Annotated in this window: 44 protein-coding genes and 1 pseudogene; 16 read left to right on the top strand and 29 right to left on the bottom strand. The window is 73.1% G+C overall.

Annotated elements, in window-relative coordinates; genetic code table 11:
- Nucleotides 1-161 precede the first annotated feature (161 nt).
- The 7 genes from ACFWRV_RS28985 to ACFWRV_RS28955 form a co-directional block, all read right to left on the bottom strand.
- Entirely contained in the window at nucleotides 162-1169 is a 1008-nt protein-coding gene (locus tag ACFWRV_RS28985; protein ID WP_384338682.1) for a beta-ketoacyl-ACP synthase 3, read from the bottom strand.
- Nucleotides 1166-2929, bottom strand: coding sequence for a fatty acyl-AMP ligase (locus ACFWRV_RS28980; RefSeq protein WP_384338681.1), 1764 nt, complete (start codon nucleotides 2927-2929; stop codon nucleotides 1166-1168). Before ACFWRV_RS28980 ends, ACFWRV_RS28985 begins: the two co-directional genes overlap by 4 nt.
- A 118-nt stretch (nucleotides 2930-3047) precedes the next feature.
- Nucleotides 3048-4934, bottom strand: coding sequence for an anthranilate synthase family protein (locus tag ACFWRV_RS28975; protein ID WP_384338680.1), 1887 nt, complete (start codon nucleotides 4932-4934; stop codon nucleotides 3048-3050).
- Complete coding sequence (locus tag ACFWRV_RS28970; protein WP_384338679.1) at nucleotides 4931-5599, bottom strand: isochorismatase family protein; 669 nt, start codon at nucleotides 5597-5599, stop codon at nucleotides 4931-4933. The genes ACFWRV_RS28975 and ACFWRV_RS28970 overlap by 4 nt, the downstream gene beginning before the upstream one ends.
- A 58-nt stretch (nucleotides 5600-5657) precedes the next feature.
- Nucleotides 5658-6479: a 2,3-dihydro-2,3-dihydroxybenzoate dehydrogenase gene (locus tag ACFWRV_RS28965; protein ID WP_384338678.1), complete on the bottom strand. Its 822-nt coding sequence runs from the start codon at nucleotides 6477-6479 to the stop codon at nucleotides 5658-5660.
- Nucleotides 6480-6490: 11 nt separating this feature from the next.
- Nucleotides 6491-7666, bottom strand: a complete 1176-nt coding sequence (locus tag ACFWRV_RS28960) for a 3-deoxy-7-phosphoheptulonate synthase (protein WP_384338677.1) — start codon at nucleotides 7664-7666, stop codon at nucleotides 6491-6493.
- 52 nt (nucleotides 7667-7718) lie between these two features.
- Nucleotides 7719-9338, bottom strand: a complete 1620-nt coding sequence (locus tag ACFWRV_RS28955; RefSeq protein WP_384338676.1) for a carboxylesterase family protein — start codon at nucleotides 9336-9338, stop codon at nucleotides 7719-7721.
- A 229-nt stretch (nucleotides 9339-9567) separates the two neighbouring features.
- Here ACFWRV_RS28955 and ACFWRV_RS28950 point away from each other — a divergent pair, with 229 nt between their 5' ends.
- The 5 genes from ACFWRV_RS28950 to ACFWRV_RS28930 are packed head-to-tail and all read left to right on the top strand — an operon-like array spanning nucleotide 9568 to nucleotide 15761.
- Nucleotides 9568-10500, top strand: coding sequence for an arylamine N-acetyltransferase (locus ACFWRV_RS28950; RefSeq protein ID WP_384338675.1), 933 nt, complete (start codon nucleotides 9568-9570; stop codon nucleotides 10498-10500).
- Complete coding sequence (locus tag ACFWRV_RS28945) at nucleotides 10500-12074, top strand: AMP-binding protein (protein WP_384338685.1); 1575 nt, start codon at nucleotides 10500-10502, stop codon at nucleotides 12072-12074. Before ACFWRV_RS28950 ends, ACFWRV_RS28945 begins: the two co-directional genes overlap by 1 nt.
- Nucleotides 12071-13702 (top strand): FAD-dependent monooxygenase, encoded by a 1632-nt coding sequence (locus ACFWRV_RS28940; protein WP_384338674.1) that lies wholly within the window; start codon nucleotides 12071-12073, stop codon nucleotides 13700-13702. The genes ACFWRV_RS28945 and ACFWRV_RS28940 overlap by 4 nt, the downstream gene beginning before the upstream one ends.
- A 55-nt stretch (nucleotides 13703-13757) precedes the next feature.
- Entirely contained in the window at nucleotides 13758-15014 is a 1257-nt protein-coding gene (locus ACFWRV_RS28935; RefSeq protein WP_384338673.1) for a sensor histidine kinase, read from the top strand.
- A gap of 45 nt (nucleotides 15015-15059) precedes the next feature.
- Complete coding sequence (locus ACFWRV_RS28930) at nucleotides 15060-15761, top strand: response regulator (protein ID WP_384338672.1); 702 nt, start codon at nucleotides 15060-15062, stop codon at nucleotides 15759-15761.
- A 54-nt stretch (nucleotides 15762-15815) separates the two neighbouring features.
- Here the strand turns inward: ACFWRV_RS28930 and ACFWRV_RS28925 are convergent, their stop codons facing one another.
- From ACFWRV_RS28925 to ACFWRV_RS28910, 4 genes are all read right to left on the bottom strand, one after another.
- Nucleotides 15816-16598, bottom strand: coding sequence for an ABC transporter permease subunit (locus ACFWRV_RS28925; RefSeq protein WP_384338671.1), 783 nt, complete (start codon nucleotides 16596-16598; stop codon nucleotides 15816-15818).
- Nucleotides 16595-17521 (bottom strand): ATP-binding cassette domain-containing protein, encoded by a 927-nt coding sequence (locus tag ACFWRV_RS28920; protein WP_384338670.1) that lies wholly within the window; start codon nucleotides 17519-17521, stop codon nucleotides 16595-16597. The genes ACFWRV_RS28925 and ACFWRV_RS28920 overlap by 4 nt, the downstream gene beginning before the upstream one ends.
- A gap of 76 nt (nucleotides 17522-17597) precedes the next feature.
- On the bottom strand, nucleotides 17598-18308 hold the full coding sequence (locus ACFWRV_RS28915; RefSeq protein WP_384338669.1) for a response regulator: 711 nt from the start codon (nucleotides 18306-18308) through the stop codon (nucleotides 17598-17600).
- Complete coding sequence (locus ACFWRV_RS28910; protein ID WP_384338668.1) at nucleotides 18305-19483, bottom strand: sensor histidine kinase; 1179 nt, start codon at nucleotides 19481-19483, stop codon at nucleotides 18305-18307. Before ACFWRV_RS28910 ends, ACFWRV_RS28915 begins: the two co-directional genes overlap by 4 nt.
- 349 nt (nucleotides 19484-19832) lie before the next feature.
- Here ACFWRV_RS28910 and ACFWRV_RS28905 point away from each other — a divergent pair, with 349 nt between their 5' ends.
- On the top strand, nucleotides 19833-20708 hold the full coding sequence (locus ACFWRV_RS28905; protein WP_384338667.1) for a peptidoglycan-binding protein: 876 nt from the start codon (nucleotides 19833-19835) through the stop codon (nucleotides 20706-20708).
- Nucleotides 20709-20775: 67 nt separating this feature from the next.
- Here ACFWRV_RS28905 and ACFWRV_RS28900 read toward each other — a convergent pair whose 3' ends face one another.
- The gene (locus ACFWRV_RS28900; RefSeq protein WP_384338666.1) at nucleotides 20776-22239 is read right to left on the bottom strand and encodes an FG-GAP and VCBS repeat-containing protein; all 1464 of its coding nucleotides are present in this window, start codon (nucleotides 22237-22239) and stop codon (nucleotides 20776-20778) included.
- 225 nt (nucleotides 22240-22464) lie between these two features.
- Between ACFWRV_RS28900 and ACFWRV_RS28895 the strand changes: the two genes are divergently transcribed.
- Nucleotides 22465-23037 carry a GNAT family N-acetyltransferase gene (locus tag ACFWRV_RS28895; protein ID WP_384338665.1) on the top strand — a complete coding sequence of 191 codons (573 nt, stop codon included), beginning with the start codon at nucleotides 22465-22467 and terminating at the stop codon, nucleotides 23035-23037.
- Nucleotides 23038-23081: 44 nt separating this feature from the next.
- Here ACFWRV_RS28895 and ACFWRV_RS28890 read toward each other — a convergent pair whose 3' ends face one another.
- The 4 genes from ACFWRV_RS28890 to ACFWRV_RS28875 form a co-directional block, all read right to left on the bottom strand.
- Nucleotides 23082-23537 (bottom strand): DUF1772 domain-containing protein, encoded by a 456-nt coding sequence (locus ACFWRV_RS28890; protein WP_384338664.1) that lies wholly within the window; start codon nucleotides 23535-23537, stop codon nucleotides 23082-23084.
- Nucleotides 23538-23847: 310 nt separating this feature from the next.
- Nucleotides 23848-25521, bottom strand: a complete 1674-nt coding sequence (locus ACFWRV_RS28885) for a von Willebrand factor type A domain-containing protein (protein WP_384338663.1) — start codon at nucleotides 25519-25521, stop codon at nucleotides 23848-23850.
- A gap of 138 nt (nucleotides 25522-25659) precedes the next feature.
- The gene (locus tag ACFWRV_RS28880) at nucleotides 25660-26580 is read right to left on the bottom strand and encodes an ABC transporter permease (RefSeq protein ID WP_384338662.1); all 921 of its coding nucleotides are present in this window, start codon (nucleotides 26578-26580) and stop codon (nucleotides 25660-25662) included.
- Nucleotides 26577-29231, bottom strand: coding sequence for an alpha/beta fold hydrolase (locus tag ACFWRV_RS28875; RefSeq protein WP_384338661.1), 2655 nt, complete (start codon nucleotides 29229-29231; stop codon nucleotides 26577-26579). The genes ACFWRV_RS28880 and ACFWRV_RS28875 overlap by 4 nt, the downstream gene beginning before the upstream one ends.
- A gap of 143 nt (nucleotides 29232-29374) precedes the next feature.
- Here ACFWRV_RS28875 and ACFWRV_RS28870 point away from each other — a divergent pair, with 143 nt between their 5' ends.
- Nucleotides 29375-29797, top strand: coding sequence for a GNAT family N-acetyltransferase (locus tag ACFWRV_RS28870; protein ID WP_384338660.1), 423 nt, complete (start codon nucleotides 29375-29377; stop codon nucleotides 29795-29797).
- 117 nt (nucleotides 29798-29914) lie between these two features.
- Here ACFWRV_RS28870 and ACFWRV_RS28865 read toward each other — a convergent pair whose 3' ends face one another.
- Nucleotides 29915-30370: a hypothetical protein gene (locus tag ACFWRV_RS28865; RefSeq protein ID WP_384338686.1), complete on the bottom strand. Its 456-nt coding sequence runs from the start codon at nucleotides 30368-30370 to the stop codon at nucleotides 29915-29917.
- Here ACFWRV_RS28865 and ACFWRV_RS28860 point away from each other — a divergent pair.
- Nucleotides 30261-30485: pseudogene (locus ACFWRV_RS28860) on the top strand (phosphatase PAP2 family protein); the annotation flags it as partial. The gene ACFWRV_RS28865 and the pseudogene ACFWRV_RS28860 overlap by 110 nt on opposite strands.
- A 90-nt stretch (nucleotides 30486-30575) precedes the next feature.
- Here ACFWRV_RS28860 and ACFWRV_RS28855 read toward each other — a convergent pair.
- Nucleotides 30576-31226, bottom strand: a complete 651-nt coding sequence (locus tag ACFWRV_RS28855) for a response regulator (RefSeq protein WP_384338684.1) — start codon at nucleotides 31224-31226, stop codon at nucleotides 30576-30578.
- Between the two features lie 139 nt (nucleotides 31227-31365).
- The gene (locus ACFWRV_RS28850; protein ID WP_384338683.1) at nucleotides 31366-32796 is read right to left on the bottom strand and encodes a sensor histidine kinase; all 1431 of its coding nucleotides are present in this window, start codon (nucleotides 32794-32796) and stop codon (nucleotides 31366-31368) included.
- 344 nt (nucleotides 32797-33140) lie between these two features.
- Here ACFWRV_RS28850 and ACFWRV_RS28845 point away from each other — a divergent pair, with 344 nt between their 5' ends.
- Complete coding sequence (locus ACFWRV_RS28845) at nucleotides 33141-34085, top strand: DUF4258 domain-containing protein (protein ID WP_384338659.1); 945 nt, start codon at nucleotides 33141-33143, stop codon at nucleotides 34083-34085.
- A 35-nt stretch (nucleotides 34086-34120) separates the two neighbouring features.
- The gene (locus ACFWRV_RS28840) at nucleotides 34121-34348 is read left to right on the top strand and encodes a DUF2283 domain-containing protein (protein WP_384338658.1); all 228 of its coding nucleotides are present in this window, start codon (nucleotides 34121-34123) and stop codon (nucleotides 34346-34348) included.
- A 15-nt stretch (nucleotides 34349-34363) separates the two neighbouring features.
- Here ACFWRV_RS28840 and ACFWRV_RS28835 read toward each other — a convergent pair whose 3' ends face one another.
- From ACFWRV_RS28835 to iolC, 7 genes are all read right to left on the bottom strand, one after another.
- The gene (locus tag ACFWRV_RS28835; protein WP_384338657.1) at nucleotides 34364-35491 is read right to left on the bottom strand and encodes a sensor histidine kinase; all 1128 of its coding nucleotides are present in this window, start codon (nucleotides 35489-35491) and stop codon (nucleotides 34364-34366) included.
- Entirely contained in the window at nucleotides 35488-36147 is a 660-nt protein-coding gene (locus ACFWRV_RS28830) for a response regulator (RefSeq protein ID WP_384338656.1), read from the bottom strand. Before ACFWRV_RS28830 ends, ACFWRV_RS28835 begins: the two co-directional genes overlap by 4 nt.
- 112 nt (nucleotides 36148-36259) lie before the next feature.
- Entirely contained in the window at nucleotides 36260-37762 is a 1503-nt protein-coding gene (gene mmsA / locus ACFWRV_RS28825; protein ID WP_384338655.1) for a CoA-acylating methylmalonate-semialdehyde dehydrogenase, read from the bottom strand.
- Nucleotides 37763-37816: 54 nt separating this feature from the next.
- Complete coding sequence (iolD, locus tag ACFWRV_RS28820; protein WP_384338654.1) at nucleotides 37817-39841, bottom strand: 3D-(3,5/4)-trihydroxycyclohexane-1,2-dione acylhydrolase (decyclizing); 2025 nt, start codon at nucleotides 39839-39841, stop codon at nucleotides 37817-37819.
- The gene (gene iolB, locus ACFWRV_RS28815; RefSeq protein ID WP_384338653.1) at nucleotides 39838-40761 is read right to left on the bottom strand and encodes a 5-deoxy-glucuronate isomerase; all 924 of its coding nucleotides are present in this window, start codon (nucleotides 40759-40761) and stop codon (nucleotides 39838-39840) included. The genes iolD and iolB overlap by 4 nt, the downstream gene beginning before the upstream one ends.
- Nucleotides 40758-41669 (bottom strand): deoxyribose-phosphate aldolase, encoded by a 912-nt coding sequence (locus ACFWRV_RS28810; protein ID WP_384338652.1) that lies wholly within the window; start codon nucleotides 41667-41669, stop codon nucleotides 40758-40760. Before ACFWRV_RS28810 ends, iolB begins: the two co-directional genes overlap by 4 nt.
- Entirely contained in the window at nucleotides 41666-42712 is a 1047-nt protein-coding gene (iolC, locus tag ACFWRV_RS28805; RefSeq protein ID WP_384338651.1) for a 5-dehydro-2-deoxygluconokinase, read from the bottom strand. Before iolC ends, ACFWRV_RS28810 begins: the two co-directional genes overlap by 4 nt.
- Nucleotides 42713-42858: 146 nt before the next feature.
- Here iolC and ACFWRV_RS28800 point away from each other — a divergent pair, with 146 nt between their 5' ends.
- On the top strand, nucleotides 42859-43788 hold the full coding sequence (locus ACFWRV_RS28800; protein ID WP_384338650.1) for a sugar phosphate isomerase/epimerase family protein: 930 nt from the start codon (nucleotides 42859-42861) through the stop codon (nucleotides 43786-43788).
- Between the two features lie 46 nt (nucleotides 43789-43834).
- Here ACFWRV_RS28800 and ACFWRV_RS28795 read toward each other — a convergent pair whose 3' ends face one another.
- Entirely contained in the window at nucleotides 43835-44359 is a 525-nt protein-coding gene (locus ACFWRV_RS28795; protein ID WP_384338649.1) for a DinB family protein, read from the bottom strand.
- A gap of 225 nt (nucleotides 44360-44584) precedes the next feature.
- Here ACFWRV_RS28795 and ACFWRV_RS28790 point away from each other — a divergent pair, with 225 nt between their 5' ends.
- Nucleotides 44585-44776 (top strand): AlpA family transcriptional regulator, encoded by a 192-nt coding sequence (locus ACFWRV_RS28790; RefSeq protein WP_093439340.1) that lies wholly within the window; start codon nucleotides 44585-44587, stop codon nucleotides 44774-44776.
- An 18-nt stretch (nucleotides 44777-44794) separates the two neighbouring features.
- Here ACFWRV_RS28790 and ACFWRV_RS28785 read toward each other — a convergent pair whose 3' ends face one another.
- Both ACFWRV_RS28785 and ACFWRV_RS28780 read right to left on the bottom strand, forming a co-directional pair.
- Nucleotides 44795-45550: a class I SAM-dependent methyltransferase gene (locus ACFWRV_RS28785; protein WP_384338648.1), complete on the bottom strand. Its 756-nt coding sequence runs from the start codon at nucleotides 45548-45550 to the stop codon at nucleotides 44795-44797.
- 230 nt (nucleotides 45551-45780) lie between these two features.
- Nucleotides 45781-48102, bottom strand: coding sequence for an MMPL family transporter (locus ACFWRV_RS28780; RefSeq protein WP_384338647.1), 2322 nt, complete (start codon nucleotides 48100-48102; stop codon nucleotides 45781-45783).
- 158 nt (nucleotides 48103-48260) lie between these two features.
- Between ACFWRV_RS28780 and ACFWRV_RS28775 the strand changes: the two genes are divergently transcribed.
- The 3 genes from ACFWRV_RS28775 to ACFWRV_RS28765 all read left to right on the top strand — a co-directional run.
- On the top strand, nucleotides 48261-48986 hold the full coding sequence (locus tag ACFWRV_RS28775) for a TetR family transcriptional regulator (RefSeq protein WP_384338646.1): 726 nt from the start codon (nucleotides 48261-48263) through the stop codon (nucleotides 48984-48986).
- Between the two features lie 96 nt (nucleotides 48987-49082).
- Nucleotides 49083-49400: a heavy-metal-associated domain-containing protein gene (locus ACFWRV_RS28770; RefSeq protein WP_384338645.1), complete on the top strand. Its 318-nt coding sequence runs from the start codon at nucleotides 49083-49085 to the stop codon at nucleotides 49398-49400.
- Between the two features lie 121 nt (nucleotides 49401-49521).
- Nucleotides 49522-50594, top strand: a 1073-nt coding sequence (locus ACFWRV_RS28765) for a heavy metal translocating P-type ATPase (protein ID WP_384338644.1), incomplete at its 3' end; no start/stop codon positions are given.

The following is a 50594-nucleotide window of genomic DNA, read 5'->3' as shown; positions in this document are numbered from 1 at the left end:
GGTCTTGGTGTTGTGGGATTGTTTTTTTTTTTCTGACCCGGCCGGGGGGGCGCCACGGCCCCACCCCCGGCCGCGGGGGCGCCGCCCCCGGGCGCGGGGGGGCCCGCCACAGCGTTCTTCGTTCCTCCCCCGCGGCGAACGGACTCAGGGAGGCGGACGGATCAGGGGAGTTCGACCACCTGGGCGGCGATCAGAAGCCCCGCCCCGAATCCCACGAGCAGGGCGAGGGCGCCGCTCGGCAGGGAGTTCCGGGCGATCAGGCTCTCCATCGCCAGCGGAATGGAGGCGGCGGAGGTGTTTCCGGCCTCGGCGACCTCCCGGGCCACCAGGACGTCGCCCGGCAGCCGCAGGTCCTTCACCAGGCTGTCGATGATGCGCACATTGGCCTGGTGCGGGATGAACGCGTCCAGGTCCGCGGCCGCCACGCCCGCCGCCTCCAGCGCCCGCCGGGCCACCCCGGGCACCCGGGCGACGGCCCAGCGGAACACCTCGGGGCCGGCCATCCGCAGCGCCGGGGGCGGTGCGGAGTAGGCCGCTTCGAGGACGCCGGGCCACGGGCGGTCGTGTCCCAGCACCCCGGCCTCGCCGCCCTCCGACTCCCAGACCACCGGCCCCATGCCGGGCCGCCCGGACGGGCCGACGACCACGGCCCCGGCACCGTCCCCGAACAGGAAGGAGGTGCCGCGGTCCGACGGGTCCACGATGTCGCTCATCCGCTCCGAACCGACGACCAGCACATGGCGGGCGGCGCCCGATCGCACCAGGGCGTCGGCCACTCCCAGGGTGTAGGAGAACCCGGCGCAGCCCGCGGACATGTCCAACGCGCCCGGGGCCGCCGCACCGATGAGGTGGGCGACCCGGGGCGCCAGAGCCGGCGACTGCTCCAGGTTCGACATGGAGGCCAGCAGCACCAGGTCCACCTCGGCGGGGGTGATCCCCGACCGGGCCAGGGCCTTGAGGGACGCCTCGCCCGCCATCGACACGATGGTCTCGTCCGGTCCGGCGTACCGCCGGGCGCGGATGCCGCTCCGGCGTCTGATCCACTCGTCGGAGGAGTCGATACGCTCCGCGATCTCGGCGTTGGCGACGATCCGGGTCGGCCGGTACGCGCCCACCCCGAGGATCCGGGCGCCGGGGACCACCGGGGGCACGCGCAGCGGGGCACTCACGCCGGACCCGCCACGGCCAGGTCCAGCGAACCTTCCAGGTAGCGCATACGGCAGGCTCTGCGCTGCACCTTTCCGCTGGACGTCTTGGGCAGCGAGCCCCGGCGCACGACGACCACGTCGTCCACGTGCAGGCGCTGGCCGTCGTGGACGGCCTCCCCGATCCGGCGGCTCAGGGTCGCCGCGTCCGTCCGGCGCAGCGCTCTGCCGTCGGCCTCGACGACGACGACCAGCCGTTCGGTGGTGCCGTCGTCCACGGAGAACGCGGCGGAGCAGTTCGGGTGCAGCAGCGAGTCGGTCCGCTCCACCGACAGCTCGATGTCCTGGGGGTAGAAGTTCCGCCCCTTGCGGATGATGACGTCCTTGAGGCGGCCGGTGACGAACAGTTCGTCGTCGTGGAGGAAGCCGAGGTCGCCCGTGCGCAGGAACGGACCGGTGGATTCCGCGCCCACGATCCGGGCGCCGAAGACCTCCTGGGTCTCTTTCCCCCTGCGGTAGTAGCCGCCAGCGACGCACGGGCCGCTGATCCAGATCTCGCCGACCTCGCCGCTCTCGCGGGCGACGCCGGTTACGGGATCGACCACGCGTATGCGGGTCTCCCCGACGCTGATTCCGGCGCCCACCAGGGGAAGCGCCTCCTCGGCGCCGGGTCCGACGACCGCGATCCGGTCCTCCCGAAGTGCCTCGGGATCGACCAAGAGCACGGTGGGCGGGCGGTCCTGTCGGCTTCCGGTGGCCTTGAGCGTGTTCTCGGCCAGTCCGTAGCCGGGGCACATGGCCCGCTCCGGGAATCCCGCCGGGGCGAAGGCACGGGTGAACGACTGGATCACCGGCCAGCGCACCGGCTCGGCGCCGTTGACCGCGACCCGCCACGAGGACAGGTCGAGGCCGTCCGCTCCGGGTCCGGTGCGGGCGTCGCGGACGCACATCTCGTACGCGAAGCTCGGCGCGGCCGCATGGGTGCCGCGGAACCGGGAGATCGCCTCCAGCCAGCGCAGCGGGCGGCGGACGAACGCCTCGGGCGCCATCAGGTACGCGGGGCGGCCGGACCACACGGGCATCACGGCGCCGAACAGCATCCCCATGTCGTGGAAGTGGGGGAGCCAGGAGACGAACACCCCGTCGGGGTCCGTAGGCCAGAGGGCCTCCGTCTCCGCCACGTTGGCCGCGAAGTTGGCGTGGCTGACGATCACCCCCTTGGGGTCGCCGGTGGAACCCGAGGTGTACTGGAGCAGTGCGGTGGCGCCCGGGTCGGCGGGCCACTCCCGCCGGTCGGCGCCGGTCCCGGCCGGCAGTTCGTCGGTGGCGACCAGTGTCAGGCCCGCCAGATGCGGCGAGTCGCCGAACCGGGCCCGCAGGTCGTCACGGACGTCCGCTGTGGTCAGGACCGTGGAGGCGCCGGCGTCGTCGGCCGTTCTGCGCATCCGCTCCAGCCCGCGCTCGCGGGAGGGGACCTGTACCGGCGCGGCGGTGACACCCGCGTACATGCAGCCGAGCAGCGAACGGACGAACTCCAGTCCGGCGGGGTAGACGAGGAGCGCGGAGGCCCCGGTGAGACCCGCGGCGTCCAGGGCGGCCGCTCTGCTGCGCGCGGCCTCGTCCAGTTGGCGGTAGGTGAGGGTGTCGCCCGGCTCCTCGCCGCTCGTCAGGAAGACGAACGCGGTGTCGTCGGGCTGTTCGCGGCTGCGCATCCGCAGTTGGTCCGGCAGCGTGCTCGTGGCGGTGTCCTGCCGGTCTGGGGGGACGATGTGGGCAGTGGTCATCGGTGGTCAGCTCCCCGAGGTGGTGGTCCTGGTCGGTGATGGCCTTCGGGCGGTTGTCGGGCCGGGGGGCCCGGTGCGGTGCGGCGCCGGACGCGGCGGGCGGGTGCCGGTGGGGCGTTCAGAGCAGTCCGCTGAGCATCGATCCGAAAATGCGCGGCCCGTGTTCGGTGAGGATGGATTCGGCGTGGAACTGGATCGAGGCGAAGTGCGGTCCGCGCAGGGCGTGCACCTCGTTGTCGTGCGGGTCGCGGCACACCTCCACCGCTCCGACCCCTTCGAGGTCGAACTTGTCCTCGCCGCAGCGGGCGGCGAACGTGTTGTAGAAGCCGACCCGCTCCTCCTCGCCGAAGAGGCTGATGCGCCGCTGTACCCCCTGGTTGGGGCTCGCGCGCCGTACGAGGTCGAGCCCGAGGTGCAGGCTGAGCACTTGGTGGCTGAGGCAGACGGCGATGAAGGGACGGCGTTCGGCGAGGAGCCTGGCCACGGCCGTGCGGATGTGGACGATGCGGGGATCGCCGGGGTCGCGCGGGTCGCCGGGTCCGGGTCCCATGAGGACCACGTCATAGGCGTCGAAGTCGTAGGGCTCGTCGAACCGGCGGACCGTGACGTCGAGTTCGAGGGAGCGCAGCTGGTGGGCCATCATCGCGGTGAAGGTGTCCTCGGCGTCCACCAGCAGCACCTTGCGGCCCGCGGTGAAGCGCTCGGCGCCGGGCCGCCGGGGGGCGGCGTCCAGCCAGAAGTCCGCGATGTGGTCGTTGCGCCGTTCCAGGACCGAGCGCACGTCGGGGTGGGCGTCGAAGTGTCCCCGGTGGCCGGCCCGCAGCGCCGAGAGCAGCCCTTCGGCCTTGGCGCTGGTCTCGGCGACCTCGGAGTCCGGGTCGGAGTGCCGTACCAGCGTGGCGCCGACGCCGATGCGGAGCCGGCCCGCGGTGTCGATGTCGGCGGTCCGGATGAGGATGGCCGAGTCGAGGGAGCGCGCGCCCCGCTCGTCGCGGCTGATGAGGCCGATGACCCCGCTGTAGTAGCCGCGGCCCTCCGTTTCGTACTGGTTGACGACCCGGCAGGCGCTCTCCAGCGGGCTGCCGGTGACCGTCGGGGCGAACAGCGTCTCGCGCAGGATGTCGCGCGGGTCGCGGTCGCTCTCCCCGGTGATGACGTACTCGGTGTGGGCGAGTTGCGCCATCTCCTTGATCCGGGGGCCGATGACCCGGCCGCCGTTCACGCAGACGCGGGCCATCATCTTGAGTTCCTCGTCGACGACCATGTACAGCTCGTCGGACTCCTTCCGGTCGGCGAGGAACCCGAGGATCCCCGGCAGGGTCGGGCCCTCCTTCGGATAGCGGTAGGTGCCGCTGATGGGGTTCATGACGGCGGTGCCGTCCGCGAGGCTGATGTGGCGTTCGGGGGTGGCTCCGACGAAGGTGCGGTCCCCGGTGTGCACCAGGAAGGTCCAGTAGGCGCCCGACTCCTTCTCCAGCAGCCGGCGGAAGAACACCAGGGCCGCGCGGGGGCTGTAGTCCCCGATGTCGGCCACGAAGGACCGCTTGATGACGAAGTTGGCGCCGGCCCCCTGCCCGATCTCCTCCGCGATGACCTTGCGGACGATGTCGGCGTACGCCTCGTCGGGCACGTCGAAGTGGTCGCCCGTCAGCCGGATCGTCTCCTCGGGGAACCGTCCGGTGGCCGCCGCCAGGTCGTAGGTGTCCTGCCGGTCGACGCGCATGGCGAGGAGCGGGGCTCCGTCGTCCGTGCAGAGGAAGCCGCGCTCCCGGAGCTGCCGGTAGGGCACCAGGGTCAGGACGTCGTGGTGCGGCCCGGTGCCCGCGCCGGGCGGTTCGCCCTCGGGGAGAGGCAGTTCGGCCAGGGTCTCCGGGGTGCTGAGCGGGCCGGCCAGGACCTCCAGCCGGCCGGGGGCCCACGCGGGCCGGTGCAGCAGGGCGAAGGCGGGCACCCGCAGGTTCAGTACGTCGTCGAGGAGGTCGCCGTCGGGAAGGTCGTCGTTCATACGACTGCCCACCTGCCTTCGGACGGGACGACGTGCTGGGCGTCCGCGGCGGGGTGGCCCGAGGCGTCCAGCTCGTCGATGAGCGTGTCGGTCACGGCGACGGCCGCGCACCGGCCGGCCGCGTAGCGGAGGGTGAAGAGGTGATGCTCGCGGCTGAAGTCCGCGACGGCGTCGGCGGCGAGGAAGGTCTCGATGTCGTGGGTGAACGCCTCCACCGCCGTCATCAGGACGCCGACGTGCGCGTACACCCCGCAGACGATCAGCTGGTCGCGGCCCTCCTCGCGCATGCGGCCGAGCAGACCGGAGTGGTGGAAGGCGCTGTAGCGCCACTTGGTGAGCCGCCAGTCCCCCGCCGCGGGAGCCAGCTCGTCGACGACCTCCCGATCGGCCTCCCGGGCCCGCATGCCGGGTCCCCAGAAGTCCCGCAGCAGGCCGCGCTGTTCGTCGGTCATGGAGCCGGGCTGCGCCGTGTAGGCGACGGGGACGCCGAGCTCCGCGCAGCGCTTCCGCAGCCGGGCCGCGTTGCGTACGAGGTCGGCGCGGGTCCCGTCGGCGGGCAGGGGGCGCAGGAAGTAGCGCTGCATGTCGTGCAGGAGCAGCACCGCGCGCCTCGGGTCGGGCGTCCACTGCGCCGCGTTGCCGGGCAGTTCGTCCGGGGTCGGCATGGCGTAGGACGAGATGGGGGGTATACCGGGTGTGAATCGCATCGGAGTGGTCGCTTCCCTAGACACCGAGTCCGGCACCGCCGTCCACGGTCAGTTCGTGCAGGCTGATGTGGGCGGCGCGGTCCGACAGCAGGAAGTCCACCGCCGCGGCCACGTCGGCGGGGCTGGCCAGCCTGCCGAGGGGAATCCCCACCCGGAAGGCGTCGGGCCGGCCCCCGATGGTGGCCTTCGGTCCGGACTCGTCCGTCCACATGGAGCGGAGCATCGGGGTGTCCGTCGAGCCGGGCGCCACGATGTTGCACCGGATGTTGTGGCGGGCGACCTCCAGGCCGAGGCTCTTGGTGAACATCGTCGCGGCGGCCTTCGACGCCGCGTAGGCGGCCATCTCGGTGCGCGGGGTGCCGGCCGCGTTGGAGGCGACGGTGACGATGGCGCCCCGGCGGCGCGGCGTCATCCGCCGTACCGCCGCCTGCGACATCAGGAACACTCCGGTGGCGTTGACGGCGAAGGTCGTGTGCCAGTCGTCGGCCCGGTAGGTGCCGACCTCACCGAGGCGCAGGACGCCCGCGGCGTTCACCAGGTAGCGGACCGGGCCCAGCTCCCGCTCGACCCGCTCGACCACGCCGTCGGCGGCGGGCGCGCTCGTGACGTCGGCGGGGAACGCCGTGACGGGCAGCCCGTCGGCGATCATCTTCTCCACCGACTCCGCGAGCCGCTCCGCGTGGTTGTCCACGGCGGCGACGGCGATGCCCCGGCCGGCCAGGACCCGCGCCACCTCGGCGCCGATGCCTCCGGCCGCCCCGGTCACGATGGCCGTGTCAGGGCCCGGCGGGGTGTCGTCGAGTTCCGCGGTCCGATCCGTTTCGATCGTTCGGTCCATGTTTGTCTCCTTCAGCCCGTCCAGACGGACAGCACGTCGACCGCCTGCCGCGGAGTGAGCCGCGGGTCGCAGAATGTTGTGTACTTGTCGCCGACCGAGTGGCTGGCGGACGCGTCGTGGACGCACTCGGTGACCTCGTCGGGCGTCGTCTCCAGATGGACGCCGCCCACGACGCCGCCGCCGGCGCGCACCGCCGCCTGGAAGCCCAGGAGTTCGCGCTGGATGGTGGACACGTAGCGGGTCTTGAGTCCGTCGACGCCGGCGGTGACCGTGTTGCCGTGCATGGGGTCGCTGATCCAGATCACCGGATGCCCGGCGGCGCGGACGGCTTCGACCAGCGGCGGCAGGCGGTCCTCGACGAGGCTCTCGCCCATCCGGGCGATGAGGGTGAGCCGGCCGGGTCGCCGTGCCGGGTCGAGGATCTCGCACAGCCGCAGCAGCGCCTCGGGGGTCATGCTGGGGCCGACCTTGCAGGACACCGGGTTGACGACCCGGGAGAGCAGGGTGACGTGGGCTCCGTCGGGTTGGCGGGTGCGCTCGCCGATCCACGGCCAGTGGGTGGAGGTGAGCACCAGCTGGTCCGAGGGATCGCGGCGCAGCAAAGGCAGTTCGTAGTCCAGGACCAGCGCCTCGTGACTGGTCCACACGGGCGATTCGATACGGGTCCGCTCGGTCGGCAGGTACCAGTCGAGGTTGTTCACCGCGTCGCGTGCGGCCTGGTAGCAGAGCAGCAGGCGGCGGGGGTCGGGGCGACGGCTGTCCGGATCGGGCTCGGGGCCGTTCACCATGTGGCCCCGGTAGACCGGCAGTTCGGTTCCACCGACCCACTCGGTGGGGTTGGAGCGCGGCTTGGCGAACTGCCCGGCGATGCGCCCGACGCGGACGACCGGTTTGGGGGAGGCCATCTTCATGGCGCTGGCCATCAGGTCGAGCACGGCGGACTTACGGGTGACGTGGCCGCGCCCGCACTCCGCGGGGTCCTCGGCGCAGTCACCGGCCTGGATCACCTGCGCCTGCCCCGACGCCACCTGCGCCAGATGGGAGCGCAGGGTGCGTACATCGGCCGTGGTGACGACGGCGGGGCGGCTCGCGAGGTCGTCCCTGACACGGCGCAGCAGGGCCTCGTCGCCCCATTGCGGTTGTTGCAGTGCCACACGGGACCGGATGTCGCGCGGAACGTTGTCCACTGAATTCTCCCTGGTGAGGGGTGTGCCGAGGGTCGGACGTCGGTCGACGGGCTCAGGGCTGCGGCAGCCAGCTCACGTCGTCCCAGAACCGGAGCTGGCGGAGCTTGGGGGTGCGGGCGATCTCCGCGAGACGATGGCCGCCGAGGACGAGCGTGCTGCGCCGGTCCGGATGGAAGACGGGCCACTCGGGGGCGTACGGGGAGCTGGGTGCGCGCCCCCACGCGAAGGACGACACCAGGTCGACGAAGGTGTCGGAGACGCGGCGCTCCAGGGGACCGTCGCCGAACTGCCCGATGTTGATCGGGTGGCTGTGGCTGCCGAAGAGGAACTTCGACGTGGCGTCGTGCGGAGTGCCGTAGTGCGGCGCGCGGACGGGGTGCGCGAACTCCATGACGTACTGCGGTGCGCCGCCCGCGCGGGCGTGCCGCTCCGCCAGACGCACGATCTGGTGGCGGAACAGCGCGTCGCCCCAGATCTCGGTCCACAGCGTGCGCGGGTCGTCGTCGAGCCCGTCGGCCGCGGCCGCCTCGCGGTAGGCGCGGACGCAGGCGTCGACGACCTCGTCCGGGACCCGGTGGACGCTTTTGAGAAGCACGTCGCGGACCGCTGACCGCAGGGCCGCGTCGTCGCGGGGGGCCGGCGGGGCGGGCGGGAAGGACGGGGAGCGCGGATCGGTGAAGAACGACCCCTCGGTGCTGTTGTGGACGAACATGGCGGGGATGTCGAGCGGCGGCAGTTCGTGGGCGAAGGAGGGGATCCGGCGGCCGTCGGGCACCGGGCCGCGGTACTCGCGGCCGCTGCCGACGATCCGCTCACCGGGAGCACCGCCGAAGATCCGCAGCCAGGCGGCCTGCAGTCCGGCCGCGGGGACGTCGCGCAGTCCGCCGACCGTGGTGCCGAACTCCGCGGCGATACTCGCGTAGACCGTACGGGCGTCCTCGGGGGTGAGCGCGAAGGCGGGCGCCCAGGCGTGGGCGGCGCTGATCGCCACGAGCCGCTTGACGACGCCCTTCAGCTCCGGCAGCCCGGCCAGGACCCGGGCGGTCGCCCCGCCCGCCGAGGTGCCGCACAGCAGGATGGAGTCGGGGTCGCCCCCGAAGGCCTCGGCGTTCTCCCGGACCCAGTGGAGCAGCTCCACCTGGTCCAGCAGACCCCAGTTGGCCACGTCACCGGTCTCCGGGTCGGCGAGGCCCTCGTGCAGTCCCCAGCCGAACGGGCCGAGCCGGTAGTTGAAGTTGACCACGACCAGATCGCCGCGGGCCGCCGGCTTGGCGCCGTCGAACGTGGGCACGCTGCCCGCGCCGACCTGCCAGCCGCCGCCGTGGACGTACACGAGGACCGGCCGACGGCCGTCCGTGCCGGGCGTCCAGACGTTGGCGTACAGCGCGTCCTCGGTGCTCCCGGGTGTCCCCGACTGGAGGAAGGCGGGGGCGAACCGGGTGGCGTCGCGCACCTCGCTCCAGGGCTCGGCCGGGCGGGGGGCGCAGAAGCGCAGCGGGCCTACGGGGGGCCGCGCGTAGGGGATCCCGCGGAAGACGGACAACCGGCGTCCGTCGTGCTCCTCGTGGGCGCCGACGACGGGTCCGGCGCCGGTGCGGACGACGGGTCCGGGTGGGAAAGGAGCGGGCCCACCCGCGGATGGTGTGAGGTCCGGTGAGACGCCGGTGGTCATCGCGACAGCGCTCCTTGAATGGGTTCCCCCTTTGGGGAAGTCGGCAGCATCTGGCTTCTTCGGGTTCCTTGAGGCGCTGGGCGATCGTGTGCCGTCACACCCGGGGCCTCCAACGCTTGTCCGCACACTCCGTCAGGTGCTTACGAAATCCGTCAGGTTCGGGCCACGACCTGACGGAGTGCTATCCGGAGAATTGCCTCGCGCCCCCCGCCGCCCAAGGATCCGGCGCATGGCCAAGGAGAAGAACACGCTTCCGCCGCCGCCGGAATCCGACCGGGAAGGGGACCCGCAATGGGGCGGGCAATTCCTTGATCTGGATTCCTATCTGCGGCGCACGGGATATACGGGGCCGCGCACGGCCACCACGGACACACTGTTCGCGCTGCACCGCGCGCACCGGGAAACCATTCCGTTCGAGAACATCGATGTGGCCCTGGGCCGGGGTATCTCACTGGATATCGGTGACGTCCAGCACAAACTGGTCGAACGCGGCCGGGGCGGCTACTGCTTCGAACACAACCTGCTGTTCGCCGTGGTGCTGGAGCGCCTCGGATTCCCGGTGACCAGGATGCTGGCCCGGGTCCGTCTCGGCACGGACCAGACCCGCTACCGCGCCCATACGGTCCTGATCGTCACGGCGGGTTCCCGGCACTGGCTCGCCGACGTGGGGTTCGGTTCCCGGGGACTGGTCGAGCCGATCCCGTTCGAGCCCGGCTCACAGTCCCGGGTCGCGGCCTGGCAGTGGCAGCTGGGCAGGGAGGAGGACACCCCGACGGGCCCGCACCCGGACGGGGGCGGCGGCCAGTGGGTGCTGCGATCGCTGCGCCCGGACGGATGGTTCGATCTGTACGCGTTCCGGCTGGAGCGCCACTTCCAGGTCGACTTCGACGTGGCCAACCACTACACGTCCCAGCACGAGCGCTCCACCTTCACCGGCAAGGTGATCGCCATGCACGGCACGGCCCGGGAGCACCGGACGCTCGTCGACCGCGAGCTGACGACGCACTACCCCGACGGGCGGATCGAGCACTCCGAGGTGAGTGCCGGCGAGGCCGTCCACCTGCTGCGCGGTTCCTTCGCCATCGACCTCAGCGACCAGGACGCGCTGCTGCTGCGGCAGCGCCTCTCCCACCGGCTCTCCCCTCTTCAGGAGGCATCATGATGCTGCACCTTCCCGCCAGCCGACGCCCCCTCCGGCTGGGCACGGTGCCTGAGGAGGCGGCGGCCAAGCACCCCGGCACGCCCCTCACGCTGGACCACGACATGGACATCGCGCCGGAGGCGGGGCGGGAGCTGACCACCGCCCGGCTGGCCGACCTGATCGATGACATGGCCGCGCGGCTGTGGGCGGCCGGGGTTCGCGGCGGCGAGCACATCGCGCTCTACAAGTCGCACAACTTCGACATCTACGTACTGGCGTGCGCGGCCTCCAGGATCGGCGCCGTTCCGGTCCTGCTCTCCCCCGCGCTCGACGGCGACACCGTCGTCGCCCTGCTGAACCGGCTGGAGCGCCCCCACCTGATCACCGATGCCGGGAAGCTCGCGGACGAGCTCTCCGGCGTCGACACGGAACGGACCACCAGCTCGGTCATCGTGCCGGCCGACGGTGTGCCGGGCACGTTGTCGCTGGCCTCGCTGGCCGGTTCGCCCCGGCGCGCACCGGTGCTGCTCGACGGGAACCACCCCGCCCTGATGACCCACACGTCGGGCACGACCGGGGTCCCCAAGCTGGTCGTCCACACGGCGCTCTCCCTGCGCGGTCGCTACCGTCCGCAGGAGCACCTGGTCCGGCTGATCCGCGGCACGGAGACGTACGCCGTCCACGTCTCGTTCGTGCACTCGCGGATGTACATGGCGCTGGCGGTGATGCTGGAGCACGGGATGCCGGTGGTCGTCATCGAGCACGGCGAGCCCGAGAAGGTCGCGCCGCTGTTCGCCCGCACCCGGCCCGGAATCATCGAGACGCATCCCAACTCCTACGTGGAGTGGGAGGAATTGGTGGACCATCCGCTGCGTCCGCTGGCCAATGTGAAGTACTTCAGCGGAACGTTCGACGCGATCCATCCGCCCACCATCCACAAGCTGCTGTCCGGCTCCAGGCGCAGGAACGCGCTCTTCTTCCAGTTCTACGGGCAGAGCGAGTGCGGCCCGCTGGTGGCCCGCTGGTACACCCGGAAGAACGCGGGCAAGGCCAACGGGCGCTGCCTGGGATATCCGCTGCCCGGCATGACCCATGTGCGCGTCGTTCCGCGCGGCGGGAAGCGCCCGTCGAAGTCGTCCCCCGGCTTCATCGAGGTGCTCAGCGACGGGCGGGCCGTGAACTACTACGCGGAGGAGGCCCGTTACCAGGAGGAGCTGAACGGCCGGTGGTGGCGCACGGGCGACGTCGGCTATCGCGACCGGCTGGGGCGGGTCCACGTCCTGGACCGCGCGGTGGACGTTATCCCGAACGTGGACAGCACCCTGGAGGTGGAGGACGCCGTGCTCGGCCGCCTCGACGAGCTGATCGAACTGGTACTGGTCCCCGGCCCGGACAACGAGCCCCTTCCGGTGGTCTGCACGAAGGGGAACGTCCCGCTCGACCCGGTCCGCTGGCGCGGCGCGGTCGCCGACTTCCCCGCCCTCGCGGACCCCGTCCAGCTGCCCCTCTCGGAGCTGCCCCGGACGGCCACCATGAAGGTGCAGCGCATCGAACTGGCGCGGCGGCTGCGTGAGCGGCTGGAGCACGCCGGATGAGCGGCGGGACGAACGGCCCGGCCGGCACGCGGCACGACGAGGTCGACGTACTGATCGTGGGAGCGGGCCCCACCGGACTCTTCACGGCGTGCGAGCTGCTGCGCCGGGGCGTGGGCGTACGCCTGATCGACCGGGCGGACGCCCCGGCGACCGTTCCCAAGGCACTGGCGCTGTGGCCGCGCGCCCTCGATCTCCTGACGGATCTGGGCATCGGTGACGCGGTGCGTGACGCCGCCCTTCCCATCACCGGGTTCAGCTACTTCTCCGGCGGGGAGCCGCTGGCGAGCTTCACCGTTCCCGAGCCGCTGCGCCCGTTGCACCTGCCGCAGACCGAGACCGAGCGGCTGCTGACGGAACGGCTGCTCGCCCTGGGCGGAAAGGTCGAGTACGGAACCCGGCTGCTGGCCCTCGACGACGTCGACTTCCGGGGGCCGATCGACGCCACGGACGGGGTCACCGCCGTGCTGGAGTGCGGCGAGGCGGGTGTGCGCCGGGTCCGCGCGTCCTTCGTCGTGGGGGCCGACGGGGCGGCGAGCACCGTGCGCGGCGCGCTGGGCATCGGCTTCGAGGGCAGCACCTACCCGCTGTCGTTCGCCCTGATCGACACGGAGGTCGACGGACCGCTGCCGGCGGGTGAACTGCTCTACTACCAGCGGCCGTCCGGCACACTGATGATCGCGCCCCAGTCCCGGGACGTGTTCCGCATCCTCGCCGTCCTGCCGTACGACGGGCGGGGGCCCGAGCCCCGGGTGAGCGTGCCGATGATGCAGGAGCTGCTGGATGAACGCGGCCCCGGCGGGGTCACGATCACCCGGCCCCACTGGCAGACCGTCTACCGGGTGCACGCGCGTACGGCGACCGAGTACCAGCGCGGGAGGGTGTTCCTGGCCGGTGACAGCGCTCATGTGCACAGCCCGGCCGGCGGGCAGGGGATGAACAACGGCCTTCAGGACGGCTACCAACTGGCCTGGAAGACGGCCGCCGTCCTGCGCGGCGATTCCCCCGCCTCGCTGCTGGACGACTACACGTCGGAGCGCGTCGAGGCCACGAACCGGATCGTGGCGGACACCGCCGCCCAGACCCGGGCCTGGATGGCGGACAGCCGTTTCCGCATCACGGTGCGCGACACGGCCTTCCGGGCGGCCGCCCGCTCGGGCGCGGTTCCCGGCCTGGTGTTCCCGGCGATGGCGGGCCGACGGGTCGGCTACACCGCACGCCGCCGCACCCAGCTGCCCTCCGGGAGCCCCCGCTGCCGCGTCCTCGGCCGGCTCCCCGGCCGGCTCCGCGCCGGCATGGTGTTCCCCCGCGAACCGGCGGTGTCCTACGGCATCAGCAGCGCGGAGAGCCCGGCGGGCTGGACCGTCGCCGTCCAGCCCGGATCCCCGTACAGCCATCTGCCGAGGCTGGTCGCACGGGTCGCGGCGGACTGGCCCCAGGTGCGGTGCGTGACCCTGCGGCCGCAGGACACCGTGCGGGCCACCGGCTGCGCCGACGCGGGCTTCTACCTGATCCGCCCGGACGGGCACATCGCGGCGCACGGCCACGAGAGGGACCTCACCCACCTCGCCGCCGAACTCGCCCTGGTGCTGCACCCGCAGGGTGGTGGGACGGCGGCGACGGCGGTCTGACGACAGGCCCCGAGGCCGCTTCGCCCAGGATGTCCGCCGTCGTACGCTGAGAGGCATGGCAGACGCGTCCACCGCCCCCGTGTTCCGGATCGACCGAGTCATGGCCCTGGCGGGCGCGGGGGGCCTGCTGGAGCTGTCCGTCGTCATCCTCGGCAGGACGGCGGACAGCGTGCAGGCCACGCTGATCAGCTGCGCGGCCGCCGTGCTCGGCTGGCTCTCCCTCGGGGCCCGCTCCCGCTGGCCGGTGTCGGTGGCCGTGACGACGCTGGTGACCACCCTGCTGTACTACCAGGCCAGCGGGGTCAACGGCCCCGCTCCGGCGCTGATGTTCATGGTGGCTCTCTACACGGTCGCCAGGATCGGGCAGTTGACGGCCGTCGTCACCCTGGCCGTCGTCATCATGCTCGTGATCGTGTACGGGGAGTTCACCGTCGCCGGCAAGCAGCGGGACATCGACAACATGTCGATCGCGCTGCTCGGCGGATGGTTCCTCAGCGTGATCGCGTTCAGCCACGCGATGCGCTCACGCCAGGCGTACCAGGCGGAGGCGGAGCAGCGGGCGCTCGCCGCCGAACGCGAACGGGACGTGCGCGCACGCCAGTCGGCCACCGAGGAGCGGCTGCGTATCGCCCGTGAACTGCACGACGTGCTCGGCCACAACATCTCGCTGATCAACATTCAGACGACGGCCGCCCTGCACCGCAGCGCGAAGAGGCCTGGCGAGACAGCGGAGTTGCTCGCCGCGCTGCGCTTCACCCGTGACACCAGCAGGGACGCGCTGCGCGAACTGCGGGGCACGCTCGGGGTGTTGCGCCAGGTCGACGAGGAGGCCCCCACCGCCCCGGTGCCGGGCCTGGAGCGCGTCGTCGAACTGGCCGACCGGGCCGCGGCCATCACCGGCCTCCAGGTCTCCGTCGATTCCGAGGGCGAGGCCCCGGTGGTACCGCCGAAGATCTCGCTGGCCGCGTACCGGATCGTCCAGGAATCCCTCACCAACATCAGCCGCCACGCGCAGGCGACCCGCGCGACCATCACGCTCGCCTACCTGCCCGACGACCTCCTCGTACGTGTCGAGGACGACGGGCGCGGCGCACCGGACAGCACCCGCGGCAGCGGCATCATCGGCATGACGGAGCGGGCCAGGGCGCTGGGAGGCGAGCTGACGGCGGAGAACACCGGCCACGGCTTCCGGGTCGCGGCACGGCTGCCCCTGCGGGCCGACCCGGCGGACGGGACACCGATCGCCCTGGTCGCGGCGGACACGGAGCCGGGCCCGGCGGCGCCGGACACCGCCTCCGCCAGGGCGGAATGACCGGATCGCCCGAGCGCGGGAGGTCGGTCATCTAGGCTGGTGGCCATGACCCCTCGGATCACAGTCCTGTTGGCCGACGACCAGAGGCTCGTCAGGGCGGGTTTCCGCTCGATCATCGACGACGAGGACGACATCGAGGTCGTGGGGGAGGCCTCCGACGGCGACGAGGCCTACGCCCTGGCGCGTGAACTGCGCCCCGACGTCGTCCTGATGGACATCCGCATGCCGAACACGGACGGTCTCGCCGCCACGCGGCGCATCGTCGCCGACGAGCTCCTGTCCGATGTGAAGGTGGTCATCCTCACCACGTTCGACGTGGACGACTACGTGTACGGGACGCTGCGGGCGGGCGCCTCGGGGTTCCTGGTGAAGGACACGGACCCGGCGGAGCTGCTGCACGCGATCCGGGTGTGCGCCCGGGGGGACGCCCTGATCGCCCCGGCCGTCACCCGGCGGCTGATCGCGGAGTTCGCCGGCCGGGTCACCCAGCCCGACCTCAGCCCGCGGCTGCAGGCGCTCACCAGCCGGGAGCAGGAGGTCATGCGCCTCGTCGGGGCGGGCCTGACGAACGACGAGATCGCCCAGCGGCTGGTGCTCAGCCCGTCCACGGCCAAGACCCACGTCAGCCGGATCATGAACAAGCTGGGGGCCCGGGACCGTTCGCAGCTGGTGATCCTCGGTTACGAGAGCGGCATGATCACCCCTGGACAGGCCCGGCCGGCGGGCCCCGCGCCCGCCGACCGGTGACCGTCGGCCCCTGAGCGGGCGCCCGCCGGAGGGCCGGGCACGCGCCCGCGCGCCTCACACGTCCCGCCGTCGGAGCAGCATCAGGGCTCCGAGCACGGCGGCCGTCGCGCAGCCGGTGACCAGGAGCAGGGAGGGCCAGGGGCCGAGACTGCCCACCGTGTCGGCGGTGGCGTCGGAGGTCTGGGTGAGCTTCTCCAGGGCCGCCGTCGGGGAGAGCCCTGCGACCCAGCGCTCCGCGTCGCCGAAGAGGGGGCCGAACAGCGACGGCAGGAGCAGCAGCCCGATCACCGTAGTGACCGCCCCGGCGGAGTGGCGCACGAGGGCGCCGACGGCGAGGCCGAGCACGGCGGCCACCGCGAAGGACGCGGCGATCCCGAACAGCGCGGGCAGCGGCTCGCCCTGGGCGTACCGTCCCTCGGGCAGCAGGGCGTCCCCGACGAGGTAGGCGGCGGTGCACGAGGCCAGGGCCAGGACGTACATCACGCCCGCCACCAGCGTGGCCTTGGCCGCGAGGACCGTGCCCCGGCGGGGGCAGGCCGCGAACGTGGTGCGGATCGTGCCGCTGCTGTACTCCCCCGAGACGACGAGCACCCCGACGACCGCGGCCGCCATCTGGGCGACGACGGTCAGGGTGAGGCTGCCGCCCAGGACGGTGTCGTCGGGTTGCAGGCTGCCGGTGGCGGCGACGAACACCGCGCCGATCACGGGCAGCAGGGCGGTCGCCGCCGTCGTCCACACCGTGGAGCGCACGCTGCGGAACTTGATCCACTCGTAGGACAGGGCCTCCCGGAAGCCGGTCTCCCTCTTCCGCTCGGCCACAGGCGTCGGCGTGGTCATCGGGCTGTCTCCTTCTGGTCAGTGGTCCGGTACTCCACCGAGGACTGCGAGAGCTCTGTGTAGACCTCTTCCAAGGAGGAGTGGACGGAGGTGAGTTCGTGGACGGCGACGCCGTGGTCCCGGGCCAGGTCGCCGATGGCCGCGGGGTCCGGCCCCTCCACCCGCCAGCCGCCCCTGGCGTCCAGGCGTACCTGTGCTCCCGCCGCCTCCAGCAGGGTCCGGAGCCGTTCGGGTTCGGGCGACCTCACGAGCGTCTGCGCGCGGGAGTTGGTCTCGATGAAGTCGCGCATGGTCGTGTCCGCGATGAGCCGGCCCCGGCCGATCACGACGATGTGGTCGGCCGTCAGCTCCATCTCGCTCATGAGATGGCTGGAGAGGAAGACCGTGCGGCCCTCCGCCGCCAGGGACTTCATGAGTTCGCGGATCCAGCGGATGCCCTCGGTGTCGAGGCCGTTGACCGGTTCGTCGAGGATCAGCACCTCCGGGTCCCCGATCAGCGCCGCCGCGATCCCGAGCCGTTGGCCCATGCCGAGCGAGAATCCCTTGGTGCGCAGGCGGGCCGTCTCCAGGGGCAGCCCGACCAGGTCGAGCACCTCCTCGACGCGGCGCCGCGGAATGCCGTTGCTCGCGGCGAGCCCGGCCAGGTGGTGGTAGGCGGAGCGGCCGCCGTGGACGCTCCTGGCGTCGAGCAGCGAGCCGACCGACCGCAGCGGTACGGGCAGGTCGGCGTAGGCCTTCCCGCCCACGGTCACGCGTCCCGCGCTCGCGGAGTCGAGGCCCAGGATCAGGCGCATGGTGGTCGATTTCCCGGCGCCGTTCGGTCCGAGGAAGCCGGTCACCCGGCCGGGCCGGACGGTGAACGACAGCCGGTCGACGGCGGTCCGCCCGCCGTAGCGTTTGGTGAGTTCCGTTGCTTCGATCATGCGGCCGACGCTACGAGCGGGTGGTCCGCCGCGAATCCTCCGCCGGGAGCCGCTTGCTGCTCCCGCCGGAGTACGGTCAGCGGTCCCCGGCCCGGACCAGGCCCGTCTCGTAGGCGAGGACCACCAGCTGGGCCCGGTCGCGGGCGCCCAGTTTCGTCATGGTCCGGCTGACATGGGTCTTCGCGGTCAGCGGGCTCATGATCAGCTCCTTGCCGATCTCGTCGTTGGACAGTCCGGCGGCGACCAGGGCCATCACCTCGCGCTCCCGGCCGGTGAGCACGGCGAGCCGTTCGGCGCCCGCAGCCTCGGGCGCCTTCAGCCGGGCGAACTCCTCGATCACCTGGCGGGTGACGGCGGGGGCGAGCAGGCTCCGGCCCGCCGCGACCGTGCGGATCGCGGTGCGCAGGTCCTCCGGCTCGATGTCCTTGAGCAGGAAGCCCGCCGCGCCGTGCCGGAGGGCCTCGAAGACGTACGCGTCGACCTGGTACGTGGTGAGCATGACCACGCGGACCCGGTCGAGGGAGCGGTCCGCGGCGATGCGGCGGGTGGCCTCCAGGCCGTCGACGCCGGGCATCCGGATGTCCATCAGCACGACGTCCGGCCGGGTCGTCCGGACCGCCTCGACGGCCCGGGCCCCGTCGGCGGCCTCGGCGACGACGACCAGGTCGTCGGTGAGGTCGAGCAGGGCCCGGAATCCGGCCCGTACGACGGTCTGGTCGTCGGCGAGGACCACCCGTACGGGCTTCGGCGTCGTCCTCCCCCCACGGTCCGCCCGCTGCTCGGTCACGGCGTCGCTCCCTCCGTCGGCAGTTCGGCGCGGACGCGGAATCCGCCGCCCGGCTCCGGACCGTAACGGACGCCGCCGCCCACCGCGACCGCCCGCTCCCGCATCCCGGTCAGGCCGAAGCCCCGCTCGGTGTGCGGGGCGGCGGCGGACGGCGGCGCCGGTGGGCCCTCGTCCACGACCTCGACGGTCAGCCGGATGGCGTCGCAGGTCACCGACACGGCGGCGTGCCGCGCCGCGGAGTGCTTCACCACGTTGGTCAGCGCCTCCTGCACGATCCGGTACGCCGTGGCCTCGACGACCGCGGGGAGGGCGGCATCCCCCGTGTCCCGCCGCAGGCTGACCCGCACCCCGCCAGCCTCGACCCCCGCGACCAGGTCGTCCAGCTGGTCGAGGCGGGGGGCCGGCGCCGTGGACTCCGCCGCGCGCAGCACGGACAGCGTGGCGCGCAGTTCCCGTACGGCTTCCTTGCCGGAGGCGCGGACCTGGGTCATCGCCTGCCGCGACACCTCCGGCGCGGCGTCCAGCGCGTCGAGGGCCACCCCGGCCTGCACGGTCATCGCGCTCACCGTGTGGGCGAGGATGTCGTGGATCTCCCGGGCGACCCGCACCCGCTCCTGGCGGACCCGGCGGGCGGCCTCCCGCTCGCGGTCCTCCTCGGCCCGCGCGGCGCGCGCGGCGTACTCCGCCAGCAGCTCCCGCCGGGTCCGCACCACCTCGCCCAGGAGCAGCGGGACGAGCGGCCAGACCATCTCCAGGACGGGCAGCCCCTGCGGGTTGACCACGTCCCGGCCGACCTTCAGCGCCACGAGGCCCGAGACCGTCGCGGCGATCGCCCCGGTCCACAGGGTGCGCCGGCGGTCGCCCAGCACCGCGACCGTGTACAGCGCGACGATCACCGGGAGGTTGAGCAGCTCGCCGATGTGCCCGTGCAGCGCCCACCCGGCGCAGGCCGCCCCGGTCACGCAGACCACCGGAACGGGCCAACGGCGGCGGCGGACGAGCGCCGCCAGCGAGACCACGAGGAGGGCCCAGGTCAGCGCGTCGGCCTGCCGGTAGCCGGGCTCGTTGACGGCCGCGTCGGCGGCGGTCAACGCCCCCACCACCGCCACCACCAGCAGATCCGCGACGATCGGCGGCAGAGCACGCACCCGGGCGGCCAGGCGGTCGAAGGTCATCACCCCCTCACGGTAGGAGGCGGAACGTCCGGCCGCATACGACAGCGGGAGTAGCCCGACGCATCCGACGCCCGCGACCTTCGGGCAGGAGTTCGGACATACCCGGACGGGAGTTCGGGCGTGATGAAACCTTCCGCCCGGCGGGACGTTCGTCAGGGCATGGGAGCGGGCAAATCGATCAGGTGGGCTCCGAAAGGCGGAATCCTCTCCGCGGGACCGGCCCCCCGCCCCGCCCCGTCACCCGGCGGGCATCCGCGGCCCCGTGCCGCCGTCCGTCCAGCCCGGCCCCGCCGCACGCACACCGAAGCGCCTGCGTGAACTACGCACCATCAGGGAAGGGAGCGCCGCGATGGCGACGCCGCTGTCCGCCGACAAGCTGCTCAAAGCCCTCCGCGACGAAGGCCTCCACGTCGTCGAACACCGGAGCTGGCGTACCAACAACCGGAACCACAAGGGTCCCTGGGGTCCGACGCACGGGGTGATGATCCACCACACCGTCACCTCGGGCACCGCGTCCTCGGTCGAGCTCTGCTACAACGGTCACTCCGCCCTGCCCGGCCCGCTCTGCCACGGGGTCATCGCCAAGGACGGGACCGTCCACCTCGTGGGGAACGGGCGGGCCAACCACGCCGGGCTCGGCGACGACGACGTGCTGCGTGCCGTCGTCGCGGAGAAGGCGCTTCCCCCGGACAACGAGGCCAACACCGACGGCAACCGGCACTTCTACGGCTTCGAGTGCGTCAATCTCGGGGACGGCAAGGATCCGTGGCCGTCGGCCCAGTTGCTGGCGATCGAGCGGGCCGCGGCCGCCGTCTGCCGGGCGCACGGCTGGTCGCAGCGCTCGGTGATCGGGCACCTGGAGTGGCAGCCGGGCAAGATCGATCCACGCGGCTTCACGATGAACTCGATGCGCACGCGGATCGGCAAGCGGCTGGGGGGCTCCCCGGACGGCCCGTCCGAGCCGCCGCCGAAGCCGACGTACGAGCCGTTCCCCGGGGCCGCGTTCTTCAAGGTCGGCCGCAACAGCGCGATCGTCACGGCGATGGGCAAACGCCTGGTGGCCGAGGGCTGCGGCCGGTACACGGTGGGCCCGGGACCGGCCTGGTCCGAGGCCGACCGGAAGTCGTACGCCGCCTGGCAGCGCAAGCTGGGCTACTCGGGAGGAGACGCGGACGGCATTCCCGGGAAGAGCAGTTGGGACCGGCTCAAGGTGCCCAACGTGTGACGGGCGAAGGCGCCCGGCTCTCCCCTTCCTCCGCAGGAAGGGGAGAGCCGGGCCTCCGCGCCCCGGGTCAGCGGTTGAAGCCGCTGCCCAGCTCCGCCTTCGTGGCCACCGTGCCGAGCGCCCCGTGGCCGAAGCTGAACGAGCCCTGGGCCGCGAGGCCGGAGGCGGTGGCCGGGAACACCCACAGGGAGCCCTCGTCCGCGTTCTCGCCCGGCGCGCCCACGGCCAGTTCGGTGCGGCCGTCGCCGTTCAGGTCGCGCAGGGACACCGCGCCGCCGAAGCGGTCGTTCCTCTCCACGGCCCCGACGACATCCGGGCTGCCCTGGTTGAAGCCGTAACTGCCCGTGCCCGTCGGGCCGGTGGCGGTGCCGGGGAGGACGACCGTGCCGCCCGCGTTCTGGACCGTGCCCTGGTCCTCGCCGGGGACGCCCACCGCGATCTCGCCGTAGCCGTCGCCATCGGTGTCCCCGATGGACACGGACGCGCCGAAGTTGTCACTGCGCTCGGCGGCCCCGGGGACGCCGGCCGAGTCCTGGTTGAGGACGACGGCCTCGGTGCCCTGCGGTCCGCTCGCGCCGCCCGGTACGTAGGTGAGCATGCCGCCCTCGGCGAGCGGCAGATCCAGGTCGCTGTCGTAGCCGTCGATGGCCCGGCCGACGGCGAGGTCGGCGTACTTGTCGTTGTTCACGTTGCCGACGGCGAGGTGTTCGCCGCCCTCCAGCCGGTAGCCGTTCTTCCCCTTGATGGTGGTGAGCTCCGCGCCGAGCCCGGCCGGGGAGCCGAGGCCGATGTCGATGCGCCGGGCATCGAACTCGTCGCCGTCGTTGACCAGGACGGCGAGGTCGTCGCGGCCGTCGCCGTTCACGTCGCCCGCCGCCACATCGAGGTAGCGCTCGTCGTCGAGGTTCGGGATCTCGCCCGTCGCGGCCGCCGCGCCGTCCCGGGTGAAGGGGCCGGTGAGCGTGCGCAGGGCGGCACCGCCCGCGGCCAGGAGGTCGGGGGCGCCGTCGCCGTTGAAGTCGCCGACGGCCAGCCCGCGCCCGAGGCCGTCGTACTCCTCGCCGGTCAGCAGGGTCGCCCCGGCGGCCAGACCGCCCGGTCCGCCCCACAGGACGGTCGCGCCGCCCGCGCCTTCGGCCGCGCCGGTCTTCTCGCCGGGCGAGCCGACGACGAGGTCCGCGTAGCCGTCCCGGTCGAGGTCGGCGGAGGTGACGGCGGCGCCGAAGGCGTCACCGGCCTCCGGGGAGCCGGGGACGCCCGCCGAGGCCTGGGTGAAGACCCTCTTCGCGGAGTCCTTGACCCCGTTGGCGGAGCCGTAGGCCACGCCGACGTATCCGGCGCCCTTGGCCCCCTGCACGGTCGCGCCGGGCGCGGTGAACGCCAGGTCGGGGAAGCCGTCGCCGTTGAAGTCGGCGCGGGCGCCGTGGGGGTCGGGGGCCGGTGCGGCGTGGGCGGTGGCGGGCAGGGCGACGACTGCGGTGGCCAGGGTGAGGGCCAGGACCACACCGGTACCGATTGCTCGGGATGTCACGGGGACTCCTTCTGGTGGAACGTTCGTTTCTGGGGCGCCGGGCGGACAGCGGGAAAGCGCTGTCTGCTCGGCGCCGCGGCGTACTGCGGTTGTCACGGACATGGGGTGATCGAGTGGCCACTCGCACCCCTTCAGACGGGCCTACCGGGCGAAGGGTTGTGCCCGGACCGGCAGTTCGCGGATGATCCGCCGGTGACATCCGGGGAACGGCGAAGGGACGGTGCGATGACGACCGAGGTACGAACGGTGGGCCCCGGGGAGCTGATCCGGTACGCCGACGGCATCCGCGACGTGTACGCGAGCGCCTTCGCGGCCCCGCCCTGGAGCGAGGATCCGGCGCAGGCCGACGTCTACGCGGAACGGCTGGCGCGGGACGCGCTGCGGCCCGGGTTCACGGCGGCGGTGGCGACGGCCGAGGGGACGGTAACCGGTTTCGCCACGGCCTGGATCACACCGGAGGTCTTTCCGGCCGACCGCAGCTACGGGCAGGTCGCCGAGGCGCTCGGGGCCGGGCGGACCCGGGCGTGGCTGTGCGGGGCGCTGGAGGTGAACGAGCTGGCGGTCGCGCCGGAGGCTCATGGTGCGGGGCTGGGCGCGGCGCTGCTGGACGCGGTGGCGGGACCCGCTCCGGGCGGCCGGTGCTGGCTGCTGACGTCCACGCGGGCCGAGGCGGCGCTGCGGCTGTACGAGCGGACCGGCTGGCGGCGGGTCGCCGCTCCCGTGCCGGGGAAGGCCGCCCTCGTGGTGCTGCTCGGCCCCCGCCATCCGGGGCGGGCGGAGGCGGCGGGAGGGCGATAGCCCCGCCCACGGGCCCCGGACGGACACGGCCGGGCAGCCCCGCCCTACAGCGCGACGACCAGCAGCACGCACGCCGCCAGCGAGAGCACTGTGCGCACCCGGTGGAGCCTGTTCCAACGGGACTCGAAGGCCGCGCGGGCCGCGCTGTCGTCGCCGCCCTCGGAGGCGGCGAGGGCGTTGTTGAGCGGGATGTTCCCGGCCACGGTGATCAGGTGACCGGCGACCGAGCAGATCAGCGCCACCAGGATGGCCGGCCCCGCCACCTCGTCGTGCTCGCCGAGGCCCGTGAAGAACGCGGCGGCGGGCAGCGCGACGACGCCGAGGAACAGGACCAGGAAGACCGGCCCGGGAACCCTCTCGTTGAAGCGGCGCATGGCCGCGGTGAACTGCTCGTCCGTCAGGTCGGCGAGGCCGGGCATGATCGCGGTCAGGAAGGTCAGCATGAAGCCCGCGTAGAGGCCGGTGACGATCGTGGCGAGCACGAGGAGGAGGGAGGTCATGGCGGACATCATGGCCCGGAACGGCGGTGCGCAGGGCCGGTATTCGGCCGACCGTGCGAACGGGACCGACCCGGCCGAGTCCCGACCGACCCGGCCCGACCCGGGCGACCCGGCCCGACCCGGGCGACCCGACTCCACCCACCCGAGCGAACGGACCCGGCCGACCCGGCCCACCCGAGCGAACCGGCCGACCGTGCGAACCGGACCGACCCGAGCGACCCGACCGACTCCCCACCGACCCGAGCGACCCGACCCGCCCGACCCGCCCGGGCCCCCGCGTCGCCGGAGCGGTGAGGGCGGGCGGTCGGCCTCAGCCGATCTCGCCCTCGCTCGGTTCCGGCACGTCACCCGTCCCGGCTCCGCCCTGGAGCCGGTCCGCCTGCCCGATGGCCGTGGCCAGCTTCCTCACCGCGCTGTCCTCGGTCGACTCGGCCAACCCGGACGCCCGGCCCGCGAGTTCACCAAGCGCGGGTGCGCCGGGCAGGTCGCCGCCCCGTAGCCGGTCGGCGAAGTAGGCTGCCACGGCGACCACTTGGAGCCGGTCGTTCCCGCCGCCCCACAGCGTTCCGTCGACCGACCCGGTCGTGACCGTCCCGGTCTCCTCCTGGGCCTCGCGGGTCTTGGGGTCGAGCCAGCGCACGGTGGCCCTGGCCACGGTGCCGGACGCGCCCTCGCGCAGCCGTACGGCATAGAGAGCGGTCACCGTGTGGCCCGGGCCGACCTCGCCGCCGTCGACGCTGTCGTCGCGGAAGTCCTCGTCGGCGACCTTGCGGTTCTCGTAGCCGATCAGCCGGAACTGCCGCACGTTCTTCCGGTCGAACGCCACCTGGGCCTTGGCGTCGCGGGCCCGGATGTCGAGGTGGGCGGGAAGCTGGTCGACGAAGACCTTGCGGGCCTGCGTCTCGTCGCCGACGTACGTGGTGTTCCCGTCCCCCTGGTTGGTGAGCTGCTCCATGAACGCGTCGCCGTAGTCGCTGCCGACGCCGACGCCGAAGAGCGTGATGCCGAATTCGCGGCGGGCGGATTCGATCTTCTTCAGGATGGACTCGGCCTCGGTGTCGCCGGTGTTGGCGAGGGCGTCGGAGAGGAGCACCACCCGGTTGGTGGCGCCTTCGCGGTGGCCGTCGACCGACTCCTCGTAGCCGAGGGTGATGCCCGCCCCGACGTTGGTGGACTGCGCCGGCCGCATCTCCTCCACGATGTCCTTGATCCGGTTCCGGTTGCCCTCGATACGGGTCATCGGCAGCCGGGTCTCGGCCTCGTCGCTGAAGGTGACCAGGGCGATCGAGTCGTCGTCGCGCAGTTCGTCGGTGAGGAGGGTCAGGGACGTCCTGACCAGGTCGAGGCGGCCGGTCTCGGACATGGACCCCGAGATGTCGACGACGAACGTGAGCGCGGCGGGCGGCCGTTCGGCGGTGGGAGGCGCGGCCTTCGTGGCCAGGCCGACGCGCAGCAGCGACCAGTCGGAGGCTCCGGTTCCGCCATCCCCGCCGGTGCCCCCGCCCGTCCCGGCGTCGATGCGCGCCCCGTCGACGTTGACCGAGAAGCCGTTGCCCTCCGGCCGCTCGTACCCCTGGCGGAAGCTGTTGACGAACTCCTCGGGCCGTACGTCCTCGGCGGCGGGCAGCCTGCCGTCGCCGAGGGTGCGGCGCGCGTAGCCGTAGCTGGCGGTGTCCACGTCCAGGGCGAAGGTGGAGAGGTAGTCGGGGGCCTTGAGGCCCGGCTCGCCGGAAGCGTCGGACTCGGCGTCGGCCCCCGGTGCGGCCGAGCGGCCCGCCTCCGGCGCGGCCGCGTCCGGCGCGGGCTGTCCGCCGCCGATCGTTCCCTGCCCCTGCCGCTTCCCCGAGCTGAGGTCGGGCGTACCGCTCGATCCGCTGTCGGAGGCGGAGCAGGCGGTGAGCGCCATGGCGCCCGCCAGGAGGAGCGCCACGGCTCCCGCCCGGCCTCCTGCCCGCTTCTCATGTCGTCGGCCGGCCTGATGCATGCGTAACCCCCCACGTCGTCACGATGTCCTCGACATCTGTGAATGTGACGTACGGGACCGCCGGCCGGAGTCGGCGAAAGCGTTGCGGAACCATCTCGATGCGGCAACAGCGGGCAGGAAACCGGCGGAACATCAGGTTCAGGACACGATGTCCTTACGACTGAACCCGCGGAAGGCCAGCGCGAACAGAATCAGGGCATACGTCACCGAGATGGCCGCCCCCTTGATCATGCCGCCCCACTCCAACTGCGGCTGGAGCGCGTCGGCCCAGGCGAACTGCCAGTGCGCGGGCAGGAAGTCGCGCCAGGAGCCGAGGGCGGTGACCGCGTCGAGGACGTTGCCGACGATGGTGAGACCGACCGCGCCGCCGACCGCGCCGAGCGGGGCGTCGGTCTTCGTGGACAGCCAGAACGCCAGGCCCGCGGTGACCAGTTGGGAGACGAAGATGAACGCCACGACGATCGCGAGGCGGGGCACCGTGTCCCCGGCGGCCAGCGCTCCCCCGGTGGGCAGTTTCAGCGGCCCCCATCCGTAGGCCGCCGTGCCCGCCACCAGTGCGACGACCGGCAGCAGCACCATCGCGGCCAGGCTGAAGCCGAGCGCGACGACGAGCTTGGACCACAGCAGCCGGACGCGCGGCACGGGCGCGGCGAGCAGATAGCGCAGGGAGGACCAGCTCGCCTCGGAGGCGACGGTGTCCCCGCAGAACAGGGCCACCGGCACCACGAGCAGGAACCCGGCCGAGACGAACAGGGAGGTGGCGGCGAAGTTCGCGGCGGACTCGGTCGCCACGTCCATCAGGTTGATCCGGCTGCCGCCCCCGCCACCGCCGCCTCCCCCGCCGCCGTCCTCGCCGTCCGGCGTGCCGCCGATCGCGAAGGCGATGATCAGGATGAACGGGAGGGCGGCGAGGATCCCGCCCATGAGCAGGGTGCGGCGGCGGCGCAGTTGCCGCATGGCCTCGACGCGCAGGGGAAGCGTGCGCCCGGCGCGGTAGCCCGCGGCCTCCGGGTGGTCGGTCTCCACCCGGTCCTCGGGGGGCTGTACGGGGGCGCTCATGCTGCTCCTCCGGAGATCAGGGTGAGGAAGGCGTCCTCCAGGCGGCGGTGCGGGCCGACGCCGGTGACCGGGACGTCGAGCCGGACCAGGTCGGAGACGAGCCGCGAGGTGGTGGCCCCGTCCAGGCGGACGAGGAGCCCGCGCCCGTCGTCGGTGCGGACGGCGGAGCCGATGCCGGGCAGGGCGGCGACCTTCTCCGCGAGCGGCTCGGACACCTCCTCCGCCGTGGTCACCAGGATCATGTCGCCGGATCCGGTGATCTCGGCGACCGGGCCGGCCTGGACGAGGCGGCCCCGGTCCATGACGACCAGGTGCGTGCAGGACTGCTCGACCTCGGAGAGGAGGTGGCTGGAGACGATGACGGTCCGGCCGCCGGCCGCGTACCGGATCATCACGTCCCGCATCTCGCGGATCTGCGGCGGGTCGAGCCCGTTGGTCGGCTCGTCGAGGATCAGCAGGTCCGGCATGCCGAGCATGGCCTGCGCGATGGCGAGCCGCTGCCGCATGCCCTGGGAGTACGTCCGCACCGCGCGGGCCAGCGCGTCGCCGAGCCCGGCGATCTCCAGGGCCTCGTCGATGTACGCGTCTGCGGCGGGCCGGCCGGTGGCCTGCCAGTACAGGTCGAGGTTGGCGCGCCCGGAGAGGTGGGGCAGGAACCCGGCCCCCTCCACGAACGCCCCCACCCGGGACAGCACCGGGGCGCCCGGCCGGATGGCCTGCCCGAAGACGCGGATCTCGCCCTCGTCGGGGGTGATGAGCCCCATCAGCATGCGCAGCGTGGTCGTCTTGCCCGCTCCGTTGGGCCCGAGGAGCCCGAGGACCTGGCCCTTCTCGACCCGGAAGGACAGTTCGCGCACGGCGTACCGGTCGACGGACTTGGCGTACTTCTTCGACAGGCCGGTGATCTGGAGCGGTACGTCGGTGAGCGCGGGATCCGGCGCGGGCGTCGCGGTGCGGCGGCGGGCGGTGAGCAGGAGCGCGGCCGCGATGACGAGGGCGGCGGCCGGGAGGCCCCAGGTCCACCACGGGAGGGTGGCGGCGGCGGTCGCGACGGCGGGCGCGGTGGGGATGGTCAGCGGTCCGTCGGCGGTGACGCTGTACGTGGCGGGCTCGGCCGGGGACGCGTAACCGAGGTCGGTCGCGGAGAACACGAGGCGCAGCCGGTGGCCGGCGTCGAACTCGTGGTCCACGGCGGGCAGCGCCAGCTCGATCGGCTTGCCCTGCTGGTCGGGGGTGATCCGGTAGGGGGCGACGAGCTGGTGGGGCAGCACCTGCTGCCTGCCGTCCGGCGACACGTCGTACACCTTGCCGAAGAGCACCGCGTCCCGGTCGCCGTCGGCCTTCACCGTCACCTTCGCGGTGGGCGTGCCGGTGACCCGTACGGAGGTGTCCAGCGGGGCGGACTCGAACCGGCCGAACTGTCCCGGGAAGTCGAGCGAGAGCCCGACGCCGAGGGTGGAGAGCTGGGCGAGTCCGCCGCCGACGCCGGGCACGGCGGAGATGGCGGGCGGCGCGGCCCCGGCCGGGTTGCGGAAGGTCTTCGTCCCGCCGCCGATCGCGATGTCCCGGCCGCCGCTGCGCAGCCCCGGGTAGGTGTCGCCGCTCGCGCCGCGCAGGAGGGCGGCCCCGTCGGTGGAGTCGACGCCTCCGGTACGGGTGACGCGGAAGGCGGGCCCGGTGCCGGTGCCGGTGTCCTCCTTGAGGTACCGGTCGAACCAGTCCCCGACGCGGCCCTGGATCCGGCCGGTCTCGTTGTCGCCGCCGTCGTGCCCGCCCGCGATCCAGTCGACGGAGACGGGTGCGCCGTTGGCGCTGATGGCCTTCTGCATGGCGTCGGCCTGGCCGAGCGGGAAGAGGGAGTCGGACTGCCCCTGAAGGAGGAGCGAGGGAACCTTGATGCGGTCGGCGACGGCGGACGGCGAGCGCTCGGTGAGCAGCTTGACGGCCTCCGCGTCGGGCTTGCCGCTGACGGCGACGCGCTCGTACATCTCGCAGAGCTGCTTCTCGAACCTCTCGCAGCCGCCGCCGGTGGTGATGAAGATCCCCGCCCAGAGCTTCTTGAAGACCCCCTCGGGGAAGAGGGCGTCGGCGAGGTTCCAGTAGGTGATCACGGGCGCGATGGCGTCGACGCGCTCGTCGTGCCCGGCGGCGAGCAGGGAGACGGCCCCGCCGTAGGACGCCCCGGTGAGGCCGACCCGGGGGTCGCCCTTCTCGTCCAGCTGCACCTCGGGCCGGGTCGCGAGCCAGTCGATGAGCCGGGACACGTCCTTGACCTCGTGGTCCGGGTCGTTGAGCGAGATCTCCCCGCCGGACTTGCCGAACCCGCGCGCCGACCAGGTCAGCACCGCGTATCCGTCGGCGGCCAGCTTCTCGGCCTGCGCCCGTACGTCGTTCTTGCTGCCGCCGAAGCCGTGCCCGATGAGCACGGCGGGGCGCTTGCCGGAACCCTTGGCGTGGAAGTACGAGGTGTCGATCGGCACCCCGTCCATGCGCAGCGTCCGGTCTTCGCGCTGCACGGCGGGCGCGCCGTCGTCGGCGACGGCGGACCAGGTGCCGCCGCCCACGAGCACGGCGAGCGCGGCGCCGACCGCGGCCCACCGGCCAGGGGTACGCGGCAGCAGTCGCCGCCATCGAGCAGTAGGGGTCTCCATCCCTCGACCCTAAACGGAGGACGCAACCCGGTTGAGTGCCGCCAGGGTGAAGTGCGCGGCCTCCCAGAGAGGTACGGTGCGCCCCCGCCGTACTCCGGACGCGGTACAGAATGCCCGCAGAACCCTTGACCAGGGAGGCCATTGTGGACATTAGCCGCGCAACGACCGTCACGGAGCTGCTGGCCGCCGGCCACCTCTTCGACGCCCCGCCCCGCGAGGACTGGGCGGCCCGCTTCGTCGCCGCGGACGGCCATGTGCTGCTGATCGCGTACGAGGACGGCGTCCCGGCGGGCTTCGTCTCGGGAATCGAGATGCTGCACCCGGACAAGGGCACGGAGATGTGTCTGTACGAACTGGGCGTCGACGCCCCGTTCCGCCGCCGGGGCATCGGCAGGGCCCTGACGCGGGCGCTGGTGGACCTCGCCCGGGAGCGCGACTGCTACGACGTGTGGGTCGGCGTGGAGCCGGACAACGAGGCGGCGCTCGCGACGTACCGGTCGGCGGGGGCGGGGGACGACGGGAGGTTCGCGATGCTGGTGTGGGAGTTCGGGGGCGGGTTGCGGTAGCCGGGGCGGCGCTCCCGGGAGTCAAGCCTGACCTTCGTCGGGGGGCGCGCCTGCCGTTCGGCCCCCGCGCCGGACCGCGTCGCCTTCGTACGTTCGCCGCATGGCAAAGCACACACATCAACACCACTGGCCACTGCGGCTGTTCGGTGCGGCCGCGCTGGCGGCGACGGCGGCGGCCGGGATCGGGATGCTGTCGCCCGGCGGCCTGGGAAGGCCCGGCCCGGTCGAGGTCACCGACGGGCCGTCCGTCTCCGCGTACCGCTCGCTGACGGAGGCGGTCGGCGGCGCCCCGGGGTGGGTGGGGCACCTCCTGGAGCTGTGCTCGGAGGCCACGCTGATCGTCCTCGGGCTGCTGCTGCTCGGCGTCTGCTGGACCGCCGTGCGCCGGAGGGACCCGGGCGCGGTGGCGGGGACCCTGCTGATCGGCGTCGGGACGGTGGTGGCGTACGCCGTCAGCGAGGCGTTGAAGCTGGTCGTCGACGAGGAGCGGCCGTGCCGGGCGGTGGACGGCGCGGCGGCCCTCGCCGCGTGCCCGGAACCGGGCGACTGGTCGTTCCCGAGCAACCACGCCACGCTGGCCGCCGCCCTCGCGGTCGGGCTGGCTGTCCGGCGGCCCCGGCTGGCCGCGGTGACGCTGCCGGTGGCGGTGGCGGCGGCGCTGCTGCGGGTCCTGGTCGGGGTCCACTACCCGCACGACGTGGTCGCGGGCGCGCTGCTCGGCGGGGCGGTCGTCGCCTCGGTGCTCCTGGTGCTGGGCCGCCCCGCCGGTCTGCTGGTCTCAGCGCTGCTCGGGCGCTGGTGGAGGCAGGATGCCGGCCTCGTGCGCGACGACGGCGGCAGCGGCCCGGTTGTCGACGCCGAGGCGGGCCAGGACGGAGCTGACGTGCGCCTTGACCGTTCCTTCGACCAGGTGCAGCCGCCGGGCGATCTGCCCGTTGGACAGTCCGCCGCCGAGGTGCGACAGCACTTCGCGCTCCCTGGGCGTCAGCCCGGCGACCCGCTCCCGGGCGGCCTCCCTCCGGTCGGCCCGCTCCCCCGCCCCGGTGGACGCGAGGTGCGCGACCACCCGGGCGGCGACCTTCGGTGACAGGTAGGCGGCGCCCTCGGCCACCGCCCGCACCCCGGCGAGCAGTTCCTCGGGCTCGCCGGACTTGATCAGGAATCCGGCGGCCCCGACGCCCAGCGCCCGCAGGATGTAGTCGTCCTCGCCGAACGTGGTCAGCATGACGACGCCGGTGGCGGGCAGCGTGCGCCGGATCTCGGCGGCGGCGTCGATGCCGTTGGTCCTCGGCATCCGCACATCGAGGACGGCCACGTGCGGCCGGTGCGCCCGGACCAGCTCCACGGCCTCGTGCCCGTCGCCCGCCTCGGCGACGACCTCGATGCCCGGATCGGTGGCGAGCACGGCGCGCACACCGGCCCGGATCATGGGCTCGTCGTCGGCGACGAGCACCCGGATCGGTCCGGCTGCCGTCGACCGGGGCGTGGCGATGTGGGTGGCGTCCGGCCGGGTCGGGTCGGCGGGGGCCGGGCCGGAGCGCGTCGCCTCGGCCCGGCTCATCGGGCGCTCACGGCGTCAGCGCGTCGCGGGAGACCAGCCGGCCGTCCCGGAAGCAGAGCCGGTACGCGTCTCCGGACCGGTCGTCGAAGCGGTCGGCCGTCATCGCGTAGAACTCGCACGTCACTCGCCGTTCTTGTCGTTCTTGTCGTTCTTCCGGTCCGGAGCCCGCCGGCCGCTCGGCCGACTGGCGGTCCGGCAGCACCTTCCGTATCTCCGCCCGGTCCTGCCCCACCCGCAGACGGGCGTAGTCGCGCGGGTCGAGGACGGACCGGGACGCGGCCACCGTCTCCCACATCCCCACCACGGCGAGGAGCACCGCGCCCGCCGCCAGCGGCACCGCGAGCGCGGTGAGCAGGGTGCGGCGGACGCGCCGTCGGGCCCGCCGGTACCCCGCGGGCGCGCGTGCCTCCCGGCCGTCCCCGGGCCGGGGCCGGAGGAGCGGCTGCGGCCGGGCGGGGGCGTGGTGGGGCAGCCGGGCGGTGAGGGCGAAGCCGCCGGCCCGGGGGCCGTGGTCGAGGGAGCCGCCGACGAGCCGGGCGCGTTCGTCCAGCCCGATGAGCCCGCGGCCCCCGCGCACGGCGGACGGGCCTGCGGCGTGCCCGGCCCGCGCCCCCGTCCGGGCGTCGTCCGTCCGGGCCGCCGGGGCTTCGTTGCGGACCACCACCCGGGTTTCGATCGCCGTGTGCGAGAGCTCGACGCTCACGGCCGCGCCGGGCGCGTGCTTGGCCGCGTTGGTCAGGCCCTCCCGCACGACCCGGTGCGCGGCGCGCCCGACGGCGGGCGGCAGTCCCGCCGCCTCGCCGTCCACGGACAGGGCGACGGGGAGCCCGGAGGCGGCCGCGTCACCGACGAGCCGGGCGACGTCGAAGTCCTCCGGCCCCTGCGGCGGGCCGTCGTTCTCCTCGCGGAGGACGCCGATGACCTCGCCCAGGCGCTCCACCGCTGCCGCCGCTCTGCCCCGGATGTCCTGGGCGGCCCGCCGGTGCTGATCGTCCAGGCCGGGCGCCAGTTTCAGGGCCCCGGCCGACAGGGCGATCAGGCTGAGGTCGTGGCCCAGCACGTCGTGCATGTCCTGGGCGATCCGGGCCCGCTCCAGCAGTCTCGCCTGCTCGGCGACCAACTGCCGCTCCCGCTCCAGCTGTTCGGCCCGCTCCCAGCCGGCCCGGACCAGCTCCCGGTACTGGCGGGAGAACCGCCCCACGAACCAGGGCACCAGTACGGCGAGGACGACGACCGCGACGAACTGCGTCGCGAGAGCGAGCAGGGACGGCACGACGGCCACGGCCACCGCCCCGGCCAGGAGAGCCCCGCCCAGGAACAGGACGACGGTCCTGGCGCGCCCGGGGCCCCGCCCGGCGGCGAACGCGGCGATCGCGGTCGGCAGGCCCCACCACCACCCCACCAGGGTCAGCGCGCCGAACGCCGCCGTCGCGGACACCAGCAGACCACCGGGATCCGTCCACCGCAGGCCGGCGGTCCCCCGGCCGGACCCACGGAAGGCCCTGTCCAGGAAGGTGCTGGAGGCCCTGTTCAGCAGGGAGAGGCTGTTCACGGAGGAGAGGTTACGGAGCCCCGGGGACGTCCGGCACTGCCGAAAGTCACATGGCCGGCCCCGGGGGACGTTCACCACCGGCCAAACGTCTGCCCGAGGCCCGCGCCCCCGCCGATCGGCGGGGGTGCGGGCCTCCGCCCGGCGGATACCCCGGGCCGCATCCCGCTGCGAGGCTGCTCGGCGTTGACGTTCACCAGGGGCCCGTCCTCTGGCCTGCAGCAAGGACCCACATGTCTCGCACCACCGATCGCTTCCCGTACCGGCACCGCGGCGCGGCCCGGATACTCGTGGCCGCCTGCACCGCCGGCGCCGTCCTGCTCACCGCGACGGGAGCCCGGGCCGACACCGTCTCCACCGAGCGGGTCGTCCGGGCCGCCGAGGCGGTGGAGCGCGTCACGGGGACCGCGGACCTCGTCCCCGGGACCGCCCTCGCGGACGGCGCCACCCGCTCCGAGGTGCCCACCGACACGGGCTCCGCACGGATCACCGCTCCCGCCACCGCCGACGGGTCGGTGGAGTCCGTCCACGGCGAGGACACCGTCCGGTTCGGTCTGCCCGGCGGCGCGCACGCCGCCGCCGCGCGCAGCACCGGCGGGACCGTCGTGTACGCCGACGCCGAGGAGGGCTTCGACCTCGCGGTGCAGCCGAACCGGGACGGCGTGCGGGCCCTGATCACCCTGCGGGACGCACAGGCGCCCACCGAGTACCGCTTCCCGCTCGACCTGCCCGCCGACGCGGTGACCGAGCACCTGGAGGACGGCAGCGTCCTGGTCAGCCAGGGGGACGCGTACCTCGGCACCTTCGACGCGCCTTGGGCGAAGGACGCGATGGGCGAGACCGTGCCCACCGAGTACCGCGTCGAGGGCGGCGCGCTCGTCCAGACCGTGCGCCCCGGGCCGAACACCGCGTACCCCGTGGTCGCCGACCCCGCGTGGTTCATCCCGCTCGCCATCATCGCCGGGCGCCTCCTGCTCTCCACCGGCGTCAAGAGCATCTCCAAGCACGCCGCCCAGCGGATGGCCCAGCGGGGCATCAGCCAGGAGATGGTCGCGCGTACCGTGAAGAACGGCAAGAAGACCAAGGGCAAGTCGGCCGGTACCTGGAAGTACGTCAGCGGAAAGATCTGGGTCGTGGTCAACAAGGCCGGCAACGTCGTGTCCGTCGGCCGCAACTGACCCCGGCTCCCGTGGAACGGTACGGAAGGGAATCCATGCACATCGAGTACGACCGCGAGAACGACGTCGCGTACGTCTCCCTCGTCGCCCACATCGCCGACGGGGCCGCCGTCCGGCAGGTCACCGTCGAGACCCCCGGCGGGGGCGCGGACCTGAACCTCGACTTCGACGAGGAGGGGCTGCTGCTCGGCATCGAGGTCGTCGGCGCCCAGGCCGGGCTGCCGGAGGAGCTTCTCCTCCCGGCCCCGCACCCCGACCGGTAGCGGCGGGCGGACGGGTCAGCCCGGGAGGGACGTCCGGGCCGGGAACTCGGCCCGGACGAGGAAGCCGCCGCCGGGCAGCCGCGCCGAGGCGAACGAGCCGCCGAGGAGGTGCGCCCGCTCCCGCAGGCCGACCAGGCCCATCCCGCCGGCGGGCAGCCCCGGCGGGGCGGCCGCCTCGTCGGGGGCGGTGTTGCGGACCTCCACGCGCAGCCGCCCGGCGACCAGCCCCACCCACACCTCGGCACCGGCTCCGGGGGCGTGTTTGCGTACGTTGGTGAGCGCTTCCTGCACCGTGCGGTATACGGCGCGTTCGACGGCTTCGGGGAGCGGGCCGGGGAGATCCCCCAGGTGCAGCTCGACCGGCAGGGCGCTCTCCTCGACCAGCCTGCGCAGGTCGGCGATGCGGGGCTGCGGGGCGAGGTCCCGGGTGGTGTCGCCGTCCGCGCGCAACACCCCGACCAGGTGCTGGAGTTCGGTGAGGGTGTCCACCGACAGGTCGCGGATCGTGCCCGCCGCTTCCCGTACGGCGGGCGCGTCGGGCTCCGCGACCTGGATCACCCCCGCCTGGAGGCTGATGAGGCTGACCTTGTGGGCGACCACGTCGTGCATCTCCCGGGCCAGCCGGGCGCGTTCGGTGGCCAGGGTGTGGCGCTCCAGCAGCCGGTGTTCGCGCTCCCGGCTCTGCGTGATCTCGCGCAGCCTCTCCCGCCGCTGCCGGGCCGACCGGCCCAGCACGAAGGCTCCCGCGCCGAACGCACAGGAGTCGAGCGTGTCCAGCACGGTGTCGTGATCGAGGCGGAGCAGCGTGATGTCCCCGATCGGGACGGGGAGGAACTGCGCGAGCGCGACCAGTACCGCGCCGACGGCTCCGGGAACCGCGCTGCGGCGGTGGGCGGCCAGGAAGTACAGGGCGATGAGCGGGGCGAACGCCAGATGGCCGAGGTAGAGCCCGGGGATCCCCGCCGCCAGCGCCAATTCGGGCTGCCGCCGCCGCAGGACGAGCGCCCCGGCGGCGGCGAGGGCGCCCCACAGCACCGGTCCCGCCTGGACGGCGTTGACGACCAGCCCGTCCAGGGCTGCCACGCCCACCGGAAGGGCGGCCGACCCGATCCGCCGCAGGCTCCGTGCTCCGGAGGCGCTCATCGCTCCCGTACCGGCGGGTCGGCCAGCCCCGCGCGGTCGGCGACGACGGCGGCCTGGACCCGGTTGACGCCGCCCAGCTTCGCCAGCACCGAGCTGACGTGGTCCTTCACCGTGCCGTGGGCCAGGAACAGCCGCCCGGCGATGTCGCGGTTGGTCAGACCCCGGCGGACGAGGGCGAGCACCTGGCGTTCCCGTTCGGTCAGCGCCTCCACGCGGCGCGCCGCGTCGCGCGTGCTGGCGGACGCGCGGTAGCCGTCGACGACCGGGGCCATGGCCTCGGGGGCGAGAATCCGGCTGCCGCCGGCCAGTACCCGTACGGCGTGCCGCAGTTGCTCGGGGGACGAGTTCTTCATCAGGAACCCCGCCGCGCCGGCGGTCAGGGCGGCTTCCACGTACTCCCCCGCGTCGAACGTCGTCAGCATCGCGACCGCCGGGGCCGGCGTCAGGGCGGCGATCTGCCCCAGCACGGTCAGTCCGTCCACGTCGGGCATCCGGATGTCCAGCAGCAGCACGTCCGGCCGGTGGCGCGCGACCTCCGCCGCCGCTTCCGCCCCGCCGCAGTCCGCCACCACGGCGATGTCCCCCGCCGAGCCGAGGATCACCCGCAGACCCGACCGAACCAACAGCTCGTCATCCACGACGACGACTCGAATCACCTGTGCTCCCCCTTGCCCCCGTACTCCACGAGCCCGCAAAGGGTATGACAAACACAAAACCGCCCGCCCGTAGCACCATCGCTACGGGCGGGCGGACGCGGAAGGGCGCGCGTCAGTGGTTGCGCGGGAACCCGAGGTCCACGCCGGCCGGGGCGTCGGCCGGGTCGGGCCAGCGGGTGGTGACGACCTTGCCGCGGGTGTAGAAGTGCACGCCGTCGTTGCCGTAGATGTGGTGGTCGCCGAAGAGCGAGTCCTTCCAGCCACCGAAGGAGTGGTAGCCCACCGGGACCGGGATCGGGACGTTGACGCCGACCATGCCGGCCTCGACCTCCAGCTGGAAGCGGCGGGCCGCGCCGCCGTCGCGGGTGAAGATCGCGGTGCCGTTGCCGAACGGCGAGGCGTTCATGAGGGCGACGCCGTCCTCGTACGTGTCCACACGGAGCACGCACAGGACCGGGCCGAAGATCTCGTCCTTGTACGCGTCGGAGTCGGTGGAGACCTTGTCCAGGAGGGACAGGCCGATCCAGTGGCCGTCCTCGAAGCCCTCGACCGTGTGGCCCGTGCCGTCGAGGACGACCTCCGCGCCCTGGGCGGCCGCGCCCGTGACGTAGGAGGCGACCTTGTCGCGGTGGGCGGCGGTGATCAGGGGGCCCATCTCGGAGGCGGGGTCGTTGCCGGGGCCGATCGTGATCTTCTCGGCGCGCTCGCGGATCTTGGCGACCAGTTCGTCGCCGATCGCGCCGACCGCGACGACGGCGGAGATCGCCATGCAGCGCTCACCGGCGGAGCCGTACGCCGCCGAGACCGCCGCGTCGGCCGCCGCGTCCAGGTCGGCGTCCGGGAGGACGAGCATGTGGTTCTTCGCGCCGCCCAGCGCCTGGACCCGCTTGCCGTTGGCGGAGGCGGTGGCGTGGATGTAGCGGGCGATGGGGGTGGAGCCGACGAAGGACACGGCTGCCACGTCGGGGTGGTTCAGCAGGCCGTCCACCGCGATCTTGTCACCGTGCAGGACGTTGAGGACGCCGTCCGGAAGGCCCGCTTCCGACGCCAGCTCGGCCAGCAGGTTGGCGGCCGAGGGGTCCTTCTCGCTGGGCTTCAGCACGAACGTGTTGCCGCACGCGATGGCCAGCGGGAACATCCACATCGGCACCATGGCCGGGAAGTTGAACGGGGTGATGCCCGCGACCACGCCGAGCGACTGCCGGATCGAGGAGACGTCGACCCGGTTGGACACCTGGGTGGACAGCTCGCCCTTGAGCTGGGTGGTGATCCCGCACGCCAGCTCGACGATCTCCAGACCGCGGGCGACCTCGCCCAGCGCGTCCGAGTGCACCTTGCCGTGCTCGGCGGTGATCAGCGCGGCGATGTCGTCGCGGTGGGCGTCCAGGAGTGCGCGGTAGCGGAAGAGGACCGTGGTGCGCTGGGCGAGCGAGGACGTGCCCCACGTCGCGTACGCGGCCTTCGCCGCCGCCACGGCCGCGTCGACCTCCTCAACGGAGGCGAGCGCCACCTGCGTGGTGACGGCGCCGGTGGCCGGGTCGGTGACGGGACCGAACTGGCCCGACGTGCCCTCCACTGTCTTGCCGCCGATCCAGTGGTTGACGGTCTTCGTCATGACGTACTCCTTCAGGCTTCGGGCAGGCGCAGGTTCAGGCGTCCGGGCAGGGCTTCACAGGTGGCGGCGTCGGGCGGCGACCTGCCGGTCGTACTCCTCCCGGGCCTTCACCGCCGCCGGTCGGCTCGCGGTTTCGGCTACCGGAACATCCCACCACGCCTGCGCCGGAGGAGGGCCCGACACTGTGTCGGGCGTTTCGGTCTCGACGTAGACACAAGTGGGACCCTGCGCGTCCCGGGCCTCGGTGAGGGCTTTGCGCAGGTCGTCGACGGTGGTGGCGCGCAGCACCCGCATGCCGAGGGAGGCCGCGTTGGCGGCCAGGTCGACGGGGAGCGGCGGTCCGGTGAAGCCGCCGTCGGCGTCCCGGTGGCGGTAGGCGGTGCCGAAGCGTTCGGCGCCGACCGACTCGGAGAGGCCGCCGATCGAGGCGTACCCGTGGTTCTGGAGGATCAGCAGCTTCAGGGGAAGGTTCTCCTGGACGGCGGTGACGATCTCGGTGGGGTTCATCAGATACGTGCCGTCGCCGACGAGCGCCCAGACGGGGCGGTGCGGCCGGTCGGGGTGTCCGTGTGCGCCGGTCGCGAGCAGGACGCCGATCGCGGCCGGGATCTCGTAGCCCATGCAGGAGTAGCCGTACTCGACGTGGTACTGGTCGCGGGAGCGGGTGCGCCAGAGTTTGTGCAGGTCGCCGGGGAGGGAGCCCGCGGCGTTGATGAGGATGTCGTCCTCGGTGACCAGGGCGTCCAGGAGGCCGAGGACCTGGGTCTGGGTGGGGCGCGCGGTGGGGGCGGGGGCGGCGAAGGAGGCTTCGACCCGTTCCTCCCACACCTCCTTCGCGCCGGTGTACTCCGTCTCGTACGCCGGGTCGACCCGGTATCCGCGTCCGGCGAGAGCCGTCGTGAGCGCCTCAAGACCCGCGCGGGCGTCGGCGACCAGAGGGAGGGCGGCCAGCTTGTGGGCGTCGAACGCGGTGATGTTGAGGTGGAGGAAGCGGACCGCCGGACCGGCGAAGAGCGTGCCGGAGGCGGTGGTGAAGTCGGAGAAGCGGGTGCCGACGCCGATCACCAGGTCGGCGGTGCGGGCCAGCTCGTCGGCGGTGGCGGTGCCGGTGTGGCCGATGCCGCCGACGTCGGCCGGGTGGTCGTGGCGCAGTGCGCCCTTGCCCGCCTGGGTGGAGGCGACGGGGATGCGGGTCGCGGCGGTGAACGCGGCGAGCGTCTCCTCGGCCCCGCTGTGCCGGACCCCGCCGCCCGCGACGATCAGCGGGCGGCGGGCGGAGCGCACCGCCCGTACCGCCGCTTCCAGTTCGGCCGTGTCGGGCCCGGGCCGGCGGATGTGCCAGTCGCGCTCGGCGAAGAACTCCTCCGGCCAGTCGTACGCCTCCGCCTGCACGTCCTGCGGCAGCGCGAGCGTGACGGCCCCGGTCTCGGCGGGGTCGGCGAGGACCCGCATCGCCTGGAGGGCCGCCGGAATCAGCGCTTCCGGCCGGGTGATCCGGTCGAAGTAGCGCGAGACCGGGCGCAGACAGTCGTTGACGGAGACATCGCCCGCGTACGGCACTTCGAGCTGTTGCAGTACGGGGTCGGCGGGCCGGGTCGCGAAGGTGTCGCCGGGCAGGAGCAGGACGGGAAGGCGGTTGATGGTGGCGAGGGCGGCCCCGGTGACGAGGTTGGTGGCCCCGGGCCCGATGGACGTGGTCACCGCGTGCGCGGAGAGCCGCCCCGCCTGGCGGGCGTATCCGACGGCCGCGTGCACCATGGCCTGTTCGTTGCGGCCCTGGAGGTACGGCATCCGGTGCGCGAGTCCGGGGGTGTGCCCGTTTCCTTGGGTGGCCCCGTTTCCGTGGGTGGGCCCGGCGGGGCCACCGCTCGCCGCTTCCACGAGTGCCTGGCCGATGCCCGCGACGTTGCCGTGGCCGAAGATGCCCCAGGTGGCGCTGATGAGCCGCTGCCTGCGGCCGTCGCGCTCGGTGTACTGCCGGGCCAGGAAGGCGACCAGGGCCTGAGCGGTGGTCAGACGGCGGGTGGCACCGTGCGGGTTCCCGGGACTCGCCGGGCTCGCGGGACTCGTCGGGCTCAAGGCGTTACCTCCGGGCCGGGCGACGGATGCGCCGTGTAGAGCGGGAGTCTGGCGTCGATGGGCTCGCCTGGCCAGGTGTCGCGGATCCACCGGTGGTCGGGATGGTCGCGGATCAGCCAGGCGCGCTCCTCCCCCGGCCCGGCCATCACGTTCAGGTAGTACAGCGTCCGGCCGGGCGGGGCGATGGACGGGCCGTGCCAGCCGTCGGGGATCAGGACGGCGTCCCCGCTGCGCACTTCGGCCAGCACGTCCGTACCGCCGTCGCGCGACGGGGAGACCCGGTGGTAGCCGAGCCCGCCGTCCCGCACCTCGAAGTAGTAGATCTCCTCCAGCTCGCACTCCTCGCCCGGGACGTGCTCGTCGTGCTTGTGGGGCGGATAGGAGGACCAGTTGCCGCCGGGGGTGAGGACCTCGACGGCGATCAGCCGATCGCAGTCGAAGGTGTCGGCGGCGGCGAAGTTGTTCACCTGGCGCGAGCAGGTCCCGGAGCCGCGCAGCTCGACGGGTACCTCCGGCGCGGGGCCGTAGCGAGCGGGGAGTCGTCGCTCGCACTTCGCTCCTGCCAGGGCGAAGCGGCCACCTGCGCCGGAGGAGATCTGTGCGCGGGCGTCGCGCGGTACATAGGCGAAGTCGGAGACCCCGCTGAACACGCTCTGCCGGCCCAGCAGTTCAAAGGTCCCACCTGCTGTACGCACCGTACAGCCACCGGACAACGGCAGGATGATCCATTCAGTGTCCCCGGTGACGAGCTCATGAACACCGCCCGGCTCCAGCTCCAGCACCCGCAGGGCCGAACGGTCCCAGCCGGCCCGCTCCGGATCGATGTCGACGGCGTACGGCCCGCGCGCGGCGTCGCCGGCCGGCAGGTGGTAGCGGCGCTGGTCCTGGGGCTGCCCCTGGTCGGGGTGATGCGTCGTCATAGCCCCTCCCTACCCGTGCGGAGCAGCGATACGGCGGTGTCGACGGCGCTGGTCACGTCCCCGTCGACCGGGTAGAGCAGCGAGCGTCCCACGACCAGCCCCCGCACGGTGGGCAGCCGCAGCGCGTCGCGCCACTTCCCGTACACGGCGTCCTGGTCGTCGCCGACCTCGCCGCCGAGGAGGACGGCGGGGAGCGTGGAGGCCTCCATCGCCAGGCCCATGGCCTCGGGGTCGTCGGTGACGGGGACCTTCAGCCAGGTGTACGCGGAGGTCCCGGCGAGGCCCGACGCGATGGCGATGGAGGTCGCCACGGCGGCGGCGCCGAGATCGTTGCGGAGGCGGCCGTCGACGCGGCGGCAGAGGAACGGCTCGACGAAGACGGGCAGTCGGTGCGCGGCCATCGCGTCGATGGTCCGGGCGGCGGTGTGCAGGGTGTCCAGCGAACCGGGGTCGTCGTGGTCGATGCGCAGCAGCAGCTTCCCCGCGTCGAACCCGTGGCGGACCAGGTCGTCGGGGCGGTAGCCGGTGAACCGGTCGTCGAGCTCGAAGGCCGCGCCCGCGAGACCGCCCCGGTTCATCGAGCCCATCACGACCTTGTCCTCCAGGGCTCCGAGCAGGAGGAGGTCGTCGAGGACGTCGGCGGAGGCGAGCACGCCGTCGACCCCGGGGCGGGAGAGGGCGCGGCAGAGCCGCTCCAGCAGCTCGAAGCGGTTGGCCATGGCGAGGGACCGGTCCCCCACGGCGAGCGCGCCGCGCGCGGGATGGTCGGCCGCGATGATCATCAACCGGTCGCCGGGGTGCCGGATCAGCCGGCGCCGCTTCCGACGGGCGGCGGCCTCGGCAACGGCTTCGGGACGCTCGGCACGCAGCCGGACGAGTGCGGAGAGGGAGGGCGCGAGCGGCGTCATGAGCCCGCCCCGGTCCGGGGACCCGCGGGAGCGTCGGGGTCGGCCGTCACGGCGCCGGCCGCGAGGGCTCCCTCGACCTCGTCCGGGAACGGCATCGCGGAGGAGCAGGCGAGCCGGGAGGCGACGATCGCACCGGCCGCGTTCGCGTACCGCACGAGGCGGTCCAGCGGCCATCCGGCGAGCAGCCCGTGGCAGAGCGCGCCCCCGAACGCGTCCCCCGCGCCGAGGCCGTTGACCACCTCCACCGGCAGCGGCGGGCAGTCGGCGGTGGTGCCGTCGCGGTGCACGGCGAGCACGCCCTTCGGCCCCTGCTTGACGACGGCGAGCTCCACGCCGGCCGCGAGCAGGGCCCGGGCCGCGGCGTACGGTTCGCGTTCGCCGGTCGCGATCGCGCACTCGTCGACGTTGCCGACGGCGACCGTCGCATGGGCCAGCGCCTCCCGGTACCGCGCGGGCGCGACCGTGCTGTGGTCGCCGCCGTCCCAGAACATGGGCCGCCAGTCGAGGTCGAAGACCGTCGCCGTACGGTCCGTGCCCGCCGGACGGTCGGCCCGTGCCGCGCTCTCGCTGCGCGCCCGCAGGGCGGCCAGCGTGGCGGAGCGGCTCGGCTCGGCGCTGAGTCCGGTTCCCGTCATCCAGAAGATCCGGGCGTGGCGCACCGCGTCCAGGTCGAGGTCCGGCGCGTGGATCTCCAGGTCGGGGGCCTTGGGCTGCCGGTAGAAGTAGAGCGGGAAGTCGTCCGGCGGGAAGATCTCGCAGAAGGTGACCGGGGTCGGATACTCCGCGACGGCCGTCGCCCAGCGGGGGTCCACACCGAACCGTTGCAGTTCCTGGTGGAGATAGGCGCCGAAGGGGTCCTGCCCGGTCCGGGTGATGAGGGCCGTGCGCCGCCCCTGCCGGGCCGCCGCCACCGCGACGTTCGCCGGGGAGCCGCCGAGGAACTTGCCGAACGTCTCGACCCGGGCCAGCGGTACTCCGACCTCCAGCGGGTAGAGGTCCACCCCGATCCGCCCCATGGTGATCACGTCGTACGGCTCAGGCATGCGCATCCCTTCGAACCGCCGGTTCGCCCCGCCGGTGGCCGGCTGGTCCCAGGTCTAGCCCTCTCCCGGGAACCCTGTCAACATTTTGTCCGGACATTCGGACGAAGCCTTGACACTCTTCCGCACGGGCCACGAGGCTGGGCGTTATGACCCCCTCCGTCCGCTCCTCGGCCCGCATCCGCATCGGCTCGGCCCCCGACTCCTGGGGTGTGTGGTTCCCCGACGACCCGCAGCAGGTGCCCTGGCAACGCTTCCTCGACGAGGTGGCCGATGCCGGGTACGAGTGGATCGAGCTCGGCCCGTACGGCTATCTGCCCACCGACCCGGCCCGGTTGGCCGACGAGACCCGCGCCCGGGGGCTCACGGTCTCCGCCGGCACCGTTTTCACCGGATTGCACCACGGCCCGGACGTCTGGGACCGGACCTGGGCGCATGTCGCGGACATCGCCGCGCTGACCCGGGCCATGGGCGCCGAACACCTGGTCGTCATCCCCTCGTTCTGGCGCGACGACAAGACGGGCGAGGTGCTGGAGGACCGCACGCTCACCCCGGCGCAGTGGCGTGACCTGACCGCGCAGACGGAGCGGCTGGGCCGGGAGGTCCGGGAACGCTTCGGGCTGCGCATCGTCGTCCACCCGCACGCCGACACCCACATCGACACCGAGGAGAACGTCAACCGCTTCCTCGACGCCACCGATCCGGACCTCGTCTCGCTCTGCCTGGACACCGGGCACTACGCCTACTGCGGCGGCGACAGCGTCAAGCTCATCGAGACGTACGGGGAACGCGTCGGCTACCTCCATCTCAAGCAGGTCGACCCGGAGATCCTGGCGGCGGTGGTGGCGGACGAGGTGCCGTTCGGCCCGGCCGTGGCCCGGGGGGTGATGTGCGAGCCGCCCGGCGGGGTCCCCGCCCTGGAACCGGTCCTGGACGCGGCCCGCGCGCTGGACGTCGACCTGTTCGCGATCGTGGAGCAGGACATGTATCCGTGCCCGCCGGACAAGCCGTTCCCCATCGCGCGCCGCACCCGGGAGTTCCTCCGCTCCTGCGGAAGGCCCGGCTCGCCCCTCGGGTGACATTCCGCGACCGCCGGGCCGGAGCCCCGGGCCGGAGATCCCTTGGTCAGACTCCCGTGCGTCCGTCGACGCGTTCGCGGACGAGGTCGGCGTGGCCGCAGTGCCGTGCGTACTCGCCGATCATGTGGGTGTAGATCCAGCGCAGCGTGACCTGCCCGCCCATGAACGGGCTGGTGTCGCCGAGCGCCCGGGCCGCGCAGTTCTCCCGGGCCGCCGCCACCTCTCCCTCCCACCGCGCGAGCGCCTGCTCATGGGTGGCGTCCTCGGCGAGCTCCCACCCTCCTTCGCGGCCCTGGCTCCCGTCCCCGCCGCCGGCCGCAGCGGCGAAGAGCGGCGGCGCGTCCTCCTGCGCGAGCACCCGGCGGAACCAGTTCCGCTCGACCTCCGCCAGGTGCTGGAGCAGTCCGAGCAGCGTGATCGGCGAGGGCGCCGCGGACGCCTCGCGCAGGCCCTCCTCCGGCAGGTCGGCGCATTTCTGGGCGAGGGTGGCGCGGTAGAAGTCGAGCCAACTCTCCAAGGTGGTGCGTTCGTCGGCGTCCAGCGGGGGCATCGGGCGTTCGGCAGTGCTCATGTTCCTCATCGTGGCACCCGGGTCCGACAGCGACCGCGCCCCCGCCCCACCCGCCCCGGTCCGTCCCTTCTGCCACAGCGGTAACCGTTCGGGCACACATATCTCCGTTATGCGGTTTTCCTGTCACAGCGGGTCGACAGCCCCACCCCGCCTGCCGTTCGGGGCCGTTCAACCGAGCACAGGCTGAGTGATCGTCGGCTTGAGAAGTGCAGAGAGGTGTCACCGATGACGGACAGAACGCTCTGGTCCTACAAGGACATTGCCGCGCACATCCAGGTCCAGCCGGACACCGTCCGCTCCTATCGCAAGCACGGACTCCTGCCCCCGCCCGACGAGGTGAAGAACGGGAAACCCTATTGGTACGGAGACACCGTCCGCGCCTGGGTCGCCTCGCGCCCCCGCAACCGGGGCCGTTGACGCCCCGCCGGACACGCCCTAGTCCTGGTCGGCCGCCCTGCGGAAGAGGGCCGTCCAGAGGAACGACTCTCCGAAGAGCGGGGATTCGGGTGCCTCGTCGTTCATCCGGCGCAGCTCGATCTCCGTCAGTCCGGAGAAGACGCGGCGCAGCTCGTCGTCCGTGTAGGCGAGCCCGCCGTGCAAACCGCCCGTCAGGTAGAGCTCGGCGTCCGGCAGTTCCGAGCCCATTCCGCCCTCCCCGGCGGCGAAGCAGGTGAGCGCGAAGTGGCCGCCGGGTGCCAGGCAGCGCTCCAGGAGGTCGAGATAGCTGATCCGCCGGTGGGGCGGCAGGTGGTGGAAGCAGCCGGAGTCGTAGATCAGGTCGTAGGAGCCCGCCAGGGCGGCCCCCGCCGCCGTCAGGGCGAACGCGTCACCGTGGTGGAACCGGATGGAGCCGGCCCCTGCCTCCTCGGCCCGCTCCCGGGCCCAGGCCAGGGCTGCCGGAGAGAGGTCGACCGCGTCGACCTCGAAGCCGAGCGAGGCCAGGTGGAGCGCGTTGCGGCCGGGCCCACAGCCGAGTTCCAGCGCGCGCCCCGAGGCGATCCGCCCTTGGCGGAGATGGGCGTCGAGGTTCTCGTCGGGCTTCTCTGCGAAGAACGGCACCGCCCGTGAGCGGTCGGCGTAGAAGTCGTCCCACCAGGACGCCCCGCCGGCCGTCCACCGGTCCGCCTCCGGGGCGAACAGGCCGTCCATCAAAGCCAATACGTCATCGGTCGTACGAACGTTCCGGTCCATTCGGGGTCCCCTTTTCCGTTGAGGAAATTTTAGGCCGGATGAGCATGAAATCCCAGTTCAGCGGCGCTTTGCCGATGCCGCCGACCGGCCTGTGGAGCCATCCTGGCGGGTGGCGGGGCCGGGCCCCCGCCCGCCACCCGATCGGCGGCGGGCGGGCCCGTCCTGCCGCGTCCAGAGGGCATTCCCGGCTCCCCCGAGGACCCTTTCCGGGCGACTTTCCTCCGGGGGTCTCAGCGTCGCGCCGGTTCGCCGATATCCCTGCTCGCGCCCGCCGTTTCCTCGGTCTCCGCCGTGGGTTCCGGGTCCTCCGGGCCGCCCCGGCCGCCCGGGTCCGGCACAGCGGCGGGGGCGACGGCCGGGGCGGCCTCCCCTTCGCTGAGGCCGAACCTGCGGTGGAAGGCCCGCAGGGGTGCGGGGGCCCACCAAGTGGAGCGGCCCATCAGCTTCATCACCGCGGGGACCAGCAGACTGCGCACCACCATGGCGTCCATCAGGACGGCCAGCGCGATGCCGAGTCCCAGCATCTTGGTGTTGGTGACCCGTGAGGTGCCGATGGCCACCATCACGACCGCGAGGATGACCGCGGCCGCGGTGATCAGTCCCCCGGTGTGCCGGAGCCCGAAGGTGACGGAGTGCTCGTGGTCGCCGGTGCGGTCGTACTCCTCCTTGATCCTGGATATCAGGAAGACCCCGTAGTCCATGGAGAGCCCGAAGGCCACACAGAACATCAGGACGGGCAGCGTCGTCTCGATGTCGCCCGTGCTGGTGAAGGCGAGCAGCCCGGAGAGATTTCCGTCCTGGAAGACCCAGACCACCGCTCCGAACATCGCGGTCAGGCTGAGGGCGTTGAGGACGACCGCCTGGAGCGGGATGAGCACGCTGCCGGTGAGCAGGAAGACCAGGAGCAGGGTCACGACCACGATGATCGCCAGGGCCCAGGGCAGCCGGTCGGCTATGGCGTCCTTGGAGTCGACGAGGACGGCCGCCGTGCCCGTCACCGAGGTGTCGAGGGAGGGGGCGGAGGGCACGGCCCTCAGGTCCCGTACGAGCTGCTGGGTCTTCTCGCCGACGGCCTCACCCTCGGGCAGCACGCTGTAGTAGGCGACGGGACCCTCGACGACCGGGCCGTCGATGCGCAGGACGCCGGGGAGCTTCTCGATCCGGCTCTTCAGGTCCGCGTACTCGGCGGGGGAACCCTGCCCCTCGGCCAGCACCTCCAGGCCGCCGCCGGGGCTGCCGGGGAACCCGTCGCGGATGTGTTCCTGGACGACCCGGGACTCCGCGCCGGCCGGCAGCTGGCGGTCGTCCGCCGTGCCGAACTTGACGCCCAGGAAGGGCAGTCCGAGCAGCAGGAGCCCGACGGTGGTGACAATGGCGAAGACGGGCGCCCTGCGCATCACCAGCGCGGCCAGCCGCGCCCAGCCCCGGCCGGGAGCCGCGTCGGCACCGCCGCCGAGGGCCGCCCCGGTCGCGGCCTTCCTCCGGCGGCGGAGGAGCCGGCGCAGATCCAGTGAGTTGATCCGGGGGCCGAGCAGCACGAGTGCCGCGGGCAGCAGGATCAGTGCGGCAGCGGCGGCCAGGAGGACCACGGCGATCCCGGCGTAGGCGAAGGACCGCAGGAAGTACTGCGGGAAGACGAGCATGGCCGACAGGGACACCGCCACGGTCAGCGCGGAGAACAGCACCGTTCGCCCGGCGGTCCGGAGCGTCGTGCCCACCGCCGCCCGTGGGTCCGCCCCGCCGGCCAGCTCCTCGCGGAAGCGGCGGACGATGAACAGGGCGTAGTCGATGGCGAGTCCGAGGCCGAGCGCCGTGGTGAGGTTCATGGCGAAGACCGAGACGTCGGTGAACTCCGTCAGGCCTCGCAGCACGGCGTTGGTGCCGAGGATGGCGACGATGCCGACACCGAGCGGCAGCATCGCGGCGACGGCGCTGCCGAAGACCATGACCAGCAGGACGAGCGTCACCGGCAGGGCGATCAGCTCGGCCCGCAGCAGATCCTCCTGGATGATCGTCTGCATCTCGTGCTGCACGGCGACGGGTCCGCCGAGGGAGACCGTGACCGGCCCCCGCTCCCCCGCGAAGGCCGGGGCTATCCGGTCGAGGGTCTCGCCCGCCGTCGTCTCGTCGCCCCCGATCCGGGCGGCGATGATCGCCTCGCGACCTTCCTCGGAGCGCAGGGCGGGCGATTCGGACCCCCAGTAGGACCCGACGCCCGAGATGCCCGGCTCGGCCTCCAGCCGCTCGACGAGGCGGGCGGCTTCGGCGGCCACCGCCGGGTCGTCGACGGTCGCGGAGCCGCTGTCCACCAGAAGGAGCAGGTTGGGCTGGGAGGCGGGGAACTCCCGCGCCAGCACCTCGGTCGCGTAGGTCGACTCGGCATCGGGGGCCTGCCAGCCGCCGCTGCCCATCCGGTCCGCCACCCCGCTCCCGGCGAACACGGCGAGCGCGGTGATCACCAGCGCGGCCAGCAGGGCGAGCCGCGGCCGGGCGGTGACGAACCGGGTCCAGCCGCCTGCCGGCGGCGGCGCGGAACGGTTGACTTCGGACATGGTGCGGTGTCCCCTTCACCGAGACCCGGGCAGCACAGGGCAGCATGGGTCGGTCGTTGCCGTTTATCGTGGCAAACACGAGTAGTCGCTCGCGTTTCTCTAGAATGCGAGCGCCCACTCGCGTTTGTCAATCGCTTCATGAGAGCTGGGGATGGACCGTGCCGGAGGCCAAAGCCAACAAGGGCGCCGCGACGGACGGGGCGGATGACGGCTCCACCGCCGACGGAGCATCGGGCCCCGCGCGCCCGCGCCGCCGCCAGGCCCGCGGCGAAGCCCGTATCGCCCAACTGCTCCGGGCCGCCGCCGACGTCTTCTGCACCAGCGGCTACACCGCGTCCAGCACCAACGCCATCGCCCGCGAGGCAGGGGTATCCCCGGGCACGCTCTACCAGTTCTTCCCGAACAAGGAGGCCATCGCCGTCGAGCTCGGCGACCGGCTGCTGGACCGCTGGCGGGACACCTACGGCGCCGCCTTCGCCCAGAGCCATACGGAGCTGCCGCTCGACGGCATGCTGGACGCCGTCCTCGACCCCCTGATCGCCTTCAACTGCGAGAACCCGGCGTTCTCCGTCCTGATGCACGGCTCGGAGATCCCCGGTCAGATCACCGAGGCGCACGACACGCTGCATGCCACGATGCTCACGCGGGTCGAGTCGGTGCTCGCCGACTACCTCCCGGACGTGCCCGCCCCTCAGATCCACCGCATCGCCGAGATGGCCTTCATGGTCTTCAAGGCCGGGCTGGACCTGATCATGGCCCACGAGGGCGAGGAGCGTGCGGCCTACGTCCAGGAGCTGAAGACGATGATGTTCCGCTACCTGGACCCCCTGGTCGGCGACGACGCACTGGGCTCGGCACCGCAGGCGCCCATTGATACCCCCTAGGGGTATAGTATGGAAGAGGCGGGACGCCACGGAGCCCTCTGCGGTCCCACGCGCCCCACCGTGCCGCCGAAACGTGTTCGCGAAGAGGAGAACGTCATGCCCGCCGAGACCGAGACCGCCCAGTCCACCGGTTCCTGCTGCTCGCCCACCGGTTCCTGCCACGACGGCGCGGCCGACGCGCAGGTCGGGCAGACCGACGCGGTCACCACCGTGTACCAGGTCAAGGGCATGACCTGCGGCCACTGCGAGGGGGCCGTGTCGGAGGAGATCTCGGAGATCGCGGGCGTCACCTCGGTCGCCGCCGTCGCCGCCACCGGTCTGGTGACCGTCACGTCCAAGGCCCCGCTCGCCGAGGACGCCGTCCGCGCAGCCGTGGACGAGGCCGGTTACGAGCTCCTCGGCCCGGCCGCCTGAGCGCCGCCCCCACCGCACCACTCCGCTCACCAGCCGCACCACCCCGTTCGCCGTCGGGCCGGCCCCACCAGTCGATACTGGTGGAGTACGGCCCGATCTGCGTTTTCCAGGAGTTCCGGACATGGCCAGCACAGCAGCAGTCGATTCCCCGGCCGCCGACGCCTCCGAGGCCGAGCTCATGATCGGCGGGATGACGTGCGCCTCGTGCGCCGCCCGCGTCGAGAAGAAGCTCAACCGGATGGACGGCGTCACCGCCACTGTGAACTACGCGACCGAGAAGGCCCGCGTCACCTTCGGGGAGGGGCTGAAGCTGGGGGACCTCGTCGCCACGGTCGAGAAGACCGGCTACACGGCCCGCCCGGTCGCCCAGCCGGAACGGACGGGATCACCAGGACCCGCTGCCGACACGACGGCCCCGGCGCCGCCCCCGGCCGCCACCCCGGACACGTACACGTACGCCGACGAGGCCCGCCGCACGGAGACCACGGGACCGGGTAGCGACCCCTTCACCGACCCGGCCCCGGAGCCCACGCTCTCCCCCGGCCCCGGCTCCGCCGCGCGGGACGCCGAAGCGGAGCAGGAGGCCTCACTCGCCGCGCTCCGGCAGCGCCTCGTCGCCTGCGCCGTGCTCGCCGCCCCTGTCGTCCTGCTCGCCATGGTCCCGGCGCTCCAGTTCGACTACTGGCAGTGGCTGAGCCTCACCCTCGCCGCGCCTGTCGTCGTCTGGGGCGGCCTCCCCTTCCACCGCGCCGCCTGGACCAACGCGAAGCACGGGGCGGCCACGATGGACACGCTCGTCTCGCTCGGCACGCTCGCCGCGTTCGGCTGGTCGTTGTGGGCCCTGTTCCTCGGCGACGCGGGGATGCCCGGCATGCGCCACGGTTTCGACCTCACCGTCTCGCGCGCCGACGCCACCTCGACGATCTACCTGGAGGTGGCGGCCGGGGTCATCACGTTCATCCTGCTGGGCCGCTACCTGGAGGCCCGGGCGAAGCGGAAGTCCGGCGCGGCGCTGCGGGCGCTGATGCACCTGGGCGCGAAGGACGTCGCCGTGCTCAGGGCGGGCCGGGAGGTACGCGTCCCGGCGAGCGCTCTCGTCGTCGGGGACCGTTTCGTGGTGCGTCCCGGGGAGAAGATCGCGACGGACGGAACCGTCGTCGAGGGCTCGTCCGCCGTGGACGCCTCCATGCTCAC

Origin of the sequence: Streptomyces sp. NPDC058576 (genome assembly GCF_042718715.1) — a bacterium.
In the GTDB taxonomy this organism is placed as follows: domain Bacteria; phylum Actinomycetota; class Actinomycetes; order Streptomycetales; family Streptomycetaceae; genus Streptomyces.
Note: the sequence above shows the minus strand (reverse complement) of the source record. Positions and strands in the feature narration are given on the sequence as shown.

Coding starts and splice junctions, on each gene's coding strand:
- ACFWRV_RS28980 (WP_384338681.1), bottom strand. CDS start 2,929: ATGACCACTGCCCACATCGTCCCCCCAGACCGGCAGGACACCGCCACG.
- ACFWRV_RS28975 (WP_384338680.1), bottom strand. CDS start 4,934: ATGAACGACGACCTTCCCGACGGCGACCTCCTCGACGACGTACTGAAC.
- ACFWRV_RS28970 (WP_384338679.1), bottom strand. CDS start 5,599: ATGCCGACCCCGGACGAACTGCCCGGCAACGCGGCGCAGTGGACGCCC.
- ACFWRV_RS28965 (WP_384338678.1), bottom strand. CDS start 6,479: ATGGACCGAACGATCGAAACGGATCGGACCGCGGAACTCGACGACACC.
- ACFWRV_RS28955 (WP_384338676.1), bottom strand. CDS start 9,338: ATGACCACCGGCGTCTCACCGGACCTCACACCATCCGCGGGTGGGCCC.
- ACFWRV_RS28950 (WP_384338675.1), top strand. CDS start 9,568: ATGGCCAAGGAGAAGAACACGCTTCCGCCGCCGCCGGAATCCGACCGG.
- ACFWRV_RS28945 (WP_384338685.1), top strand. CDS start 10,500: ATGCTGCACCTTCCCGCCAGCCGACGCCCCCTCCGGCTGGGCACGGTG.
- ACFWRV_RS28940 (WP_384338674.1), top strand. CDS start 12,071: ATGAGCGGCGGGACGAACGGCCCGGCCGGCACGCGGCACGACGAGGTC.
- ACFWRV_RS28935 (WP_384338673.1), top strand. CDS start 13,758: ATGGCAGACGCGTCCACCGCCCCCGTGTTCCGGATCGACCGAGTCATG.
- ACFWRV_RS28930 (WP_384338672.1), top strand. CDS start 15,060: ATGACCCCTCGGATCACAGTCCTGTTGGCCGACGACCAGAGGCTCGTC.
- ACFWRV_RS28925 (WP_384338671.1), bottom strand. CDS start 16,598: ATGACCACGCCGACGCCTGTGGCCGAGCGGAAGAGGGAGACCGGCTTC.
- ACFWRV_RS28920 (WP_384338670.1), bottom strand. CDS start 17,521: ATGATCGAAGCAACGGAACTCACCAAACGCTACGGCGGGCGGACCGCC.
- ACFWRV_RS28910 (WP_384338668.1), bottom strand. CDS start 19,483: ATGACCTTCGACCGCCTGGCCGCCCGGGTGCGTGCTCTGCCGCCGATC.
- ACFWRV_RS28905 (WP_384338667.1), top strand. CDS start 19,833: ATGGCGACGCCGCTGTCCGCCGACAAGCTGCTCAAAGCCCTCCGCGAC.
- ACFWRV_RS28895 (WP_384338665.1), top strand. CDS start 22,465: ATGACGACCGAGGTACGAACGGTGGGCCCCGGGGAGCTGATCCGGTAC.
- ACFWRV_RS28890 (WP_384338664.1), bottom strand. CDS start 23,537: ATGACCTCCCTCCTCCTCGTGCTCGCCACGATCGTCACCGGCCTCTAC.
- ACFWRV_RS28885 (WP_384338663.1), bottom strand. CDS start 25,521: ATGCATCAGGCCGGCCGACGACATGAGAAGCGGGCAGGAGGCCGGGCG.
- ACFWRV_RS28880 (WP_384338662.1), bottom strand. CDS start 26,580: ATGAGCGCCCCCGTACAGCCCCCCGAGGACCGGGTGGAGACCGACCAC.
- ACFWRV_RS28875 (WP_384338661.1), bottom strand. CDS start 29,231: ATGGAGACCCCTACTGCTCGATGGCGGCGACTGCTGCCGCGTACCCCT.
- ACFWRV_RS28855 (WP_384338684.1), bottom strand. CDS start 31,226: ATGATCCGGGCCGGTGTGCGCGCCGTGCTCGCCACCGATCCGGGCATC.
- ACFWRV_RS28845 (WP_384338659.1), top strand. CDS start 33,141: ATGTCTCGCACCACCGATCGCTTCCCGTACCGGCACCGCGGCGCGGCC.
- ACFWRV_RS28840 (WP_384338658.1), top strand. CDS start 34,121: ATGCACATCGAGTACGACCGCGAGAACGACGTCGCGTACGTCTCCCTC.
- ACFWRV_RS28835 (WP_384338657.1), bottom strand. CDS start 35,491: ATGAGCGCCTCCGGAGCACGGAGCCTGCGGCGGATCGGGTCGGCCGCC.
- mmsA (WP_384338655.1), bottom strand. CDS start 37,762: ATGACGAAGACCGTCAACCACTGGATCGGCGGCAAGACAGTGGAGGGC.
- iolB (WP_384338653.1), bottom strand. CDS start 40,761: ATGACGACGCATCACCCCGACCAGGGGCAGCCCCAGGACCAGCGCCGC.
- ACFWRV_RS28810 (WP_384338652.1), bottom strand. CDS start 41,669: ATGACGCCGCTCGCGCCCTCCCTCTCCGCACTCGTCCGGCTGCGTGCC.
- iolC (WP_384338651.1), bottom strand. CDS start 42,712: ATGCCTGAGCCGTACGACGTGATCACCATGGGGCGGATCGGGGTGGAC.
- ACFWRV_RS28800 (WP_384338650.1), top strand. CDS start 42,859: ATGACCCCCTCCGTCCGCTCCTCGGCCCGCATCCGCATCGGCTCGGCC.
- ACFWRV_RS28795 (WP_384338649.1), bottom strand. CDS start 44,359: ATGAGCACTGCCGAACGCCCGATGCCCCCGCTGGACGCCGACGAACGC.
- ACFWRV_RS28790 (WP_093439340.1), top strand. CDS start 44,585: ATGACGGACAGAACGCTCTGGTCCTACAAGGACATTGCCGCGCACATC.
- ACFWRV_RS28785 (WP_384338648.1), bottom strand. CDS start 45,550: ATGGACCGGAACGTTCGTACGACCGATGACGTATTGGCTTTGATGGAC.
- ACFWRV_RS28780 (WP_384338647.1), bottom strand. CDS start 48,102: ATGTCCGAAGTCAACCGTTCCGCGCCGCCGCCGGCAGGCGGCTGGACC.
- ACFWRV_RS28770 (WP_384338645.1), top strand. CDS start 49,083: ATGCCCGCCGAGACCGAGACCGCCCAGTCCACCGGTTCCTGCTGCTCG.